The organism is Pseudomonas sp. IPO3774 (genome assembly GCF_013386835.1).
Classification (GTDB): Bacteria; Pseudomonadota; Gammaproteobacteria; order Pseudomonadales; family Pseudomonadaceae; genus Aquipseudomonas.
In genome coordinates, this window is the sequence record NZ_JACAQY010000060.1 from 1 (window position 1) to 44,084 (window position 44,084).

General features: G+C 62.7%; 41 protein-coding genes and 1 pseudogene. 28 read left to right on the top strand and 14 right to left on the bottom strand.

The features are described 5' to 3' along the window. Nucleotides 1-214: 214 nt before the first annotated feature. Nucleotides 215-1,009 carry a class II aldolase/adducin family protein gene (locus tag HYE77_RS27350; RefSeq protein WP_063031004.1) on the bottom strand — a complete coding sequence of 265 codons (795 nt, stop codon included), beginning with the start codon at nucleotides 1,007-1,009 and terminating at the stop codon, nucleotides 215-217. 107 nt (nucleotides 1,010-1,116) lie between these two features. Continuing rightward, nucleotides 1,117-2,022, bottom strand: coding sequence for a LysR family transcriptional regulator (locus tag HYE77_RS27355; RefSeq protein ID WP_008434597.1), 906 nt, complete (start codon nucleotides 2,020-2,022; stop codon nucleotides 1,117-1,119). Nucleotides 2,023-2,242: 220 nt separating this feature from the next. On the opposite strand from HYE77_RS27355, the gene HYE77_RS27360 reads away from it, so the two are divergent. From HYE77_RS27360 to HYE77_RS27410, 11 genes are all read left to right on the top strand, one after another. Continuing rightward, nucleotides 2,243-2,866, top strand: a complete 624-nt coding sequence (locus HYE77_RS27360) for a cysteine dioxygenase (RefSeq protein WP_177069958.1) — start codon at nucleotides 2,243-2,245, stop codon at nucleotides 2,864-2,866. Continuing rightward, nucleotides 2,863-4,443 (top strand): rhodanese-related sulfurtransferase, encoded by a 1,581-nt coding sequence (locus tag HYE77_RS27365; protein WP_177019919.1) that lies wholly within the window; start codon nucleotides 2,863-2,865, stop codon nucleotides 4,441-4,443. The genes HYE77_RS27360 and HYE77_RS27365 overlap by 4 nt, the downstream gene beginning before the upstream one ends. Nucleotides 4,444-4,545: 102 nt before the next feature. After that, nucleotides 4,546-5,502: an ABC transporter substrate-binding protein gene (locus HYE77_RS27370; protein WP_177069960.1), complete on the top strand. Its 957-nt coding sequence runs from the start codon at nucleotides 4,546-4,548 to the stop codon at nucleotides 5,500-5,502. 13 nt (nucleotides 5,503-5,515) lie between these two features. Beyond that, the gene (locus tag HYE77_RS27375; protein ID WP_008434605.1) at nucleotides 5,516-6,859 is read left to right on the top strand and encodes an LLM class flavin-dependent oxidoreductase; all 1,344 of its coding nucleotides are present in this window, start codon (nucleotides 5,516-5,518) and stop codon (nucleotides 6,857-6,859) included. A gap of 13 nt (nucleotides 6,860-6,872) precedes the next feature. Beyond that, the gene (locus HYE77_RS27380; RefSeq protein ID WP_003211303.1) at nucleotides 6,873-7,877 is read left to right on the top strand and encodes an ABC transporter substrate-binding protein; all 1,005 of its coding nucleotides are present in this window, start codon (nucleotides 6,873-6,875) and stop codon (nucleotides 7,875-7,877) included. A 139-nt stretch (nucleotides 7,878-8,016) separates the two neighbouring features. After that, nucleotides 8,017-9,195, top strand: a complete 1,179-nt coding sequence (locus HYE77_RS27385; RefSeq protein ID WP_177069963.1) for an acyl-CoA dehydrogenase family protein — start codon at nucleotides 8,017-8,019, stop codon at nucleotides 9,193-9,195. Further along, nucleotides 9,192-10,151, top strand: a complete 960-nt coding sequence (locus HYE77_RS27390) for a D-isomer specific 2-hydroxyacid dehydrogenase family protein (RefSeq protein WP_003211305.1) — start codon at nucleotides 9,192-9,194, stop codon at nucleotides 10,149-10,151. The genes HYE77_RS27385 and HYE77_RS27390 overlap by 4 nt, the downstream gene beginning before the upstream one ends. Before the next feature lie 310 nt (nucleotides 10,152-10,461). Continuing rightward, complete coding sequence (locus HYE77_RS27395) at nucleotides 10,462-12,582, top strand: TonB-dependent receptor (protein WP_177069965.1); 2,121 nt, start codon at nucleotides 10,462-10,464, stop codon at nucleotides 12,580-12,582. Between the two features lie 26 nt (nucleotides 12,583-12,608). Beyond that, nucleotides 12,609-14,183, top strand: a complete 1,575-nt coding sequence (locus HYE77_RS27400; protein WP_177069967.1) for an FAD-dependent oxidoreductase — start codon at nucleotides 12,609-12,611, stop codon at nucleotides 14,181-14,183. A 25-nt stretch (nucleotides 14,184-14,208) separates the two neighbouring features. Next, nucleotides 14,209-14,700, top strand: a complete 492-nt coding sequence (locus HYE77_RS27405) for a RidA family protein (RefSeq protein WP_003211308.1) — start codon at nucleotides 14,209-14,211, stop codon at nucleotides 14,698-14,700. Nucleotides 14,701-14,736: 36 nt separating this feature from the next. After that, nucleotides 14,737-17,442: a TonB-dependent siderophore receptor gene (locus HYE77_RS27410; RefSeq protein WP_256347499.1), complete on the top strand. Its 2,706-nt coding sequence runs from the start codon at nucleotides 14,737-14,739 to the stop codon at nucleotides 17,440-17,442. Between the two features lies 1 nt (nucleotide 17,443). Here HYE77_RS27410 and HYE77_RS27415 read toward each other — a convergent pair whose 3' ends face one another. The 4 genes from HYE77_RS27415 to HYE77_RS27430 all read right to left on the bottom strand — a co-directional run bounded on the left by HYE77_RS27415 (nucleotide 17,444) and on the right by HYE77_RS27430 (nucleotide 21,581). Further along, entirely contained in the window at nucleotides 17,444-18,331 is an 888-nt protein-coding gene (locus HYE77_RS27415) for a LysR family transcriptional regulator (RefSeq protein WP_177028408.1), read from the bottom strand. A gap of 182 nt (nucleotides 18,332-18,513) precedes the next feature. Continuing rightward, nucleotides 18,514-19,137, bottom strand: coding sequence for an isochorismate family cysteine hydrolase YcaC (gene ycaC, locus HYE77_RS27420; protein WP_177028445.1), 624 nt, complete (start codon nucleotides 19,135-19,137; stop codon nucleotides 18,514-18,516). An 18-nt stretch (nucleotides 19,138-19,155) separates the two neighbouring features. Beyond that, complete coding sequence (locus HYE77_RS27425; protein WP_003207313.1) at nucleotides 19,156-20,994, bottom strand: amidohydrolase; 1,839 nt, start codon at nucleotides 20,992-20,994, stop codon at nucleotides 19,156-19,158. Next, nucleotides 20,991-21,581 carry an antibiotic biosynthesis monooxygenase gene (locus HYE77_RS27430; RefSeq protein ID WP_003207311.1) on the bottom strand — a complete coding sequence of 197 codons (591 nt, stop codon included), beginning with the start codon at nucleotides 21,579-21,581 and terminating at the stop codon, nucleotides 20,991-20,993. The genes HYE77_RS27425 and HYE77_RS27430 overlap by 4 nt, the downstream gene beginning before the upstream one ends. A gap of 170 nt (nucleotides 21,582-21,751) precedes the next feature. Between HYE77_RS27430 and HYE77_RS27435 the strand changes: the two genes are divergently transcribed. The 3 genes from HYE77_RS27435 to HYE77_RS33055 all read left to right on the top strand — a co-directional run bounded on the left by HYE77_RS27435 (nucleotide 21,752) and on the right by HYE77_RS33055 (nucleotide 23,473). Further along, nucleotides 21,752-22,183: a helix-turn-helix domain-containing protein gene (locus tag HYE77_RS27435; RefSeq protein WP_177039851.1), complete on the top strand. Its 432-nt coding sequence runs from the start codon at nucleotides 21,752-21,754 to the stop codon at nucleotides 22,181-22,183. 83 nt (nucleotides 22,184-22,266) lie between these two features. Continuing rightward, nucleotides 22,267-22,989 (top strand): pirin family protein, encoded by a 723-nt coding sequence (locus HYE77_RS27440; RefSeq protein ID WP_177069969.1) that lies wholly within the window; start codon nucleotides 22,267-22,269, stop codon nucleotides 22,987-22,989. A 136-nt stretch (nucleotides 22,990-23,125) separates the two neighbouring features. Next, nucleotides 23,126-23,473, top strand: a complete 348-nt coding sequence (locus HYE77_RS33055; protein ID WP_177049916.1) for a hypothetical protein — start codon at nucleotides 23,126-23,128, stop codon at nucleotides 23,471-23,473. A 238-nt stretch (nucleotides 23,474-23,711) separates the two neighbouring features. Here the strand turns inward: HYE77_RS33055 and HYE77_RS27450 are convergent, their stop codons facing one another. Continuing rightward, a complete protein-coding gene (locus HYE77_RS27450; protein ID WP_177069973.1) occupies nucleotides 23,712-24,710 on the bottom strand; it encodes a quinone oxidoreductase in 999 nt (332 codons plus the stop codon). Between the two features lie 102 nt (nucleotides 24,711-24,812). On the opposite strand from HYE77_RS27450, the gene HYE77_RS27455 reads away from it, so the two are divergent. After that, nucleotides 24,813-25,676 (top strand): LysR family transcriptional regulator, encoded by an 864-nt coding sequence (locus HYE77_RS27455; RefSeq protein WP_177069975.1) that lies wholly within the window; start codon nucleotides 24,813-24,815, stop codon nucleotides 25,674-25,676. A 6-nt stretch (nucleotides 25,677-25,682) separates the two neighbouring features. Here HYE77_RS27455 and HYE77_RS27460 read toward each other — a convergent pair. Together HYE77_RS27460 and HYE77_RS27465 are read right to left on the bottom strand one after the other, a co-directional pair. Continuing rightward, a pseudogene (locus HYE77_RS27460) lies at nucleotides 25,683-25,862 on the bottom strand (cupin domain-containing protein); the annotation flags it as partial. A gap of 30 nt (nucleotides 25,863-25,892) precedes the next feature. Then, on the bottom strand, nucleotides 25,893-26,786 hold the full coding sequence (locus HYE77_RS27465) for a LysR family transcriptional regulator (RefSeq protein WP_087694863.1): 894 nt from the start codon (nucleotides 26,784-26,786) through the stop codon (nucleotides 25,893-25,895). Nucleotides 26,787-26,903: 117 nt separating this feature from the next. Between HYE77_RS27465 and HYE77_RS27470 the strand changes: the two genes are divergently transcribed. Then, nucleotides 26,904-27,344: a GFA family protein gene (locus HYE77_RS27470; protein ID WP_177069977.1), complete on the top strand. Its 441-nt coding sequence runs from the start codon at nucleotides 26,904-26,906 to the stop codon at nucleotides 27,342-27,344. A 101-nt stretch (nucleotides 27,345-27,445) separates the two neighbouring features. On the opposite strand, the gene HYE77_RS27475 is transcribed toward HYE77_RS27470, so the two are convergent. Beyond that, the gene (locus HYE77_RS27475; RefSeq protein WP_003215723.1) at nucleotides 27,446-28,051 is read right to left on the bottom strand and encodes a histidine phosphatase family protein; all 606 of its coding nucleotides are present in this window, start codon (nucleotides 28,049-28,051) and stop codon (nucleotides 27,446-27,448) included. Between the two features lie 138 nt (nucleotides 28,052-28,189). Here HYE77_RS27475 and HYE77_RS27480 point away from each other — a divergent pair, with 138 nt between their 5' ends. Beyond that, nucleotides 28,190-29,143, top strand: coding sequence for an aliphatic sulfonate ABC transporter substrate-binding protein (locus HYE77_RS27480; protein WP_177019906.1), 954 nt, complete (start codon nucleotides 28,190-28,192; stop codon nucleotides 29,141-29,143). 140 nt (nucleotides 29,144-29,283) lie between these two features. Here HYE77_RS27480 and HYE77_RS27485 read toward each other — a convergent pair whose 3' ends face one another. After that, a complete protein-coding gene (locus HYE77_RS27485) occupies nucleotides 29,284-30,264 on the bottom strand; it encodes a sugar-binding transcriptional regulator (protein WP_003215718.1) in 981 nt (326 codons plus the stop codon). A gap of 63 nt (nucleotides 30,265-30,327) precedes the next feature. Next, nucleotides 30,328-30,789, bottom strand: coding sequence for a ribose 5-phosphate isomerase B (gene rpiB, locus HYE77_RS27490; protein ID WP_102368794.1), 462 nt, complete (start codon nucleotides 30,787-30,789; stop codon nucleotides 30,328-30,330). 284 nt (nucleotides 30,790-31,073) lie between these two features. Here rpiB and HYE77_RS27495 point away from each other — a divergent pair, with 284 nt between their 5' ends. The 7 genes from HYE77_RS27495 (at nucleotide 31,074) to dhaL (ending at nucleotide 38,488) form a co-directional block, all read left to right on the top strand. Next, on the top strand, nucleotides 31,074-32,561 hold the full coding sequence (locus HYE77_RS27495) for a sugar ABC transporter ATP-binding protein (RefSeq protein ID WP_003215714.1): 1,488 nt from the start codon (nucleotides 31,074-31,076) through the stop codon (nucleotides 32,559-32,561). Continuing rightward, entirely contained in the window at nucleotides 32,558-33,547 is a 990-nt protein-coding gene (locus HYE77_RS27500) for an ABC transporter permease (RefSeq protein ID WP_003215711.1), read from the top strand. Before HYE77_RS27495 ends, HYE77_RS27500 begins: the two co-directional genes overlap by 4 nt. Nucleotides 33,548-33,586: 39 nt before the next feature. Next, the gene (locus tag HYE77_RS27505; protein ID WP_087694868.1) at nucleotides 33,587-34,594 is read left to right on the top strand and encodes a substrate-binding domain-containing protein; all 1,008 of its coding nucleotides are present in this window, start codon (nucleotides 33,587-33,589) and stop codon (nucleotides 34,592-34,594) included. Nucleotides 34,595-34,745: 151 nt separating this feature from the next. Beyond that, complete coding sequence (locus HYE77_RS27510; RefSeq protein ID WP_008434650.1) at nucleotides 34,746-35,501, top strand: SDR family oxidoreductase; 756 nt, start codon at nucleotides 34,746-34,748, stop codon at nucleotides 35,499-35,501. Nucleotides 35,502-35,529: 28 nt separating this feature from the next. Further along, nucleotides 35,530-36,645 carry an erythritol/L-threitol dehydrogenase gene (locus HYE77_RS27515; RefSeq protein ID WP_008434653.1) on the top strand — a complete coding sequence of 372 codons (1,116 nt, stop codon included), beginning with the start codon at nucleotides 35,530-35,532 and terminating at the stop codon, nucleotides 36,643-36,645. Between the two features lie 181 nt (nucleotides 36,646-36,826). Next, a complete protein-coding gene (locus HYE77_RS27520; RefSeq protein ID WP_177069979.1) occupies nucleotides 36,827-37,828 on the top strand; it encodes a dihydroxyacetone kinase subunit DhaK in 1,002 nt (333 codons plus the stop codon). A gap of 3 nt (nucleotides 37,829-37,831) precedes the next feature. After that, nucleotides 37,832-38,488, top strand: coding sequence for a dihydroxyacetone kinase subunit DhaL (gene dhaL, locus HYE77_RS27525; protein WP_177069981.1), 657 nt, complete (start codon nucleotides 37,832-37,834; stop codon nucleotides 38,486-38,488). A gap of 129 nt (nucleotides 38,489-38,617) precedes the next feature. Here the strand turns inward: dhaL and HYE77_RS27530 are convergent, their stop codons facing one another. Next, on the bottom strand, nucleotides 38,618-39,499 hold the full coding sequence (locus tag HYE77_RS27530; RefSeq protein WP_087694870.1) for a LysR family transcriptional regulator: 882 nt from the start codon (nucleotides 39,497-39,499) through the stop codon (nucleotides 38,618-38,620). A gap of 103 nt (nucleotides 39,500-39,602) precedes the next feature. Between HYE77_RS27530 and HYE77_RS27535 the strand changes: the two genes are divergently transcribed. Together HYE77_RS27535 and HYE77_RS27540 are read left to right on the top strand one after the other, a co-directional pair. Next, nucleotides 39,603-40,088: a heme-binding protein gene (locus HYE77_RS27535; protein WP_102605151.1), complete on the top strand. Its 486-nt coding sequence runs from the start codon at nucleotides 39,603-39,605 to the stop codon at nucleotides 40,086-40,088. Further along, nucleotides 40,085-41,614 carry an MFS transporter gene (locus HYE77_RS27540; protein ID WP_177069983.1) on the top strand — a complete coding sequence of 510 codons (1,530 nt, stop codon included), beginning with the start codon at nucleotides 40,085-40,087 and terminating at the stop codon, nucleotides 41,612-41,614. Before HYE77_RS27535 ends, HYE77_RS27540 begins: the two co-directional genes overlap by 4 nt. Before the next feature lie 150 nt (nucleotides 41,615-41,764). Here the strand turns inward: HYE77_RS27540 and sohB are convergent, their stop codons facing one another. After that, on the bottom strand, nucleotides 41,765-42,790 hold the full coding sequence (sohB, locus tag HYE77_RS27545) for a protease SohB (protein WP_003215674.1): 1,026 nt from the start codon (nucleotides 42,788-42,790) through the stop codon (nucleotides 41,765-41,767). Between the two features lie 193 nt (nucleotides 42,791-42,983). On the opposite strand from sohB, the gene HYE77_RS27550 reads away from it, so the two are divergent. After that, nucleotides 42,984-43,694 (top strand): histidine phosphatase family protein, encoded by a 711-nt coding sequence (locus tag HYE77_RS27550; RefSeq protein ID WP_102368789.1) that lies wholly within the window; start codon nucleotides 42,984-42,986, stop codon nucleotides 43,692-43,694. Between the two features lie 56 nt (nucleotides 43,695-43,750). Next, entirely contained in the window at nucleotides 43,751-44,065 is a 315-nt protein-coding gene (locus tag HYE77_RS27555; protein WP_003215671.1) for an SCP2 sterol-binding domain-containing protein, read from the top strand. The last annotated feature ends 19 nt before the right edge of the window (nucleotides 44,066-44,084 follow it).

Here is a 44,084-nt window from a genome sequence, read left to right on the forward strand (position 1 = left end):
CGGGGCAGGGACGCCCCGTCGCGGCGGCCCGCGGAGTAATGCCGGAGTGAGGGCACACCGAGCCTAGGCGAGGTGCCGAGTGGTGGGGAAAGAGCGTTTTGCTTACTTTTGCGCTGTTCAAAAGTGAGCCGCTGTAAGAGCGGAACCAATGGCGGCCATCACCCAAATAACGGATATACACCCACAACCAAGCGAAAATACCAAACCCACAACGTCAAAGTTTGTAATCAGTATCCGTACGCTCCAATTGCCGAATCAACGCATTCCAGTGCCGCGCCACCCCCGGCCCATCCCCGCTCTTGAACACTTCTGCCTGCTTCTCCACCTTGGCCACCACCTCCGCCGGCGGAAAGATCAACTCGGCATTTCCCCCCGCCTGCGCCGCAATCTGGATATTGCACGCCCGCTCCAGCCCCTGCAGCTGCTGGAACGCATGCTCCACACTCACCCCCGCCGTCAGCAATCCATGGTTGCGCAAGATCATCACACTCTTGTCCCCCAGGTCCGCCACCAACCGCTCACGCTCATCCAGGTCAAGGGCCACACCTTCATACCCGTGGTACGCAACGCGCCCGGAAAACCCGATGGAATGCTGGGAGATCGGCAACAACCCGTCCTTCTGCGCCGACACCGCAATACCGTCCCGCGTATGCGTATGCAGCACGGCCTGCAAATCGTGGCGAGCCCCATGGATAGCGCTGTGGATCACATAGCCCGCATAGTTGATCCCCAGGCCCGTAGGGTCATCGACAATCGTGCCGTCGATATCCACCTTGACCAGATTCGAAGCGCTGATCTCATCGAACAACAGCCCGTAGGCGTTGATCAGGAAATGCTCCTCAGGCCCCGGCACCCGGGCGGAGAAGTGCGTGTAGATGTGGTCGGTCCACTTGTACAAGGCCGCCAGCCGATAGGCCGCCGCAAGTTTAACGCGCACCTCCCACTCTTCCGGGGTAACCCGCTGGCGGACGTTGTTCGAGACACTGGAGATCGAGGTGACGCTGCTCATGGCAAAACTTCCTGGATGGCCTTAAGGACTTCCAGGCAAGCCTAGGGGATGACCAAAAATAATAAAAAGCACATTTTAATCTAAGCTAATTATTATTTTTTTTCATATCATGCCGCATTGCGCACCTTGTGCAACGACGCCGCCACCAGCTTGCCAAACGCGTCCACCGGCCCTTGCAGGTTGCCCAGGAAATGCGGGTAGATCAGCCACAGGTCCATCACCGGCTTGAAGTCCTTCAGTGGCATGGCCGCCAGTTGATCGCGATGGGCGCTGCGCTCCAGCAGCGGGCGTGGCACCAGGCCGAGGCCCAGGCCGTCAGCCACCAGGCCCAGTTGCAGCTCGGTGCCGAAGGTCTCCAGGTTGACCCGCAACGCCAGGCCCTGGTCCGACAGGGTGCGTTGCAACCCGGCACGGAAACCGCAGCCATCCGGGTTCAGGATCCAGCCATTCTGGTACACGTCCGCCAGCTTGCAGGGCTTCTTCGGCAGTTGGGCCTTGGCACACACCACCACCAGTTCCATCTTGCCGATGGACTCGCCGACGATGTTGTCCGGGAAGATCTTGCCCGCCGGAAACAGCGCCGCCGCCGCGTCCAGTTCGCCGCGCTCGATCTTGCCCACCAGTTGGCTGCCCCAGCCGGTAGCCACCTGGGCCCGCAGCTCGGGGAATTCACTGCGCAGGTGCTTGAGGGCGTCCAGCAACACCACGTCGCCAATGGTCTGCGGCACCCCCAGGCGCAGCAGGCCGGTGGGCGGCGCGTCGGTGGCCACCAGTTCACGCAGGGCGTCCATTTCCCGAAGGATCGAACGGCACTGTTCATACACCCGCGTACCGATCAAAGTAGGCTTGAGCGGCTTGGTGTTGCGGTCGAACAACTCCACCCCCAGCGCCTGCTCGAAGTTCTGCACGCGACGGGTAATGGCCGGCTGGGTCAGTTGCAGCGACTCGGCGGCATGGCTGATGGACTGGCAACGAATCACTTCGACAAAGGCATCGATATCGTCAATTTTCATTTGGGCCGCACATAGAGAACAGTCATTAAGATGTGTGAAAAGCATAGTTCCATAAACGGTGGCTGGATAGCCCAACCCCCGGATCGATAACGTCTAACGCTATTCAAACCGGTTCTAAATTACTTTCCGCTATAACCTAATCATTAAAAAATAGCATATTAACTATAAACATTATGCTTAGATAAACCCATCACCACGAACCACCCACGATGGAATTGTCATGACCCAGGCCCGACACCCGGAGAGACTCAGAGCATTCATTGGCGCCCTGGCGGAATTGATCGACGGCAACCCTCGCGAAGGCGACTTGCTGCACCGCGGCGGCAAGCTGCTGGCGCAACTGGTCAGCCACGATGACTGGCTGCCGGACGAGTTTGCCCAACCCGACCCCGAGCGTTATCAGCAATTCCTGCTGCACGCCGATTCGCGCCAGCGCTTCAGCATCGTCAGCTTTGTGTGGGGGCCGGGGCAGACCACGCCGATCCATGACCATCGCGTGTGGGGGCTGATCGGCATGCTGCGCGGTTCCGAGTATTCCCAGGGCTTTGAGCGTAACGCCGAGGGCGCACTGGTCGCCGACGGCAAGCGCATCCAGCTGGAACCCGGCCAGGTGGAAGCCGTGTCGCCGAAGATCGGTGACATCCATCAAGTCAGCAATGCCTTCCGTGACCAGGTGTCCATCAGCATTCATGTGTATGGCGCCAACATCGGTGCGGTGCGCCGCGCCGTGTACCAGCCGGACGGCAGCGAGAAACTGTTTATCTCCGGTTATTCCAACGCTTTTCTCCCGAACATCTGGGATTTGTCCAAAGACGCCCTGTCCAAAGAGAGCCCTGCCCCATGACTGTATCGAACCGCAGCTTCGCCCAGATTCGCCAGGCCCTGCTGGACCGTGAAGAAGTCGCCCTTGTGGATGTGCGCGAGGAAGCGCCTTTCGCCGAATCCCACCCGCTGTTCGCCGCGAATATCCCGCTGTCGAAACTGGAACTGGAAGTGTATTCACGCATCCCACGCCGGGATACCCAGGTGACGGTGTACGACAACGGTGAAGGCCTGGCACAGATCGCCGCCCAGCGCTTGCAGGCGCTCGGCTATACCGAGGTCAGCCTGCTGGAAGGCGGCCTGGACGGTTGGCGCAGCGCCGGTGGCGAGCTGTTTATCGACGTCAACGTGCCAAGCAAATCCTTTGGCGAGTTGGTGGAAAGCCAGCGCCACACACCGTCGCTGGCGGCTGAAGAAGTGCAGGCGTTGCTCGACAGCAACGCCGACGTGGTGGTGCTCGACGCCCGCCGCTTCGATGAATACCAGACCATGAGCATTCCCACCGGCATCAGCGTGCCCGGCGCCGAACTGGTGCTGCGCGCCCGTGAGCTGGCACCGGACCCGGCCACGCGCATTATCGTCAACTGCGCCGGGCGTACCCGCAGCATCATCGGCACCCAGTCGCTGATCAATGCCGGCATCGCCAACCCGGTGTCTGCCCTGCGCAACGGCACCATCGGCTGGACCCTGGCCGGGCAGAAGCTGCAACACGGCCAGGCTCGACGCTTCGCGCCGACCTCGGAAGAACACCGCCAGATCGCCGCCAGGGACGCCCGCCAAGTCGCCGACAAGGCCCGCGTAGGCCGCGCCACCCTCGCCGACCTGCAACGCTGGCAGCAGGAAGCGACGCGCACCACTTACCTGTTCGACGTACGCACCCCGGAAGAATTCGAAGCCGGCCACCTGCCCGGCTCGCGCTCCACACCGGGCGGCCAACTGGTGCAGGAAACCGATCACGTCGCCAGCGTACGCGGCGCCCGGCTGGTACTGGTGGATGACGACGGCGTGCGGGCCAATATGTCTGCGTCCTGGCTCGCACAACTGGGTTGGGAAGTGCATGTGCTGGATGACCTGCAACCTGCGCACTTCAGCGAACCGGGGGCCTGGGTTGCCCCCGTCCCGGCGCCGCAACAGGCCGAACTCATCAGCCCGCACACCCTCGCCGAATGGCAGGCTCATGGCGACACCGCAGTACTGGATTTCACCGCCAGCGCCAACTACGTCAAGCGCCACATTCCCGGTGCCTGGTGGGCGTTGCGCGGGCAGTTGCCCGAAGCCTTGCGCAAGGTGCCTGCTGCCGAACGCTACGTGTTGACCTGTGGCAGCAGCCAGCTGGCGCGCCTCGCGGTGGCGCAAGTCGAAGCGCTGACCGGCAAGCCCGTGTTCCTGCTGCAGGACGGCACTGCCAGCTGGATCGCCGCGCAACTGCCGCTGGAGGAAGGCGAGACCCGCCTCGCTTCACCGCGCATCGACCGCTACCGCCGCCCGTACGAAGGCACCGACAATCCGAAGGAAGCCATGCAGGCCTACCTCGACTGGGAGTTCGGCCTGGTGGACCAGCTGGCCCGCGACGGCACCCACGGGTTTTATGTGATCTGAACACCCCCAGGAGCGAGCCCGCTCGCTCCTCTTCCCACTACCAGCCGACCCCTTCTCCAGGCGGAGGCGACTGAACGCAAGACCTAGCCTGGAGCCCGCCTGATGCGCTTTACCCTTGCCCTTTTACTGGCCGCCCTCACCCTGGGTGCGACTTGCCAGGCCGCCGACCTGCAGCCCCTGCGAGTGGCCAACCAGAAATCCACCATCAAGGCGCTGCTGGAAGTCGCCGGCGAAACCCGGGATGTGCCCTACGAAATCCAGTGGTCCGAGTTCCCCGCCGCCGCACCGCTGGGCGAAGCCCTCAACGCCGGAGCCGTGGACATCGGCGCGCTGGGGGACGCGCCCTACGTGTTCGCCCTCGGTGCCGGAGCACCGCTGAAGGTGGTGAGCATCATCCACGCCGAAGGCCGCAACACCACCGCGCTGATTGTTCCGAAAGACTCCCCGATCCACGATCTTGCCGACCTCAAGGGCAAGCGCATCGTCACCACCCGCGGCTCCATCGGGCACTTCCTGGCGATCAAGGCGCTGCGCAGCGCCGGCCTTTCCACCCACGACGTGCAGTTCATCTTCCTGCTGCCCAGCGAGTCACGGCTGGTGCTGGATAACGGCACCGCCGATGCCTGGTCGACCTGGGACCCCTATACCACCGTGGTCACCAGCCAGAGCCAGGCAAGGGTCCTTGCCAGCGGCAACAACCTGCTGAGCAATCACCTGTACCTCGCCGCCACCAGCAAGGCAATTGCCGACAAGCGCGTGCAGCTGGACGACTTCGTGGCCCGGGTCGACCGCGCCTACCGCTGGAGCAACGATCACCCGCAGGCGTTCGCCGCCGCCATGGCCAAAATCACCGGCTTGCCGCTGGAGGTGCACGTAGCCGTGGCCAACGCCACCCATATGCAACCGGTGACGATTGACGACTCGGTGATCAGCGGCCTGCAAACCACCGCCGACATCTATCAGGACGAAGGCCTGCTGACCAAACACATCGACGTCTCCCAAGGCTTCGACAAAAGCTTCAACGCCAAACGTGCCCCGCTTACCCAGGCTTCCCGCTAAAAGGAGAGAGAACATGAGCAAACGCCAACTGAAACTCGGTGCCATGGTGCACGGCGTCGGTCACGGCTGGGGCGAATGGCGCCACCCGCAGGCGCAACCCAATGCCAGCGTCAACTTCGGGTTCTACAAGCATCAGACGCAACTGGCCGAAGGCGCGAAGTTCGACTTCGTGTTCATCGCCGACAGCCTGCATATCCATGAAAAATCCAGCCCGCACTACCTCAACCGTTTTGAGCCGCTGACCATTCTTTCGGCCCTGGCGGCCCTGACCTCGAACATCGGCCTGGTGGCGACCGTCACCGTGAGCTACACCGAACCGTTCCAGGTGGCGCGCCAGTTCGCCTCCCTGGACCACATCAGCGGCGGCCGCGCCGGCTGGAACGTGGTGACTTCGTGGCTCAGCGGCACCGCCGACAACTTCGGCAAGGCCGAGCACCCGCCCCACGCCGTGCGCTACCGCATCGCCAGGGAGCACGTAAATGTGGTCAAGGGCCTGTGGGATTCCTGGGAAGACGATGCCTTTGCGTACAACAAGCAAAGCGGCGAATTTTTCACCCCTGGCAAGCTGCATGCACTGGAACACAAAGGCGAGTTTTTCTCGGTCAAGGGCCCGCTGAATATCGCCCGCTCGCGCCAGGGCCAGCCGGTGATTTTCCAGGCGGGCACTTCCGAGGACGGGCGCAATTTTGCCGCCGAAAACAGCGACGCGATTTTTGTCCATGCCGAGACCTTCGACGAAGCCAAAGCCTACGCCCAGGACTTGAAGAAACGCGCCCGCAGTTTTGGCCGTGATGCTGATCAGTTGTCGATCCTGCCGGGCATCCGGCCGATTGTTGGCCGCGACGAAGCCGAGGTGGAAAGCCGCTATCAGCAAGCTGTTGAGCTGGTGACCGTCGAGGACGCAATCGTCGCCCTGGGCCGCCCGTTCAACGACCACGATTTCAGCAAGTACCCGCTGGACGAACCCTTCCCGGAACTCGGCGACCTGGGCTCCAACAGCCAGAAAGGCGGCTCCGACCGCATCAAGCAACTGGCCCGCGATGAACGCCTGACCCTGCGGGAAGTGGCCCTGCGGTTCTCCCGGCCCAAGCGCGATTTTGTCGGTACCCCGGAGCAGGTCGCCGACGCGATCCAGACCTGGTTCGAAGCCGGCGCGGCCGACGGCTTCATCATCAATTCACTGCTGCCGGACGGCTTGCAGTACTTCACCGAGCTGGTAGTGCCGGTGCTGCAACAACGCGGGCTGTTGCGCAGCGAATACAGCGGCGCCACCCTGCGGGAAAACCTTGGCCTGGACGTGCCGGCGAACCGCTACAGCACCCCGTTCGAAACTCAACCAACGCAGATCGCCATCTGACCAGGGCACGACCATGACGAACACGATCAAACACGGACAGTTCAATCGTCGCGGCTTCCTGGGTGCCAGTTCGATTGCCCTTGGCGCGCTGGGCCTCGCCTCGCTGGTGCCCCGGGCTTTCGCTGCACCTGCGAAGCTCTCGGACCTGACCCTGGCCGTCGCCACCTACCGTGGCCAGGACTCGTACTTCACCGACGACGCCGGCACTTCCAACACGCCCTATAAAGTCGACTACGCCGAGTTCGCCGGCGGCAACCTGATCGTCGAAGCGCTGGCCTCCGGCAGCCTGGACATTGGCGGCATGAGCGAGATCCCGCCGATCTTCTCGATCCAGAGCCACCGCGAGCCGAAGCTGATTGCGGTGCTGCAAGGTGACGTGAATAACCAGGTGATCCTGATTCCCAAGGAGTCGAAAATTGAATCCATCGCCCAGTTGAAAGGCAAGCGTGTGGGCTATGTGCGCTCCACCACCTCGCACTACTTCTTGATCAAGGCCTTGAAGGAGCAAGGGCTGACCTTCAACGACATCACCCCCGTGGCACTCACGCCACAGGACGGTTTCAGCGCGTTCCAGAGTGGCCAGCTGGACGCCTGGGTGATCTACGGGGTGTTTATCCAGCTGGCGAAATTCCGCAGCGGCGCCCGGGTATTGAAAACCGCCCTCGGCTACCTCTCCGGCAACTACCTGATCGGCGCCCGCCCCGCTGCCCTGGAAGACCCGCTGCGCAAACAGGCGATCCAGGATTACTTGCAGCGCCAGGCGCGCACGCTGGAATGGATGAACAACAACCCTGAGCCGTGGGCTGAAAAATCGGCGAAGTTGCTCGGTGTGGACAAGGCCGTGTTCCTCGACGTGTACAACAACCGCAGCCAGCCCTACAGCGTGATCGAGGTGAACGACCAGGCCATCGCTTCGCAGCAGGAAGTGGCGGACCTGTTCTTCAATGCCGGGGTATTGAACGAGCGGCTGGATGTCAGCCCGTTGTGGGACCGGCAGTTCAAGTTGCTGCCGATATAACCCGCCTTCGAAAACGCCGAATAACCCATGTGGGAGCGGGCTTGCTCGCGAAAGCGGTGGATCAGCCAACGGATGTGCAACCTGACACACCGCTTTCGCGAGCAAGCCCGCTCCCACATTTTGAACGAGTACACCCATCATGAGCCTTTCTTCTCAACCGTCACTGCGCTCCGTGGAAGTGGCCAATTTCGAAGTCTTGCTGGAACGCCTCAGCGCCCAGCTCGCCGCCACTGCACACATCGTTGATGAAAGCGGCACCTTCCCCCACGACAACTTCAAGCTGCTGCACGAACACGGCCTTGTCGCCCTGACCGTGCCCAAGACCCTCGGCGGTGGCGGTGCCAACCTGAGCCAGGCGCGCAAGGCCATCAGCGCGATTGCCAAGGGCGAGCCGTCCACCGCGTTGATCCTGGTGATGCAGTACCTGCAACACACGCGCCTGCAAGACAGCAAAACCTGGCCGCCCGCCCTGCGCACCCAGGTCGCCGAAGACGCTGTGCGCAATGGGGCGCTGATCAATGCCCTGCGCGTCGAACCCGATCTCGGCACCCCGGCCCGTGGCGGCCTGCCCGCGACCATCGCCCGGCGTACCGCCGCCGGCTGGCGCATCAGCGGGCGCAAGATCTACTCCACCGGCAGCCATGGCCTGAGCTGGTTCAGCGTGTGGGCCCGCAGCAGCGATGAAGACCCGTTGGTAGGCGCCTGGCTGGTGCCCAGGGACAGCCCCGGCATCAGCATCATCGACACCTGGGACCACCTCGGCATGCGCGCCACCTGCAGCCATGAAGTGGTGTTCGACAACGTGCTGGTGCCGCTGGACCACGCGGTCAGCGTCAGCCCCTGGAGCGCACCGCAGGCGGAACTGGACGGTGACGGGTTCCTGTGGATGTCGGTACTGCTCTCATCGGTGTACGACGCCGTGGCCCAGGCCGCGCGCGACTGGCTGGTGGACTGGCTGGAACAACGCAAGCCGTCCAACCTCGGCGCCGCGCTGTCGACCTTGCCGCGCTTTCAGGAGACCGTCGGGCATATCGACACTCTGCTGTTTGCCAACCGCAGCCTGCTGGACGCCGCCGCCGACGGGCACACCCCGGCAGCCCACGCCGCACAGATCAAATACCTGGTGACCGGCAACGCGATCCGTGCCGTCGAGTTGGCCATCGAGGCGTCCGGCAATCCCGGCCTGTCCCGACACAGCCCACTGCAGCGGCATTACCGCGACGTGCTGTGCAGCCGCGTGCATACCCCGCAGAACGACGCGGTGCTGCAAGGCGTCGGCAAGGCCGTCTTCGCTCAACGACACAAGGAACGCCCATGAGCCAGGTGATTATCGCCAGCCAGTTGGACGAAGATTTCAATCAAGTCATCCGCCAGCGCCTGGCCCTCACCCACCCCGGTGCCGAGGTGATCAGTGTCCCGGCCGGTGTGCCCAGCGACTTGCCGGCCCAGGCCAATATCCTGCTGGCCCGGCCGATCAATGTGCGCGGCTACACCGCGCCGGACACACCGCCACCGGGTTGGCCGTACGGCGTGCAGTGGATCCAGGTGGTGTCGTCGGGCATCGACTTCTATCCCAGGTGGCTGTTCAACGGGCCGCCGGTGAGCACCTCACGGGGCAGCGCCGCCGAAAACCTCGCCGAGTTCGCCCTGGCGGCAATCTTCGCGGCGGCCAAGCATTTGCCGGATATCTGGGTAAAGGATGCCCAGTGGCAGTTCACCCCGTTGCGCCCGCTCAAGGGCACCACCCTGGGGATTCTCGGGTTTGGCGCGATTGGCCGCAGCCTGGCGCAGAAGGCTCATGGGTTGGGGATCAAGGTGGTGGCATTACGCCAAACTGACACGCCGTTTGACGTGGAGGGTGTGGAAGCGGCGCGGGATATCCATGACCTGTTTGCGCGTTCCGATCACCTGGTGCTGGCAGCGCCACTGACCGAGGCCACACGGCATATCGTCGATCGGGAGGCGCTGGCGAATGCCAAGCCAGGGTTGCACCTGATCAATATTGCCCGGGGAGGATTGGTGGATCATGAGGCACTGCTGGAGGCGCTGGACAGCGGCCATATCGGGCTGGCTTCGCTGGATGTGACCGAGCCCGAGCCATTGCCGGACGGGCATGCGTTGTATGGGCATCCGAGGGTCAGGGTGTCGCCGCATACGTCGGCGATTTCGACCAATAGCCGGCATGACATTGCGGACAGTTTCCTGGGCAATCTGGAAAGGTATCTGAGTGATCGGCCGCTGGAAAACCTCGCTGATACCCAACGCGGTTACTAAACCCAACAGAGATCAAAATGTGGGAGCGGGCTTGCTCGCGAATGCGGTGTTTCAGTCACTATCAATGTTGACTGAGCGACCGCATTCGCGGGCAAGCCCGCTCCCACATTTGTTTTTTGTTCGGCTGAAAAATATCATCAGCCTTACGCATCACATTCAAACCAATACATACCTATTTTTTATAATTAACTTATAACTAATCGGACTTTTACGCCCGGCATTTATACAAATACTGTTACATCCAGTACCGACCCCTGACCAGGTGGAGGCCCAATTTTGCCTAAACCGTCAACCACCTCAGGGGTCCATCATGAGTCCTACCGCCGTACCCAATCACCTGGCACTGGCCATCTCCCTCGCCCTGTTCGGCCTTTCCGTTCACGCCGACGACGCCGCCCTGCCGGTGGTCAACGTCACTGCCGAGCACCGCAGCGAAGACCTGCAAAAAACCCCGCTGGCGATTTCCGCGTTTGATGAAAAGGCCCTGGAAGACAAGCAGATCAACAGCGTGCGCGACCTCTCGGGCCAGGTGCCGAACCTGACACTCAGCCGCCAGTCGATCTCCTACAGCGCGCAGACCTACGGCATTCGCGGTATCGGTGAAACCGACCCGATCCAGGAAGCCGCCGTCGCCGTGTATGCCGATGACCTGTACATCCCGCGTGCGATTTCGTCGATGCTCGACTTCAACGATGTGGAGCGTGTCGAAGTGCTGCGCGGGCCCCAGGGCACCCTGTACGGACGCAACAGCAGCGCCGGCGCGATCCGCGTGATCACCCGCGATCCGACCCAGGAAACCCGCGGTTTTGTAGAGCTGGGCGCCGGCAACTACGACGCGCAGAACGCACGCCTGCTGATCAGCGGCCCGCTGGTGGACAACGCGCTGTTCGGCAGTTTCTCGGCGATCCGCCTGAGCCGCGACGGCACCGTCTCCGACCCCACCCGGGGCAAGGATGTAAACAACGTCGACATCCAGTCCTACCGCGGCAAGCTGCGCTACAAGCCGGTGGATTCGCCGTGGGATGTGCAACTGACCCTGGCCGGTACCTTCGACCGGGGCGACACCACCAGCTACACGCCTTTCGACGCCAACGGGCATTTCGACAAGTTCAAGAGCTACAGCAGCCTCGACCCGAAAAACCGCCTGGACCAGGGCAGCTCGGTACTGCGGGCGATTTACGCGATCAGTGACAACCTGAACTTCAAATCAGTGACGGCCTACTCGGCGTTCCACCAACCGGTGGACTACGACAACTCAGGGCAAGCCGCGCTGATCCAGAACAACCTGATCCTGTACAAGCAGAACTATGCGACCCAGGAGTTCCAGCTCAACGGCGACTACGACGATTTCAGCTTCAGCACCGGGGTGTACCTGTACCGCGAGAAGTTCGACGCCGACCGCGACAACCTTACCTATTCCATCGCCCGCAATCGGGTGATCGGCCAGGGCCAATACAGCACCACCAACACCGAAAGCTATGCGCTGTATGGCCAGGGCACCTACAAGCTGACGCAACAACTGTCGCTGATCGCCGGCCTGCGCTTTACTCGCGAGCACAAGAATTTCGACTTCACCAACTACGCGATCAACACCGACCGGCAAATCACCGGCACCAACTTCACCGCCGAGTCGAGCAAATCCTGGCAGTCCACCAGCCCGAAGATCGGCTTCGAATACGCCTGGACCCCGCACCTGAACCAATACGCCTACGTCGCCAAGGGTTTCAAGGCCGGTGGCTACGACAACCGCGCCCCCACCCAGGCCGCCGCCGAACAGGCGTTCTCCCCGGAAGACGTGACCACCTGGGAAACCGGGGTCAAGGGCGACTTCTTCGACCAGCGCCTGCGGGCCAACGTCGCGCTGTTCTACAACGACTACAAAGACCTGCAAACCAACGCCTATGACCCGGCGCTGGGGGTGAGCCTGCGCACCAACGTCGGCCGTGCCCACACCTACGGCGTGGAGCTGGAAACCCTCACCGCCCTGAGCCGCGACCTGCAACTGACCGCCAACGTCGGCTACCTGCAAAGCAAGTACGACGATTTCCAGAACGCCAGCGGTGCCGGGGTGGATGCCAACGGCAAGCAATTGGTGTTCTCGCCACGCTGGAATGCAAGCGTTGGCCTGAACTACACCATCCCGGCCGGGCTGCCGGGCACCTGGCTGGCAGGCACCGATGCGCAGTTCCAGACCAAGTCCTACGCCAACGCATTGAACGACGACATCCAGGAAATCCCGCAACAGACCTTCTGGAACGCCAACACCCGCTACATCAGCGGCGACGGCCACTGGACCACCACCCTGGCAGTGAAAAACCTGCTGGACCGCGCCTACCCGCAGTCGGTGGGCTACGTGCCCTCCAGCGGCGCCCGCTACTACTCGGTCAACGACCCGCGAACCCTGTTGCTGACCGTGCGCTACGACCTCTGACAAACCGCTATCTCAAGGAGCGAATCATGGCTTTTACCCGCAGGGAACTGATTTCCCGTATTGCCGCCGTGGGCGGTTATTCCGCCGCTGTCAGCGCATTGGGTGCGCTGGGGCTGACGCCTCAGGCGGTGGCATCGAGCTTTACCCCGCTGCAATTGGGCAGCACCGGCAAAGGCAAGCAGGTGGTGGTAGTCGGCGCCGGGATCTCCGGGCTGGTCAGCGCCTATGAGCTGCGCAAGGCCGGGTTCAACGTGACGATCCTGGAAGCCCGCGACCGGGTGGGTGGACGCAACTGGACCCTGCGCCGAGGCACCAAGGTCGATTTCGACGACGGCGTCAGCCAGACCGTCGACTTTGATGACGGGCAGTTTTTCAACGCCGGCCCCGCGCGTATTCCCAGCCACCACCAGACGATCCTCGGCTACTGCCGCGAGCTGGGCGTGGAGTTGCAAGTACTGGTCAACAGCAGCCGCAACGCCCTGGCCCGGCCGGATACGCAGCGACCGGCATTCCAGCTGCGCCAGGCGGTCAACGACACCCGCGGCCAACTCTCGGAACTGCTGGCCCGCACAGTCAGCCGCAAGGCGTTGGACCAGGACCTGAGCGTGGATGACCGCAAGGCGCTGCTGAGTTTCCTCAAGGTGTACGGCGACCTCAACGGCGACCTGCAATACAAGGGTTCGGTGCGCTCCGGCTACACCCGCGTGCCCGGCGCCGGCGACCAGACCGGCGTGACCCGCGCGCCGCTGGAGCTGCAGACCTTGCTCAATCCCAAGCTGTGGGGCGCGCTTGTGTTCGATGAAATCCCGGAGTTTTCCTCCACCATGTTCCAGCCGGTGGGCGGCATGGACCGTATTCCGTATGCCTTCTACGAGCATCTGAAAGATGCGGTGCGCTTCAACGCCGAAGTCAGCGATATCCAGACCTCGGAGCAAGGCAGCCGGATCACCTACCGCGACCGTATCAGCGGCAAGACCCAGGTGCTGAGTGCCGACTACGCGATTGTCACCGTGCCCTTGCCGCTGCTGGCCAAGCTGCCAACCAACTTCACGGCACCCTTCAAGCAGGCGATCCAGACCGCGCAAAGCGACCAGGCCAACAAGGTGGCCTGGCAGGCGCCGCGCTTCTGGGAAACCGACTTCAACATCTACGGCGGCCTGTCGTACCTCGACCATGAAGTCAAAGGCCTGTGGTACCCCAGCGACCGCCTCAACAGCGCCCAGGGGATTCTGGTGGCGGCCTACAACACCAGTGAATCGGCTCAGGCCTTCAGCCAGAAATCCCTGGCCGAACAGTTCGCCTCCTCACGCCAGGCGGTGGAGCTGTTGCACCCCGGCCACAGCGCCAAGCTGCAAAAACCGGTGGCGATCAACTGGTCGAAAGTCAGCTACAGCAAGGGCCCGTGGATCGTCAACGACGAGGTCGGCGAAAGCGCCTACCGCGTGCTCAACGAGCCCCAGGGCCGCACGTACCTGGCCAGCGACGCCCTCGCCCACGGCGGCGTCGGCATCTGGCAGAACAGCGCCGCCGATTCGGCGCGGCGCATCGTCTCGCTGATCGGCCGGCATGCCGAACGCCAGCAACCGGGCGTCGCCGCCTGACTTTTCTCTCTCAAGGAATGAACCGATGAAGACGCTTTTTGCAGGACTGCTGATGACCGCCACCACCCTTGCCGCCCACGCCGATGAGATCAAGCGCGTGCCGCTGCCGAACTCGAACTTCCCGATCTCATTGGCGGTGTCGGTGCCGCCGCAGACCGAGCTGCTGTTTGTGAGTGGGTTGCTGGCCGACCTGCATGACCCCAAGGCGCCGAAAGACTCGTTTGCCGCCTATGGCGACACGGCCATCCAGACCACGTCGATCCTCAACAAGCTCAAGGGTGTGCTGCAAGGCCAGGGCCTGGATTTGGGAGATGTGGTGCAGCTGCGGATATTCCTGGTGGGCGATCCAGCCAAGGGCGGCAAGCTTGATTTTGCCGGGTTGCAGGAAGGCTACACACCGTTCTTCGGCAGTGCCGAGCAGCCGAAAAAACCGGCGCGCACCGCGGTGCAAGTCGTCGCGTTGCCATTGCCCGGCGGGCTGGTAGAAATCGAAGCGGTTGCCGCGCGCAAACGCTGACAGGGACATCACTCGAGACCAAGGAGCTCCACTCTCATGCGAAAATTCAACTGGCTGACGGCACCTTTGTTGCGAGGGAGCTTGCTCCCGCTGGGGCGCGCAGCGGCCCTGAAGCCTGACTCCGCAATTTCCCCGGAAGACTGTGGCGACGGTATTGGGGCTGCTACGCAGCCCAGCGGGAGCAAGCTCCCTCACCACAGCAAGCTCCCTCGTCACAGCAAGCTTCCTCACCACAGCAAGCTCCCTGGCCACAGCAAGCTCGCTCATCGTAAAAGGCTACACCGGTACAATCATCTGAAACTCCTGCCGCTCTCGCTGGCGTGTGGCCTGGCGTCCTTCGGCGTCGAATCTGCCGAAGACCGCTCCCCCACCCTCGACACCGTCGTCGTCACCGGCAACCGTGGCGCCGAACAACGCACCGTCACCACCAGCCCCACGCCGATTGATGTGATCAGCGGCGAACAGCTGCGGGCCGTGGGCAAGCCGAGTTTGCTGGAGGCATTGGGCAAGCTCATCCCCTCCTTCAACCTGCCCGACCGCGCCGGCTGGGATGCCAGCGGCGTGGTGCGTTCGGCCACCTTGCGCGGCCTCACCGCCTCTCACGTACTGGTGCTGGTCAACGGCAAACGCCGCCATACCAGCGCCACCCTGAACATCAACGGCATCAACAGCGGCGCGGCCCCCAGCGACCTCGACCTGATCCCGGTGGCTGCCATCGACCATGTAGAGGTGCTGCGAGACGGTGCAGCGGCGCAATACGGCTCGGATGCGATTTCCGGGGTGATCAATATCATCCTCAAGCAGACCACCGGCGGCAGTTCCGACACCACCCTGGGGCAGAACTACGACGGCAAGCGCGGCACCGGCCAGGAGGCGCTGAACTATGGCTTCCAGGTGGGTGAAGCCGGGGTGCTCAACGTGTCCCTCGACACCCGCTACCAGGAGCGCGACAACAAGGCCGGCAGCAACGGCTACAGCAGCCATTACTACCCGCTGGCGGACGGTTCCCCCGACCCGCGCGAAGCCACCTCCAGCCACCACACCTACAAAGGCTACGGCTCGCCCCGCAGCCAGTTGGGCGATGTGGCGTACAACCTCGACCTGCCGCTGAACGACAACCTGACGCTGTACTCGTTTTCCACCCTGGCCACCCGGGAGAACAACGACGGCCAGAACTTCCGCCTGCCCAACGGCCGCAACACCATCACCACCGGGCCCAATGGATACCCCGATGGCTACAGCCCGTACTGGCTGGTCAACGAGACCGACTTCCAATCGGCTTTCGGCGCCAAGGGCAACGACCTTGGCGGCGGCTGGGGTTGGGACCTGAGCAGCACCTACGGGCGCAACTACGCCAAGCAGCGCACCTACGACAACCAGAACCCGTCCCTGGGCGAAAGCACACCGAACAAGTTCACCTCCGGGATCTACATCGCCGACCAGCTCACCACCAACCTCGACCTGAAAAACACCTACGAGATCGGCCTGGCCAAGCCGCTGGACGTGGCGTTCGGCCTGGAGCACCGGCGCGAAAGCTACGAGACCCGCGCCGGCTCCGAGGCTTCCTATATCGATGGCGGCTACGTGTTCCCGGCAGGCCATCCGCGTGCCGGGCAGCGTCCCGATCCGGGGGCTCAGGTCACCAACGGCATCCGTCCGGAAGACGCGCAGAAGGTCAGCCGCAACAGCGTCGCCAGCTATGTCGACCTCGGCTTCTACCCCACCGAGCAGTGGTACGTCGGCGTGGCCGGACGCTACGAACATTACAACGAAGGCGTCGGCGGTACCCGCAGCGGCAAGCTCAGCACGCGGTATGCGTTCAACCCGGTGTTCGCCCTGCGCGGCACCGTGAGCAACGGCTTTCGCGCACCGTCCCTGGCCAACGAGATCTTCACCGCACGCTCCACCGGGTTCGACACCATCAATGGCGTGTACCAGTCGTATAACTACGTGATCCTGCCGGTGGATTCCGCCGGCGCCCAGGCATTGGGTGCCAAGTCACTGAAGCCGGAGCGCTCGACCAACTTCAGCCTCGGTTTCGCCGTGACCCCAAGCGATGACTTGAGCCTCACGGTGGACGGCTACGTGATCAACCTGCGGGACCGCCTGGTGCTCAGCGAACGCTTCCAGGGCCCGGGCATTGCCTCCCTGCTGGACAGCATCGGCGTACCGGCCACGGCGGGCGCACAGTACTTCACCAACGGCGCCAACACCCGCACCTCCGGGGTGGACGTGGTGGGCAACTACCGGCAGAACCTCGACCGCTACGGCTCGGTGAAATGGACGGCGGCGCTGAACTACAACCACACGCAGATCCTCAGCGTCAACGACACCCCGGCGCAGCTAGCCGCCCTGGGCAACTTCCAGTTGATGGGTCGCCAGTCACGGGCACTGATCACCAAGACTTCACCCAGCAGCAAGATGATCTTCTCCGCCGACTGGGCGATCCACGACTTCGACGTCAACCTGCGCCTGACTCGCTACGGCACCTACACCGAGGTCAACAGCTCCAGCGACGCGAGCCTGGACCGCACGTATTCGGCCAAGTGGATCACTGACCTCGACGTGGCCTACGCGATCAGCAAACAGCTGACGGTGGCCGTAGGTGCGCAGAACCTGTTCGACAAATACCCGGATCACATCGGCGTGAAGAACTCGTCGTTCGGCGATAACTGGGGCAGCTATTCGCCGTTCGGGTTTACCGGCGGGTATTACTACAGCCGGGTGCAGTACGCGTTCTGATTCAACAACCGCCGGCCAGGCGTTCACGCAGGAACTCGATCAACGCCTGCACCGGGCGCGAGCTCTGGCGGTGCTGGGGGTAAACGGCGGAAAGGGTCAGGGGTTCGGGCGCGCAGTCTTCCAGCAGCGTCACCAGGCGGCCGTCCTGCAAGGCTTGGGCAACGATAAAATTGGGTAGGTAGGTGATGCCCAACCCGGCCACGGCGGCATCCCGCAGCAACTCACCGTTGTTGACCCGCATGCGCCCGCTGACGTTGCGGGTGTGGGGTTTGCCATCGACCTTGAAGTGCCATTGCACCTGGCGACCATGGCCGTAAGGCAGGCATGCGTGATCGGCCAGGTCATCGGGACTCTGCGGCGTGCCGTGGCGGGCCAGGTAGTCGGGACTGGCGCAGTAGACGCGCTGCACACTGGCGATACGTCGGGCGATCAGGGTCGAATCCTCCAGGGTGCCGATGCGCAGCACCAGGTCGTAGCCCTCGCTGATAAGGTCTACCGGGCGGTCGCTGAGGTCCACTTCCACGGTGACATGAGGGTGGCGTTGCAGGAACAGCGGCAACAGGCAACCCAGGTGCGCCATGGCAAACGACAACGGCGCGCTCAGGCGAATGGTGCCTCGGGGCTCGGTGTTTTGCCCGGCGATGCCCTGCTCCACTTGCTCGACTTCACTGAGCAGGCGCAGGGCGGATTCGTAGTAACTCTGGCCCAGCGGCGTGACGTCCAGGCGGCGGGTGGAGCGGTTGAGCAGGCGTACGCCGAGGCGCTCTTCCAGCTGGATCAGGCGGCGGCTGACAAATTGCTTGGACAGGCCAAGATGCTCGGCGGCAGCGGTGAAACTGCCGGATTCCATGACCTGGCAAAACAGGCGCATGTCTTCGAAGGGGTTCATTGTCGCTTCTCGGTGGACGCTGGGCTGTTTTATAGCCGGTCAGTCGCCACACCACAAATCAAAATGTGGGAGCGGGCTTGCTCGCGAAGGCGGTGGGTCAGTCGGTACATGTATTGACTGGCACACCGCCTTCGCGAGCAAGCCCGCTCCCACATTGGATTACCTGCATATCAGAGAGCGGTTTATTTGGCCGTCAGCGCCGAGTAGCTGTTCATCAAATTGCGATAATTGGGAATGCGCGGCGACAGCAGATTCGCCAGGCCTTCCATGTCGTTGCGCCAATCCCCTTGCAGCTCGCAGGCCACCGAGAACCAGTTCACCAGCTGTGCACCGGCCGCCGTCATGCGTGCCCACGCCGCCTGTTGCACGGTCTCATTGAAGGTGCCCGAAGCATCGGTCACCACAAACACTTCAAACCCTTCAGCCAGGGCCGACAGCGTCGGGAAGGTCACGCACACGTCGGTCACCACACCGGCAATGATCAGTTGCTTGCGCCCGGTGGCTTTCACTGCCTTGACGAAATCTTCGTTGTCCCATGCGTTGATCTGGCCAGGGCGCGGGATGTACGGCGCGTCCGGGAACAGTTCTTTCAGCTCCGGCACCATCGGGCCATTGGGGCCGCTTTCGAAACTGGTGGTGAGGATAGTCGGCAGCTTGAAGAACTTGGCCAGGTCCGCCAGGGCCAGCACGTTGTTCTTGAACTCGTTGGGCGAGAAGTCCTGCACCAGGGAAATCAGGCCGGTCTGGTGATCCACCAGCAGGACCACGGCGTCATCTTTGTTCAGGCGTTTGTAAGTCATGGGAATACTCTTTTGGGGTTAGATTCAGAAGGCAAAACACGAGCAGCCAAACGCGCCCCAGAAACCCTGGAAGTCGCTGACCGGCACGTTCGAGAGACGCGCCCGTTCATGGCTATGGGCATGCACGCCACAGGGGCCGCTGCACTGGTGCACCTGGGCTTGCAGCGCTGAGGCCGGGCGCCAGTGGCCCGGTACCTTGACCACCGGCGACCAGTCCGGCAGTACCGGCACGCTGGGTGGTGCGAAATCTTCAAAGTCGCCGGCGCCGTAGACCACCTTGCCGCCGACCACGGTGAGTACCGATTCGATCCACTTGATGGCCTCCTCATCGACACTGAAGAAGTCCGCCGACAGTGCCGCCACGTCCGCCAGTTGGCCGACCTTGATCTGGCCCTTCTTGCCCTGCTCGGAGGAGAACCAGGCGCTGCCGTGGGTGAACAGTTCCAGGGCCGTCAGCCGGGGCAGCCCCTCGGCGTGCAGTTCCAGCCCGCCGACGGTGCGGCCGCTGACCATCCAGTACAGCGAGGTCCAGGGGTTGTAGCTCGACACCCGGGTGGCGTCGGTGCCTGCGCCCACCGGCACGCCTTCGGCGAGCATGCGTTTGATCGGCGGCGTGGCCTCGGCGGCCTTGGCGCCGTAGCGCTCCACAAAGTACTCACCCTGGAACGCCATGCGGTCCTGGATCGCGATGCCGCCGCCCAGCGCCCGCACGCGCTCGATGTTCTGCGGGGTGATGGTTTCGGCGTGGTCGAAGAACCATGGCAAGCCGTTGAACGGGATGTCGCGGTTGACCTTCTCGAACACGTCGAGCATCCGCGAGATCGACTCGTTGTAGGTGGCGTGCAGGCGGAACGGCCAGCGCTGTTCCACCAGGTGGCGCACCACCGGTTCCAGTTCCTGCTCCATGGTCAGCGGCAGGTCCGGGCGTGGCTCGAGGAAGTCTTCGAAGTCGGCCGCCGAGAACACCAGCATTTCGCCGGCGCCGTTGTGGCGCAGGTAGTCGTCGCCCTGATGCAGGGTCACGCTGCCGGTCCAGTTCTTGAAGTCGCTGAGTTCTTCCTTGGGCTTCTGGGTGAACAGGTTGTACGCGATGCGCACGGTCAGTTGCTGGTCCTTGGCCAACTGTTCGATCACCGCGTAATCGTCGGGATAGTTCTGGAAACCACCGCCGGCGTCGATGGCACTGGTCAGGCCCAGGCGGTTGAGTTCGCGCATGAACTGGCGGGTGGAATTCACCTGGTATTCCAGGGGCAGTTTCGGGCCCTTGGCCAGGGTCGCGTAGAGAATCATCGCGTTGGGCCGCGCCACCAGCATGCCGGTGGGGTTGCCGTTATGGTCGCGCACGATCTCGCCGCCGGGCGGGTTCGGTGTGTCCTTGGTGTAGCCAGCCACGCGCAGGGCGGCGCGGTTGAGCAAGGCCCGGTCATACAGGTGCAACACGAACACCGGCGTATCGGGGGCGGCCTGGTTGAGCTCGTCGAGGGTGGGCATGCGTTTTTCGGCGAACTGGAATTCGTTCCAGCCGCCCACCACCCTCACCCACTGCGGCGTGGGCGTGCGGTCGGCCTGGTCCTTGAGCATGCGCAGGGCATCGGCCAGGGACGGCACGCCTTCCCAGCGCAGTTCGAGGTTGTAGTTCAGGCCGCCACGGATCAGGTGCAGGTGCGAGTCGTTGAGGCCAGGGATGACGGTGCGACCCTTGAGGTCGATGACCTGGGTACCACTGCCGCGCAGGGCCATGGCTTCACCGTCGGTGCCCACCGCGACGAAGCGTCCCTGGTGGATCGCAACTGCCGTGGCGCGGGGATTTTCACGGTCCACGGTGTGGAACTGGCCATTGAACAGAATCAGGTCGGCGTTCATAGGGTTTCCTTTACAGAGGCTTCAAGCCAGGGCGCGAACAGGCGGGTGGCCGCCGGCATCAGCAGGTAAACCACCAGTACAACGATGGTCAGGGTGACCAGGAAGGTGGCGACGATGTAGTTGGACAGGAACGGGTGCAGCCGCAGTACCGGGCCCCAGATGATCGGCACCAGCAACGTCAGCGGCAGGATCACCAGCAGCGTGACCACTGCCTGTTTCCAGCGCGGCGGCTTGGCGGCAGCATCGGCCAGGGGCGAGAACCAGAACTCGTTGACCGCGCCGACTTCGGTCTGGTCGCCGTCGGCCAGCATCGGTGCGGCTTGGTTGATCAGCTCCAGGCGCTGCGGCGAATCGAGCCAGCGCTCCAGGTCTTCGGTGGAGCGATAACGCAGCACGCAGGTGAACAGCGCAAGGCCGCCCTGCTTGCTGCGCACCACGTCAACGCCGAGGTGGCCGGGACGCTCACCGGCAATACGCACAATGCGTCGCAGCCAGGCTTCGTAGTCGGCTTCAAGCCCGGGTTTTATGCGGTGCTTGACCACCAGGGTCACGACCTCGTCCGGCCCGCCTTGTGCTGTTGAGTCCATCGTGCCCTTCCCCTGGATGCTTGAACGTTCGCGCTAGTGTGCGACGGTCCGATCCAGAAAAATTGCATGCATGTGCTCAGTTCAACAGATGCTTGCAGCGGTCTACACTGGGGATTCATTCACCGGTAAGGTGTGTGAAAACAAGCGCCCATCGACCACGGATAGCGATCATGGCTCAACCAGCAGCTGCAACCGGGACCCTGTGTTCAGAGCGGGAACAGAGGGTCAAGCAATTGATCCTCGCCAATCTTGCTGGCCCCCTGCAGGTGACGGAACTGGCTCGCGCCTGTGAGCTGTCCCGCAGCCATTTCTCCAGGGCCTTCAAGCGCACCACCGGTGTATCGCCCCAGGAATGGATTCGCCAGCAACGCATCAAGCAGGCCAAGGTGCTGATCACCGGCTCCGCCCTGAGCCTGACGCAGATCAGCCAGGAATGCGGGTTCTGCGACCAGGCGCACTTCTGTCACCTGTTCAGCCGCAGCGAAGGCGTGAACCCAATGGCCTGGCGCAAACTTCAGCTGCGCTACCGCCATCATCTGCGGACGGCACAGTTGGCGATCGTCAATCTAAAAGAGACAGTCATTCCGATTTCAGCTTCTTAATCAACCTATCGTTAACCAGTAATCTTCTCCTCACACCGAAGCCCTGCATCTCGCAGCCAGGCTTCCCTTGAGGAGAACACCCCATGCTGACCCTTCGCAAAGCCTCGGAACGCGGCGCCGCCAATCACGGTTGGTTGAAGTCGTTCCACACCTTCTCGTTCGCCAACTACTGGAATCCCAAAGAACAGGGTTTTTCCGACCTGCTGGTGATCAACGATGACCGGGTTGCCGCCGGCAAGGGCTTCGGCCAACACCCGCACCGCGACATGGAGATTTTCTCCTATGTGCTCGAAGGCGCCCTGGAACACAAGGACACCCTGGGCACCGGTTCGGTGATTCGCCCCGGCGACGTGCAACTGATGAGCGCCGGCAGCGGCGTGGCCCACAGCGAGTTCAACCACAGCCACACCCAGGGCGTGCACTTCCTGCAAATCTGGATCGTGCCGGATGTGGCGGGCGCCGAACCGCGCTATCAGCAGGAGCACTTCACCGAGGCGCAAAAACGCGGCCGGTTGCAGTTGATCATCTCGCCGGAAGGCACCGACGGCTCCCTCGGCGTGCGCCAGGACGCGCGGGTGTATGCCGGGCTGTTCAACGGCTTTGAAACCGCCAGCCTGCCGCTGGCCCCGGAACGCTACGCCTACATCCATGTGGCGCGGGGCAGCGTTGAAGTCAATGGCCAGCGCTTGCACGAAGGCGACGGCGCCCGAGTGCGCGATGAGCGGGAGATTCACCTGAGCCGTGGGGAGGACGCCGAGGTGCTGGTGTTCGACCTGCGCCCTCGGGAACTGCCAGAAATGCCGTGATGAGCGACGCGATGGCCCGGGAAAACGGGTCATCGCTGGCGTCGATAGTCACCATCAGCCCAATGAAGTTCTCTTAAAAAATCTGCCGCGTAACATCGCATCCATACCAACCAATGACATCCCGGAGCACACCCTCATGAAACGCCAACTCTTGCTTAGCCTCGCTTTCTCGGTACTTGCTGTAAGCGCCTTTACCCAACCTGCCCTCGCTGAAGGCGGTGCGGATCGCCTGATGGACAGCCGCGTGGCTGAGGGTGGGTCTGACCGTATGCTGGAACGCCGCGTTGCTGAAGGCGGGTCTGATCGCCTGCTGGAACGTCGTGTTGCTGAAGGGGGCGCTGAACGTCTCCAGGGCAACCGTGTAGCTGAAGGTGGCGCTGACCGTCTTCAAGAAAACCGCGTAGCCGAAGGTGGTGCTGACCGTCTTCAAGAAAACCGTGTAGCTGAAGGTGGCGCTGACCGCCTGATGGAAAACCGCGCGTAACCCCTGTCGTTCGCGGTTCACCCCCAGCCGGCCTGATCAGCCGGCTTTTTTTCGCCTGCTGTTAACTGATCCTCACAAGCGCCACGACCCCTGTGGCGAGGGAGCTTGCTCCCGCTGGGCTGCGCAGCAGCCCCAATGAACTCACTGCGTTTCTCCAGGAAGACACCATTGGCAGGTTTTGGGGCCGCTTCGCAGCCCAGCGGGAGCAAGCTCCCTCGCCACACAAGCTCTCTGGCCATTAGTGAAGTTCACGGTCCAGCCACATCACCGCCTTGCCAATCTGCTGCCGTGCCTCAATCCTCGCGTGCACCTGCTGCACCTCTTCCAGCGCGTAATGCCCTTCGATATCCACCGTCAGCGAACCTTCGAGCATCGCCGCGAACACCGCATTGGCACGCCGTTGCACCGTAGGCCCGTCGGCCATGTGGTCGTTGAGCCGTGGGCGAGTCAGGAACAGTGAACCGGCCTCCCCCAACTCCATCGGATCGAGGTCAGTGATCGAACCGGAGACGTTGCCGTAATTGACGATCAGCCCCCGCGTACGACAGGCCTTGAAGCTTTCACGCAAGGTGGCCTTACCCACCGAATCGAACACCACGTCCACACCCCGCCCCTGCGTTACCTGCAAGACTCGATCGGCAAACCCGTCGTATGGCCAGGCGTGATCAGCACCGCGCTGAAGGGCAATCGCACATTTTTCAGTGCTGCTGCCGGTGGTGAATACCGTGGCACCGAGTCGCCGGGCCATTTGCACCAGCAACTGGCCGATGCTGCCGGACGCGGCATGGATCAGGCAGCTGTTGCCCGCCTGCAACCGCGCAACATCTTCAATCAGGTAGTGAGCCGTGCAGCCCTGGAACATCGCCGCAGCCGCCTGATCGAAGCCGATCGCATTGGGAATCTGCGCCACTCGCGCGGCGGGTATGCTGGCGTATTCGGCGAACGCGCCCCATGAAATGCACCAGGCCACTCGATCACCCGGCGCCAGATGGCTCACGCCCTCGCCCACCGCCACCACCACACCGGCCCCTTCCATGCCCAAGGTGCAGGGCAGCCTAACCGGGTAGGTCACCGAGCTGGCGTATTTGCCCTGGCGGGTGTGCACATCCATGAAATTGATCCCGGCGCAGGCCACCTTGACCAGCACATGGCCGGGTGTCACCTGAGGTGTAGGGACATCGTGGCGCAGTTGAACAACTTCCGGGCCGCCGTAGGTTTCAAGGGTGAGGGCTTTCATCGCGGGACAACTCCGTTTGCAGTGGGAATGCGCCATGGTAAAAGGCGCTACTCTGTACGAGAATTCCCCAATACCTCCCACCCTCCGTGCGGAAATAACCCGATGTTCGACTGGCAGGATCTGTATTTCTTCACCGTGCTGGCGCGCACCAAATCACTATCGGCTGCCGCACGGGAGCTGCAGGTGGAACACGCCACTGTTGGCCGGCGCGTCGATGCCCTGGAAAAAGCCCTCGGCGTCAAACTGGTGGATCGCCTGCCCCGCAGCCGGCCGCTCACCGAGGAAGGCCTGGCATTGGCTAAGCTGGCGGCCGGCATGGGCGAGATGGCCACCGAAGTGATGCGCCTGTCCCGCGTGGCCTCGATCGAAGTGGCCGGCACCGTGCGGGTCAGTTGCCCGCCGTCGATTGCCATCCACTGCATCGCGCCCCATGTCGCACGCTTCAGGGCGCAGTATCCCAAGCTGAATATCGTGTTGATGTCCTCGACGACGCTGGCCGCCCTCGACAAAGGCGAAGCCGACATTGCCCTGCGCACGGTGCGTCCCGATGAAGAAGCGCTGGTACGCAGAAAGGTCGGCGCCGTGCGTTTCGGGCTCTATGCCACGCCCGAGCTCAAGCAGTTACCCGCTGAACAGTGGACGTTCATTGCCTATGACGCCACCCGCGACCATCTGCCCCAACAGGCGTGGATGCACCAGGTGCGCGGCAACCGCACGATTGCCTTCGCCGCCAGCGACCTGATCACCCAGCAAATGGCCGCCCGGGCCCAGGTGGGTGCAGTGGTGTTGCCCACGCTGGTGGGCGATCACGACGCGGCATTGGTGCGGTTGGCAACGAACACCGAAGGCCCGGTTCGCGATATCTGGCTGACGGTGTATCCGGATATGCGCCGCTCGCCTTCGGTGAAGGTGGTGATGGAGTTTCTAGTGAGCTGCATTGAAGGCGAGCCGCAGTTGCGGCGGTGAGACCGATTACTGCGCGGCGTACTGTTCGTCGCTGACCTGCTCCATCCAGTCCACCACCTTGCCGTCGAGCATTTCGTTGATCGCGATATGGGTCATGGCGGTGTTCGCCGTGGCGCCATGCCAATGCTTGACACCGGGTGCAATCCATACCGTGTCGCCGGGGCGAATGGCCCGCACGGCCTCCCCCGCATTTGCATTGTTGGTTGACGCGTTGCGTTATCGCGGCTGAAAGAAGTCCGTCAGGGCCGCGCCCAACCCATCGAACACCACGGCGATGCGCGGGACCTTGCGCATGTCCTGATGCATGGCGATCCACACGTCAACCTTGAAATCCACCTGCGCGGGCAACACCCGCACCAGCCCGTGACGTTGTGCCACCTGGGCTGAACACACGCCGATCCCAAGCCCCGCACGCAGAGCGGCCAACTGCGCGAGGTGATCGTCGGTGCGAATCACCGTACTGGGCGCCGAACAGTCGAAACCGCGCTCACCCAGGAATTCGATCTCCAGCAAGTTGCGGTCCGGCCCGATCAGCGGGTAGCCGTGCAATTGCGCAACGGTGTCCGGCGTGCCCTGCTCTGCCAACAGTTCGGGTGCGGCGTACAACCCTACGTGAAGGTCGCCGACCTTGCGCGCGACCACCGTGGATTCGACCGGGCGACGGATGCGTACGGCGACGTCGGCCTCTTGCCGGGCAAGTGCCTGCAGCCGATTGGATACGCTCAGTTCGATGGCCAATTGCGGATGATCACGGCGCAGGCTGCGCAACATGGGCGGCAGCACTTCAACGCCCAGCAGCTTGCCGCTGGTGAGCCGCACCGTGCCGCCGGCGAGGGCCGTGTCGGCCGAGGCTGCGCGGCTGAAGGCGTTGGCGGCAACGGCCATCGCTTCAACGTGGCTGATCAGGTCCTTGGCCGTGTCGGTGGGCAACAGCCCGGCGGGTGAGCGGATAAACAGGCTGACCCCGACGCTCTGCTCCAGGGCCTCGATCCGTCGCCGCGCGGTGGCCTGGGCAATCCCCAGCAAACGGGCCGCGCCCGACAGGCTGCCGGTGCGCAACACGGCGAGGAAGGCGCGCTGGGTTTCCCATTGGAGTTGCGGGGCGTTCATACATTTCCTGTGAGCCGCTGGGCAGTTTTGGCGGATGTTCTTTGTTCGGAGGCTGCGGCATGCTGGCGAGCATAACCGATGGGGCTTTCGCCCTCACTTTGCACAGGATCGTTTTTGATGACACTCACCGGCCAATGTCGCTGCGCCCGCGTGACCTACACCCTCGATACCGACGCGCCGCTGGCGGTGTATGCCTGCCATTGCCGCCACTGCCAGACCTGGAGCGGCAGCGCGTTTGCCCTGCATGCGCTGTTGCCGGCGGATGCGCTGCGGGTTGAAGGTTCGCTGACGGAATATGCCTATGACGTTGATGGGCAGCGTTCGGAGCATCGGTTGTGCGGGGTATGCCATACGCGGATCTGCAACACCACGACGGCCGCGCCGGGGTTGGTTGTGCTGCGGGTCGGGACACTGGATGAGAGCCCGTCCGTGCAGCCGGTGGCGCATATCTGGGTGCGGCACAAGCAGCCGTGGGTGACGCTGGCGGAGGGTGTTCCGACCTGGCCGGAAAGCCCTACGCCCCAGGCGTTTGCGCAGGCGTTGAGCGTTCCCCTGTAGACATGACTCACACCCACACTGTGGCGAGGGAGCTTGCTCCCGCTGGGTTGCGCAGCAACCCCAAAAGCATTGACCGGCCCATCCTGAAAGACCGCAGCGGCCTACCAGGGGGCGCTTCGCACCCCAACGGGAGCAAGCTCCCTCGCCACATTGGGCTCTGCGTCGATGTTGAGGCTCAGCACTTCGCCATTGCGCAACTGCCAGGCGAAGAAGTCTGAGAAATCATCGCGAACCAATGCGCGAATCGCCTTGGCGACAACCCCATGGGCAACCAGCACCACCACCTGTTGCCCATGGTTCACCAGCAACTGATTCAATCCGCCCCGGATGCGCTCGACGAACTGCGAGATTGACTCACCGTCCGTGGGTGCCCGCTCCCATTGCCGGGTAATATTCTGCGCCCAAAGGTCGGGATAACGCTGCGCCGCCTCCGCCTGGGTCAGTCCCTCAAACACCCCCACGCCGCGCTCACGAAACGCATCCAGCGTAGGCAGTTGCAGCCCATCATCCGCAAACACAATGGCCGCCGTTTGCTGAGCCCTGCGCAGCGGCGAGACGATGACGGCGTCGATCTGCGCCGGCAATTTTTCCCGCAACTCCCGCGCCTGCAGCACGCCCCGTTCGTTGAGATCAATGTCCAGCGAGCCCTGGTAACGCCCCTCGGCATTGGCTTGAGTTTCGCCGTGACGAACAACATACAACTGCATACCGCCCTCCTTCATCCTGACGCTGAAAGGCCGCGAACGGCGCACCCGATAAAGGCCTAAGCTAAGATCGAAAAATTATTTATCGAATGTTTTTTAGAACAATAAGCTCACCTTAATCCATTAAGAGTCGAGCACGCCATGCCCCTGTTTTCGCTCCATCGTCTTTTCATCACTGGCCTGGCCACGCTGGGCCTCTGCACCGCCCTGAACGCTCAGGCCGAGGAAACCGTACGCATCGGCTACCAGAAATCCTCGACCCTGATCACCTTGCTGAAAACCCAGGGCACCCTGGAAAAAGCCCTCAAGGCCGACGGCATCGACGTCACCTGGCACGAGTTCCCCAGTGGCCTGCCGCTGCTGGAAGCACTGAACGTCGGTAACGTGGATATCAGCGCTGACGTGGCCGACACCGTACCGATCTTCGCCCAGGCCGCCCAGGCCAAGCTCACCTACTTCGCCCAGGAAGCGCCCTCGCCTCAAGCCCAGGCGATTGTGGTGCGCAAGGACTCGCCGATTCAGCAACTGGCGGACTTGAAAGGCAAGAAAATCGCCGTGACCAAGGCCGCCGGCACTCACTATTTATTGATCGCAGCCTTGAACAAGGCGGGGCTGGCCTTCTCCGATATCGAGCCGGCGTACCTGACGCCCGCCGATGGCCGCGCTGCATTTGAAAACAACAAGGTTGATGCCTGGGTCACCTGGGAACCGTTCCTCACCAGCGTGCAGCGCCAACTGCCCACCCGCACCCTTGCGGACGGTACCGGGCTGGCCAGTTACAAGCGCTATTACCTGACGGGTACGCCCTATGCCCAGGCGCATCCCGAAGTGCTGAAGCTGGTGTACGAGCAGTTGCATCAGGCTGGCGAGTGGGTGAAGAGCCACCCGCGTGATGCCGCGAAAGTGCTGGGGCCATTGTGGGGCAACCTGGATGTGGAGACTGTCGAGGCCGCCAATGCTCATCGCAGCTATGAGGTGCAACCGGTGACGCTGGATCAGTTGGGGGAACAGCAGAAAATTGCGGATGCGTTCTTCAAGGCGGGGTTGTTGCCCAAGGCGGTGGATGCGCAGGATGTGCAGGTGTGGAAACCCTGAGGCAGTCAACTGTGGGAGCCGGGCTTGTCCGCGATGCAGACAACTCGGTACTCCAGTCATACCGCGGTGATGCCATCGCAGCCTCGCCAAGGCTCGACAGCTCCCACAGGTGATGTTCAGGGCCTGGACTATCGGCGGTGTCAGCTTTTACGCGTCGCGTCATCCAGCGCAAGGATGGTATGAGCATTGGTCACCGTGGTCGCCAGGGTATTGATCACTCCCGAGCGCAACGCCCCCAGCGTCGCCGCCGCCTTGGTGTTTTCACTGGCAATCGCCACCACATCCGGAATCCGAAACAGCTCCTGCACCGTCAACCCGATCACCCGCCCCTGAATCGCGTTGACCGCCGGCTGGCCATGAATGTCGATGAAGTCATAACCCATCATGTCCCCCACGGTGCCGGACAACCGCGCCTGTGCAATCTCCTGGGGCGAAAACCACCCCATGCGCACCATGTTGCTGTTTTCACTCATGTCACCGATGCCGATCAACGCCATGTCCGCACGGCGGGCACGGTCAAGCGTGGAACGCACCGTATCGTTGCTGATCAACACCCCGCGCAGTTCCGGATTGGCCACCAGCGCCGGGGCGTACAGGCTTTCACTCTCGCCACCAAACCGCAGGGCCAGGCGCCGGCAAATATGGTCGGGGTTCATGTATTCACCCGCCTTGAGCGAACCGCCAATGGCGCACACAAACGTACAGTTGCGGGTCACCGGCAAAAACACATTATCGGCCACCGCACCGACGTTACGCCCCATGCCAACCGCGACGATCATGCCGTCGCTGAGGGTTTTGTTCAGGTAGTTGGCCACCAGGCTCGCCACCGCCGAGCGCTGGGTGTCCGGGTCGCTGTGGTCCACCGCAATCAAGGCGCGGTCCAGCTGGAAGCGCTCCACCAGCGCCTGTTCCAGCTCGTTGTTCATCGCCGGGTGCTGCAACACCCGCACCTCGACAATCCCTTCATCCCGTGCGCGTTTGAGCAGGCGGCTGACTTTTGCCCGGGACAGGTCGAAGCGCTTGGCGATGGCTTCCTGAGTGACGTTCTCAAGGTAATAGAGCATCGCCACTTCGGTCATCAGGTCGATGTCGCTGGCGATGCGCTGGGTACTGTCACTCATGGGCACGGGCTTCCGTTTCGGTGTCAAAGGCGCATTCTCCCGACTCTTGCCCCGTTCCGTCCACTACTGATGCCCGTCACGCTCGATCGCGTTGATGCGGTCGACCTTGGCCCCGGAACGCGCGGCTTCGAACTCCGACTCCAGGAACGACTTGACGACGCTCTTGGCCAGTTCCGCGCCGATCACCCGTGCACCGATGGACAGGATCTGCGCATCGTTGCTCTTGCGTGCCCGCTCCGCCGAATAGGTGTCATGGGCCTGGGCCGCACGAATCCCCAGGACTTTGTTGGCCGAGATGGCCATGCCGATGCCAGTGCCGCACACCAGCACGCCCAAGCGTTGCTCGCCGGCATTGATCGCCGTGGCCACCGCCAGGGCAATGTCCGGGTACAGCACCGGCGCCGTGGAGTGGGTGCCGAAGTCCGTCACCGGGTAACCCAGCGCCTCGATATGGCGCTTCAACAGTTCTTTGAGCTCATAACCCGCTTCATCGCATCCGATAGCCACCGGGAAAGGTGTGTTCATGGCGTTTGGCTCCGCTGCCGTTTTGGGTGCTGGAGAGTGATCATATGATCACTCAGTGAAATTTAGCTCAGTCATTTCTCGGATATTCCAGTCGCCCTGTCAAGCAGGATTTAGCTGACCTCCCAGTCAAAGCCCTCTAAACCGGCGCACTTTGCGCAAATCCATCCATTTACAACTTTTCAGTGAAAGAGATTGACTGATCAGAATTTCATTTGATACACATATGCTCACAGCGAAACATGACTGTGCGACCTAATAAGAATTCACAGCACGAGGACACGCCGATGGCCACGCCATTACTGCTCCAGGCTGAACACGTCGCCAAGGCTTACGCCGGGATTCCTGCCCTGCGTGAGGGGCGCCTCTCTCTGCGGGCCGGCAGCGTCCACGCCCTGTGCGGCGGCAATGGCGCAGGCAAATCGACTTTCCTGAGCATCCTGATGGGCATCACCCAGCGTGACGCCGGGACCATCCTGCTCAACGGCTCCCCCGTCCAGTTCAACCGCCCCAGCGAAGCACTCGCGGCGGGGATCGCGATGATCACCCAGGAGCTGGAACCCATCCCCTACATGACCGTCGCCGAAAACATCTGGCTGGGCCGCGAACCGCGCCGCGCCGGCTGCATCGTCGACAGCAAGGAGCTCAACCGGCGCACTCGCGAACTGCTGGAAGGCCTGGAGTTCGACGTCGACGCCACCAGCCCCATGCATCGCCTGAGCGTGGCGCAGATCCAGCTGGTGGAGATCGCCAAGGCATTCAGCCACGACTGCCAGGTGATGATCATGGACGAGCCCACCTCGGCCATCGGCGAGCGCGAGGCCGAAACCCTGTTCAAGGCCATCCGCCGCCTCACCGCCCGTGGTGCCGGCATCATCTATGTGTCGCACCGCCTCAGTGAACTGGCGCAGATTGCCGACGACTACAGCATCTTTCGTGACGGCGCCTTCGTTGAGACCGGGCGCATGGCCGATATCGACCGCGCCCACCTGGTGCGCGGCATCGTCGGCCAGGAACTGACCCGCATCGACCACAAGGTCGGCCGCGAATGCGCCGCCGAATGCTGCCTGGACGTCGACAGCCTGAGCCGCGCCGGCGAGTTCCAGGACATCAGCCTGCAACTGCGCCAGGGCGAGATTCTCGGCATCTACGGGCTGATGGGCTCGGGCCGCAGCGAATTCCTCAACTGCATCTACGGCCTCACCACGCCGGACTCCGGCAGCGTGACCCTGCAAGGCAAACCGATGCCCATCGGCCTGCCCAAGGCAACGATCCAGGCCGGCATGTCGCTGGTCACCGAAGACCGCAAGGACAGCGGCCTGGTGCTCAGCGGCAGCATCCTCTCGAACATCGCATTGTCGGCGTACAAGCAGCTGTCGAGCTGGTCGCTGATCAATGCCCGCAAGGAAAACCAACTGGCCCAGGACATGGTCAAGCGCCTGCAGATCAAGACCACTTCCCTGGACCTGCCGGTGGAATCCATGAGCGGCGGTAACCAGCAAAAAGTGGTGCTCGCCAAATGCCTGTCGACCCAGCCGATCTGCCTGCTGTGCGATGAGCCGACCCGGGGCATCGACGAAGGCGCCAAGCAGGAGATCTATCACCTGCTGGACCAGTTCGTGCGCGCCGGCGGCGCGGCGATTGTGGTGTCGTCCGAAGCCCCGGAATTGCTGCACCTGAGTGACCGTATTGCCGTGTTCAAAGGCGGAAGGCTGGTGACCATCAGCAGCGATACCGCCCTTTCCCAGGAAGCCTTGTTGAGTCTTGCCTCATGAATGCCAAATCACTTTCTACACCTGCAGCCGCCCCCGTCACGACCGCACCCCGAAGCCGCCTGCGCCTGTCCCTCGACCGCTTCGGCCTGCCGCTGGTGTTCATCCTCCTGTGCCTGGTGATGGCCTTCGCCAGCGAATACTTCATGACCTGGCGCAACTGGATGGACATCCTGCGCCAGACCTCGATCAACGGGATCCTCGCCGTGGGCATGACTTACGTGATCCTGACCAAGGGCATCGACCTGTCGGTGGGCTCGATCCTGGCCTTTGCCGGGCTGTGCAGCGCCATGGTCGCGACCCAGGGGTATGGCGTGCTCGCGGCAGTCAGCGCCGGGATGTTCGCCGGGGCGATGCTCGGGGTGGTGAACGGCTTTATGGTCGCCAACCTGTCGATCCCGCCCTTTGTCGCGACCTTGGGCATGCTGAGTATTGCCCGGGGCATGACCTTCATCTTGAACGACGGCAGCCCGATCACTGACCTGCCCGACGCCTACCTGGCGCTGGGTATCGGCAAGATCGGCCCGATCGGTGTGCCCATCGTGATCTTCGCCGTGGTCGCGCTGATCTTCTGGATGGTACTGCGCTACACCACCTACGGCCGCTATGTGTACGCGGTGGGTGGCAACGAGAAGAGCGCGCGCACCTCCGGGATCGGCGTGCGCAAGGTGATGTTTTCGGTGTACGTGGTCTCGGGCCTGCTCGCCGGGCTGGCCGGTGTGGTGCTGTCGGCGCGCACCACCTCTGCCCTGCCCCAGGCCGGCACCTCGTATGAGCTGGATGCGATTGCCGCCGTGGTAATCGGCGGCACCAGCCTGTCGGGCGGTACCGGCACGATTGTCGGCACGCTGTTTGGCGCATTGCTGATCGGCGTGATCAACAACGGCCTGAACCTGCTCGGCGTGTCCTCCTATTACCAGCAGGTCGCCAAGGGCCTGATCATCGTGTTCGCAGTGCTGATTGACGTGTGGCGCAAGAAGAAACGCTAGTTCTGAAAACTACCACTACAACAATAACGGAGTTCTCTCATGAAACCTGGTACGACTTTGGCCGCCGTCGCGGCACTCTCCCTGCTCGCCAGCAGTGTCACCCTGGCCGCCGATGGCAAGACCTACAAGATCGGCGCCGCCGTGTACGGGCTCAAGGGCCAGTTCATGCAGAACTGGGTGCGCGAGCTGAAGGAACACCCCGCAGTCAAGGACGGCACCGTGCAGTTGACCGTGTTCGACGGCAACTATGACGCACTGACCCAGAACAACCAGATTGAAAACATGGTGACCCAGCACTACGACGCGATCCTGTTTGTGCCGATCGACACCAAGGCCGGCGTCGGCACCGTGAAGGCCGCCATGAGCAATGACGTGGTGGTGATCGCCTCCAACACCAAGGTGGCGGACGCCAACGTGCCTTATGTTGGCAACGATGACGTGGAAGGCGGTCGCCTGCAGGCCCAGGCCATGGTCGACAAACTCAAGGGCCGCGGCAACGTGGTGATCATCCAGGGCCCGATTGGCCAGTCGGCGCAGATCGACCGCGAAAAGGGCGAGATGGAAGTACTGGGCAAGCACCCGGACATCAAGATCATCGAGAAGAAAACCGCCAACTGGGACCGCGCCCAGGCCCTGGCCCTGACCGAAGACTGGCTGAACGCACACCCCAAGGGCATCAACGGGGTGATCGCGCAAAACGATGACATGGCCCTCGGTGCGGTGCAGGCGTTGAAGTCCCATGGGCTGACGTCCAAGGATGTGCCGGTGACGTCCATCGACGGCATGCCGGATGCGATCCAGGCGGCGAAGAAGGATGAAGTGACCACCTTCCTGCAGGACGCCCAGGCCCAGTCCCAAGGCGCGCTGGATGTGGCGCTGCGGGCGCTGGCCGGCAAGGATTACAAGCCGCAGTCGGTGATCTGGGAACGTTATGGCAAGGACGTGAAATGGGGTGACGGCACCGCCAGGAACTACATCCTGCCGTGGGTGCCGGTGACCAATGCGAATGCGGATGCGCTGTATCAGCAGGTGAGCGGTACGAAGTAAGTTTTGACTTGAAACCCGGTCAAGTGTGGGAGCGGGCTTGCTCGCGAAAGCGGTGGATCATTCAACAGATGTGCCACCTGATACACCGCTTTCGCGAGCAAGCCCGCTCCCACATTGGATCTCCACCGATCTGAAAAATGGAGTCATGTTCATGTCTGGATTCTGGAATCAAGCCTTCGACCTCACCGGCCGCTGCGCCGTGATCACCGGCGGGGCCGCCGGGATCGGTCTGGCTTGTGCCAGCCTGCTGGTGGAACGCGGCGCGCGGGTGGCCCTGCTGGACCGCGACCCGGCCGTGGTCGAAGTCGCCGCCAGCCTCGGCGCCGGGAACATCGGCATCGCCGTGGACCTGCGCCAACTCGACCAGGTGCACAGCACCGTCGATTACGTATTCGATCACTTCAAACGCCTGGATTACCTGGTCAACAGCGCCGGCGTGGCCCTGCTGGACAAGGCCCTGGACGTCAGTGAAAACGCCTGGGACACCACTCTCGACATCAACCTCAAGGCCAGTTTCTTCGTGGCCCAGGCCTGCGCCAGGCACATGCTGGCCCAGGGCAGCGGGCGCATCGTCAACCTCGCCTCCCAAGCGGCGGTGATCGGCCTGGACCGTCACGTCGCCTACTGCGCCAGCAAGGCCGCCGTGGTCGGCATGACCAAGGTGCTCGCCATGGAATGGGCGCCCCACATCAACGTCAACGCCATCTCCCCGACCATCGTCGAAACCGCCCTGGGTAAAAAGGCCTGGGCGGGCGAGCTGGGGGAACGGGCCAAATTGCAGATCCCGGCGGGCCGCTTTGCCCAGCCGGAAGAAATCGCCGGGCTGGCGTTGTACCTGCTCAGCGACGCCGCACAGATGATCACCGGGGAAAACGTGGTGATCGACGGTGGCTACAGCATCCAGTAATTGATCTTTTGTCGTGAGGTTTATCGTCATGTCTACCGTTACCGAACGCACTGCCGAACAACTGTCCCCCGTCATTCCGAAAACCATGCAGGCCGTGGTCTGCCACGGCCCCGAAGACTATCGCCTGGAGACCGTCGATGTGCCGACGCCCGGCCCCGACGAGATCCTCACCAAGGTCGAGCTGTGCGGCATCTGCATGGGCGACATCAAGACCTACCGCGGCGCGCCCTCGTTCTGGGGCGACGCCGAGCAGCCGCGCTACGTGAAGCCACCAATGATTCCCGGCCACGAGTTTGTCTGCCGCGTGGTCGCCCTCGGCCCCGGCGCGGAAAAGCGCGGGGTGAAGGTCGGCGACCGGGTGATTTCCGAACAGATCGTGCCGTGCTGGGGCTGCCGCTTCTGCAACCACGGCCAGTACTGGATGTGCCAGAAACACGACTTGTACGGTTTCCAGAACAACGTCCAGGGCGCCATGGCCCAGTACATGATCTTCACCAAGGAAGGCATCATCCACAAAGTACCGGACTCGATTGCCCCGGACGAAGCCATCCTGATCGAACCCCTGGCCTGTTCGCTGCACGCGGCGGAACGGGCGAATGTGGATTTCGACGACATCGTGGTGGTGGCCGGCGCCGGCACCCTGGGCCTGGGGATCATCGGTGCGGTGCGCATGCGCAACCCGAAAAAGCTCATCGTGCTCGACATGAAACCCGAACGCGCTGCCCTCGCCCTGCGCATGGGTGCGGATGAAGTGTGGAACCCGGCTGAAGTCGACGTGATGGCGAAGATTCGCGAGATCACCGACGGCTACGGTTGCGACATTTACATCGAAGCCACCGGGCACCACAAGGCGGTGAACCAGGGCCTGGCGATGTTGCGCAAGCTGGGGCGCTTCGTGGAATTCAGCGTGTTCAACGACGAGGCCACGGTGGACTGGTCAATCATCGGTGACCGCAAGGAACTGGACGTGCTGGGCTCGCACCTCGGCCCCTACATGTACCCGCGCGCCATCGACTTTATCGGCAACCGCAAGATCGACATGCGCGACGTGGTGACCCACAAGTTTGCCCTGGCGGACTTCAAGGAAGCGTTTGCGGTGATGGAGCGCGGGGACAAGTCGCTTAAAGTCGTCCTGGAACCCTGATTGGCCCAATAACACAAAACCCTGCGGGCGCCGGGCTTAGGCTTTTTGTGGGAGCTGGCTTGCCTGCGATGCAGACGCCTCGGTCTATCTGTGACACCGAGCCGATGCAATCGCAGGCAAGCCAGCTCCCACAAAAGCCCCCGGCTCCCACACCAAGAACAAGAACACAGGAAACCGCGTTATGAATCGAGTGATAAACGATCCGGACCAGGTGGTCGAGGACATGCTGCGGGGTATTCTGGTCGCGCACCCCGAGCTGCGCCAACACGAAACCAATCCCCGGGTGATCGGCAAGGCCAAGCCGTCACCACAGGGCCGGGTGGGCATCGTGACCGGCGGCGGCTCCGGCCATGAACCGGCGTTCCTTGGCTATGTCGGCCCGGGCCTGGTGGACGCCGTGGCCGTCGGCGAAATCTTCTCCTCGCCCACCGCCAAAAGCTTCTTCGACGCCTTCCGTGCCGCCGACCACGGCGCCGGCGTGGCGTGCCTGTACGGCAACTATGCCGGCGACAACATGAACGTGAAGCTGGCGATGAAGATGGCCGCCAGCAAGGACATGCGCATCCGCACCGTGGTCGCCAACGACGACGTGGCCTCGGCGCCCAAGGCCGACATCGCCAAGCGTCGCGGCGTGGCAGGCGAGATCTTCATGTGGAAGGTCGGCGGTGCGGCCGCGGCCCAGCATTACGACCTGGACGGGGTGATTCGTGTTGCCCAGAAGGCAGTCGACAACTGCCGCTCCATCGGCATCGGCCTCACGCCCTGCACCATCGCAGCGGTGGGCAAGCCGAACTTCCAGATTCCCGACGGGCAGATGGAATTGGGCATCGGCCATCACGGCGAGCCGGGCATTGAAGTCATCCCGATCGAATCCGCCGAGGCCATGGCGGCCCGCATGCTCGCACCGATCCTCGCCGACCGCGACTTCAGCCAGGACGACAGCGTGGTGGTGCTGGTCTCGGGCCTGGGTGCGACGCCAGTGATGGAACTTTACATTTTCTACGCCGAGGTTGAACGTCAGCTGCAAGCCAGGGGCTTGAAGATTCACCGCTGCTACGTGGGCAACTACTTCACCTCCCTGGAAATGATGGGCGTGACCCTGACCTTGCTGGGCCTGGACGCCGAGCTGAAATCCCTGATCGACCAACCCTGCCGCTCCATCGGCATGACCCAGGCGGACTAAACCATGAGCCAGCATTTCTCCACCCACGACGGCAGCGCCATCGTCGCCGACCTGGTGAGCGTGATCGTTGCCAACCGCGAATACCTGAGCGAAGTCGACGGCGCCATTGGCGATGGCGACCACGGCATCAACATGGCCAAGGGGTTCGCCCATTGCGGGCGCACGATTGAAGGCCGCCAGCTGACCCTGGCCGAAGCCCTGGATGAGTTGACACTGAGCCTGATGGAAGGCATCGGCGGCTCCATGGGGCCGTTGTATGGCAGCCTGTTTATCGGCATGGCGGATGAGGTGCGCGGCAGCGAACAGATTGACGCGGCGACCTTTGCACATTTGCTGCGGGGCGGGCTGACCTCGTTGCAGGACATCACCGAAGCCGGCGTGGGTGACAAGTGTTTGATGGACACCTTGATTCCGGCGGTGGAGGCGTTTGAACAGGCCCATGGGTCGGGGGCGTCATTCAGTGAGGCGTTGGAGGCGATGAAAAGTGCCGCGTCGCGGGGGCGGGATTCCACCAAGGACCTGGTGGCAAAAATCGGCCGCGCCAGCCGCCTGGGCGAGCGCTCACTGGGTGTACTGGATGCCGGAGCGGTATCGTGCTGCTTGATACTGACGCGATTGGCGGATTCGGTTCAACCGCGGTTGGTGCAGTGCTTGAAATGACCCCTTCGCGAGCAAGCCCGCTCCCACCTTCGACCGAGTTCCATCTTTGGAATGCCGTCGAAGGTGGGAGCGGGCTTGCTCGCGAAGGCAGCAACACACTTAACCCGTGAAGCACCTAACCCGCCGCGATCAAACCTTCAAACTGGCTACCTGCTTCACCTGCTCTATATACCGCGCCACCGCCGGCGCCTTTTCAAAGCGCCGGTAAATCAGCGACAACCAGGACGACGCCTCGCTGCCTTCAATGCTGCGGTACACGACATTCGGCAAGCTCACATGCCCCACCACCGACTCCGGCACCACCGCCACGCCCTGCCCCAGTGACACCAACGCAATCACCGCCACCAAACCACCCGGCTGCGGCCCCAGTCGCGGCGCATAACCACCCTGCGCTGCCACGTGCAGCGTGCCACTGATCTGCTCGGGCAAGATGAAGGTCTCGTTCTGCAGGTGCTCGCAACTGATTGCCTTCAACCCCAGCAGCCACGAATCCTGGGGCAACGCCAGCACAAACCCCTCACTGCTCAACCGCACCCCGTCGACTCCGTCAGGCAAGGTCATCGGCGAACGAATGTAGCCAATGTCGAAACGCCCCTCCGCCACCAGCCCCGGCAACGCCGCCATGGGGCTCTCACGCACGCTGAGGCTCACGTCCGGGCAGTCCGCGCAGAACGACTGCACCTGGCGCTGCAACAACCCCGAATACACCGCCGACGCCACATAACCCAGCTCGATATGACCGATCTCGCCACGCCCGGCGCGCTGGGCATTGCGTTGGGCAAACTCGAACTGGCGCACGGTGGCCTCTGCCTCGATCAGCAAGGCCGCGCCCGCCTCGGTCAGGCTGACCTCGCGCTGGCGGCGGATAAACAAGCGCGTACCGAGGGTGGTTTCCATGTCCTGGATCTGCCGGCTCAGGGTCGGCGGCGCGATACCCAGCTGTTCGGCAGCACGGGTGAAATTGCGTTGCCGGGCAACCGCCAGGAAGTAGCGGAAATGACGTATTTCCATCACAGGATTAGCTCAAAGGTAATGAAGTTCTGTATGGCGCCTAACAAGGACGCCACCTGCCGGGGATAAGCTCGCGGTACGTTCACAGTAGAGAGGCTTTCCCATGTTCGTCAAATCATTGGTCCTGGTGCTTGTCGGTCTTTGCACCGTGCCCGCAGCGCTGGCCGCAGAAGCCCCCGCAAGCATTGCCCACAAGGCAATCCTGAGCCTGGCAACGGCCCAGCAGATCGCCGCACACGCGCGCAAGGTCGCCGCCGACAAGGGCTGGCCCTGCGCCGTGGCCATCGTCGATGACGGTGGCTGGCCGATCCTGACGCTGCGCATGGATGGCGCTCCCGTGGTGGCCGGTATCGAGCTGGCCCAAGGCAAGGCGCGCACTTCAGCGCTCTTCAAGCGGCCGTCCGGGGACCTGGAAAACGCCATCAACAATGGCCGCCCGGCAGCCATCACCGCCGGCCTGTTGATGATGAAGGGCGCCCAGCCAATCATCCTTGAAGGCCAGGTAGTGGGCGCCATCGGCATCAGCGCAGATACTCCGGCCCACGATGACGAGATCGCCCTCGCGGCGGTGGCTTCGGTGCAGCCATGAGCAAGGTCAGCCCGCGCCTGACACTGCTGACCGCCTCCGGGGTCTGTTCGCTGATCGTGCTCGACACCAACATCGTCGCCGTGACCCTGCCGAGCATCGCCCGGGACCTGGGGGCGAATTTTGCCGATATCGAATGGGTGGTCAGCGCTTATATGCTGGCCTTCGCCGCCCTGTTATTGCCGGCCGGAAGCATTGCCGACCGCTTTGGCCGCAAGAAGACCCTGGTCTGGGGCCTGGGTATTTTCATCCTCGCCTCCCTCGGCTGCGGTGCGGCGCCGAATGCGTTGTTCCTGGATATCGCTCGCGCCGTCAAAGGTGTCGGCGCAGCGCTGCTGCTGACCTCGGCCCTGGCCTCCATCGGCCATACCTTCCATGACGAAGTGGAACGCGCCAAGGCCTGGGCCTTCTGGGGCGCGTGCATGGGCGTGGCGATGACCGCCGCACCGACCCTCGGCGGGTTGATTACCCAATACCTGGGCTGGCGCTGGATTTTCTATCTGAATTTGCCGGTCGGCCTGGTGCTGATGGGACTGGTGCTGCGCGCGATTCCGGAATCCCGCGATGCCCAGGCTGCAAGGCTCGACCCTTGGGGCAGCCTGAGTTTCAGTGCCAGCCTGCTGTGCCTGATCTGGGGCTTGATCGAAGCCAACCGTATCGGCTGGGACAACCCGCTGACTTACGCGCGGCTGCTGGGAGGCGCTGCGTTGCTGGGTGTTTTTGTACTCGCCGAACGCCTGCAACAACGGCCCATGGTCGACCTGCAACTGTTCAGGCACCCGCGCTTTATCGGCGCACTGCTGGGGATGTTCGCCTACGCCGGCTGTGCCCAGGTGATGATGACGCTGCTGCCGTTCTACTTGCAAAACGGCCTGGGCTTATCCGCGATTTCCTCCGGGCTGGGCATGTTGCCGTTTGCCTTGACCATGTTGATTTGTCCGCGGATAGGCGCCCGACTGGCTAGCCGTTTTGCCCCGGCAACGATGATGGCGACGGGGCTGGCGTTGGTGGGGTGCGGCAACCTGCTGAGTGCCTGGGCGGTCAATATCGGCGGCTATCTGCCGTTCGCCCTGGCGATTGCCGTCACGGGGGCCGGCGCGGGATTGCTCAATGGCGATACGCAGAAAAACATCATGGCTTGCGTGCCACGGGACCGCGCGGGGATGGCGTCGGGCATGAGCACCACCATGCGCTTCAGCGCGATCATGTTGGCGATCGGGGTGTATGGGGCGTTGTTGAGCAGCCATAGCGAACAGTTGCTGCACACGAGCATCGGCTCCCAGTGGCAGGAACAGGCGGCAGGGATTGCTTCACGGGTAGTGGCTGGCGATATGCCAGCGGCCATGGCGTTGCTGCCCGAGTCCGCGCGGGACACGGTGCAGCCACTGGCGCGGCAGGCGTTCGTCGGCGGGTTCAGCGTGGTGCTATGGGTGGCGGGGTTGTTGGGTTTGCTGGGGGCGTTGGTGGTGGGCTCGTTGATGCGGCATCCCATACCGGCGGTGCCGCAGGCCTCTTTACTGACTCGATAATGCGACCACCACGACCCAATGTGGGAGCGGGCTTGCTCGCGAATGCGGTGGGTCAGTCAATACATCTGTGACTGATCCACCGCCTTCGCGAGCAAGTCGAATCGTCGCACCGCCGCTCCCACATTTTGATCTTCGACAGTCAGTGAATGGTTACCAGAAACGCTGCTGGGTCAGGCGACTCCACCAAGTCAGCAGCACCCGGTCGACCGAACCGCTGGCTGCCAGGCCCACCCGCTCTTGCAGGCTTTTACGCTCGGCATAGTGCAGGTGGAACACCTCGGCGGTCTTGGCCTTGGTCGCCAGGTATTCGTCGCTGGTTTGCAGCTGGTCCACCAGTTGCTTGTCCAGCGCCGCGACACCCAGCCAGACTTCGCCGGTGGCCACATCATCAATCGCCAGCTGCGGGCGGTAGCGCGACACGAAGTTCTTGAACAGTTGATGGGTGATGTCCAGGTCTTCCTGGAACTTCTCGCGGCCCTTCTCGGTGTTTTCGCCAAACACGGTCAGGGTGCGTTTGTATTCACCGGCGGTCAGCACTTCGAAGTCGATGTCGTGCTTCTTCAGCAGGCGGTTGACGTTGGGCAACTGCGCCACCACGCCAATCGAACCGAGGATGGCAAACGGTGCGCTGATGATCTTCTCGCCGATGCACGCCATCATGTAGCCGCCGCTGGCCGCGACCTTGTCGATGCACACGGTCAACGGCACGCCCGCCTCGCGGATACGCGCCAGTTGCGACGACGCCAGGCCGTAGCTGTGAACCATGCCGCCGCCGCTTTCAAGGCGCAGCACCACTTCGTCCTTGGGCGTGGCCAGGCTCAGCAGTGCCGTGATTTCATGGCGCAGGCTTTCAGTGGCCGAGGCCTTGATGTCGCCGTCGAAATCCAGCACGAACACCCGTGGCTTGGCTTCTGGCTTCTTCTTGCCCTTCTTCTTTTCGGCCTTGCCTTCAGACTTGCGCAGGACCTTGAGCTGGTCCTTGTCGAGCAGGGTCTGCTCCAGGCGCTCACGCAAACCCTTGTAGAAGTCATTGAGCTTGCTGACCTGCAACTGGCCGGCAGCTTTGCGGCGGCCTTTGCTGCGCAATGCGGCGAAACTGATCAGCACCACCAGGATGGCGACGACCAGGGTGACGGTTTTAGCCAGGAAAGTAGCGTACTCGGCCAGAAAATCCATGTGACTCCTTACAAGTGCAGTGCGCCAGGCGCGGATTGCCCAAGCATACCGACGCCACCGCCATGGGGCCAGTGATCAAACCGCCAGCAGCGGGCCTCTAACGACCTTTTAAAACAAGCGTATGTTTTTTCATTGACAGCTTCCCGGCATCCTCATAACCTCGCCAGACTTTCAACGTACCGGGAAAACGGACGTGGGCAGCATCTACCTGATTCGACATGGCCAGGCCTCCTTCGGTGCAGACGACTACGACGTGCTGTCGCCCATCGGTGTGCAACAGGCGCAAGTGCTTGGCCGCCACCTGGCGGAACTGGGCCTGAGCTTCGACCGCTGCGTGTCGGGCGACCTGCGCCGCCAGCAGCACACTGCTACCGCCGCCTTCGAACAATACAGCGCCCTCGGCCTGCCGGTACCCACGCTGGAAATCGACAGCGCGTTCAACGAGTTCGACGCCGAGGCGATCATCCGCGCCCTGCTCCCGGACCTGCTGCACAGCGAACCCGAAGCCCTGCATATCCTGCGCAACGCCGCGCAAAACCGTGGCGAATTCCAGCGCATCTTTTCCCTGATCATCGAACGCTGGCTGGCCGGCACCTACGACCCGCCGGGCCTGGAAAGCTGGCTGGGATTTGTCGAACGTGTTCAGGGTGGCCTGCAACGCCTCCTCGAAGCCGCCGACAACCGTGACAAGATCGCCGTGTTCACCTCCGGCGGCACCATCACGGCCCTGCTCCACCTGATTACCCGAATGCCTGCCGCACAGGCCTTCGAACTGAACTGGCAAATTGTTAACACCTCGCTCAACCAGCTGAAATTCCGTGGTCGCGAGGTGGCACTGGCTTCCTTCAACAGCCATACCCACTTGCAACTGTTGAAGGCGCCGCAGCTCATCACTTTCCGATGAATTGCGGCCAACCGTGACCCCAAGGTCACTGGACTCACCATAAAAGGATCGAAACCATGACTGACGTAGCTAAAGCCGTAGAAGCAATGAAAGCCAAATTCAACCCAGCCGCTGCCGACGGCCTGGACCTGGTGTTCGGTTTCCGTATCGACGACACCCAGAACTTCTCGCTGGTTGTGAAAAACAACACCTGCGAACTGCTGGAAGGTGAAAACCCGGACGCCCAAGTCACCCTGGTGATGGACGGCGAAACCATGAAAGGCATCGTTGACGGCTCCACCGACGGCATGCAGGCATTCATGGGCGGCAAACTGCGCACTGAAGGCGACATGATGCTGGCCATGAAATTGAGCGAGCTGTTCCCGGCCTGATCAGGGCAACCCTGGCAAG

What these genes read in the sequence shown, in the direction of transcription:
- HYE77_RS27350 (WP_063031004.1), bottom strand. Translation starts at nt 1,009, where the DNA reads ATGAGCAGCGTCACCTCGATCTCCAGTGTCTCGAACAACGTCCGCCAG.
- HYE77_RS27355 (WP_008434597.1), bottom strand. Translation starts at nt 2,022, where the DNA reads ATGAAAATTGACGATATCGATGCCTTTGTCGAAGTGATTCGTTGCCAG.
- HYE77_RS27360 (WP_177069958.1), top strand. Translation starts at nt 2,243, where the DNA reads ATGACCCAGGCCCGACACCCGGAGAGACTCAGAGCATTCATTGGCGCC.
- HYE77_RS27365 (WP_177019919.1), top strand. Translation starts at nt 2,863, where the DNA reads ATGACTGTATCGAACCGCAGCTTCGCCCAGATTCGCCAGGCCCTGCTG.
- HYE77_RS27370 (WP_177069960.1), top strand. Translation starts at nt 4,546, where the DNA reads ATGCGCTTTACCCTTGCCCTTTTACTGGCCGCCCTCACCCTGGGTGCG.
- HYE77_RS27375 (WP_008434605.1), top strand. Translation starts at nt 5,516, where the DNA reads ATGAGCAAACGCCAACTGAAACTCGGTGCCATGGTGCACGGCGTCGGT.
- HYE77_RS27380 (WP_003211303.1), top strand. Translation starts at nt 6,873, where the DNA reads ATGACGAACACGATCAAACACGGACAGTTCAATCGTCGCGGCTTCCTG.
- HYE77_RS27385 (WP_177069963.1), top strand. Translation starts at nt 8,017, where the DNA reads ATGAGCCTTTCTTCTCAACCGTCACTGCGCTCCGTGGAAGTGGCCAAT.
- HYE77_RS27390 (WP_003211305.1), top strand. Translation starts at nt 9,192, where the DNA reads ATGAGCCAGGTGATTATCGCCAGCCAGTTGGACGAAGATTTCAATCAA.
- HYE77_RS27395 (WP_177069965.1), top strand. Translation starts at nt 10,462, where the DNA reads ATGAGTCCTACCGCCGTACCCAATCACCTGGCACTGGCCATCTCCCTC.
- HYE77_RS27400 (WP_177069967.1), top strand. Translation starts at nt 12,609, where the DNA reads ATGGCTTTTACCCGCAGGGAACTGATTTCCCGTATTGCCGCCGTGGGC.
- HYE77_RS27405 (WP_003211308.1), top strand. Translation starts at nt 14,209, where the DNA reads ATGAAGACGCTTTTTGCAGGACTGCTGATGACCGCCACCACCCTTGCC.
- HYE77_RS27410 (WP_256347499.1), top strand. Translation starts at nt 14,737, where the DNA reads ATGCGAAAATTCAACTGGCTGACGGCACCTTTGTTGCGAGGGAGCTTG.
- HYE77_RS27415 (WP_177028408.1), bottom strand. Translation starts at nt 18,331, where the DNA reads ATGAACCCCTTCGAAGACATGCGCCTGTTTTGCCAGGTCATGGAATCC.
- HYE77_RS27425 (WP_003207313.1), bottom strand. Translation starts at nt 20,994, where the DNA reads ATGAACGCCGACCTGATTCTGTTCAATGGCCAGTTCCACACCGTGGAC.
- HYE77_RS27430 (WP_003207311.1), bottom strand. Translation starts at nt 21,581, where the DNA reads ATGGACTCAACAGCACAAGGCGGGCCGGACGAGGTCGTGACCCTGGTG.
- HYE77_RS27435 (WP_177039851.1), top strand. Translation starts at nt 21,752, where the DNA reads ATGGCTCAACCAGCAGCTGCAACCGGGACCCTGTGTTCAGAGCGGGAA.
- HYE77_RS27440 (WP_177069969.1), top strand. Translation starts at nt 22,267, where the DNA reads ATGCTGACCCTTCGCAAAGCCTCGGAACGCGGCGCCGCCAATCACGGT.
- HYE77_RS33055 (WP_177049916.1), top strand. Translation starts at nt 23,126, where the DNA reads ATGAAACGCCAACTCTTGCTTAGCCTCGCTTTCTCGGTACTTGCTGTA.
- HYE77_RS27450 (WP_177069973.1), bottom strand. Translation starts at nt 24,710, where the DNA reads ATGAAAGCCCTCACCCTTGAAACCTACGGCGGCCCGGAAGTTGTTCAA.
- HYE77_RS27455 (WP_177069975.1), top strand. Translation starts at nt 24,813, where the DNA reads ATGTTCGACTGGCAGGATCTGTATTTCTTCACCGTGCTGGCGCGCACC.
- HYE77_RS27465 (WP_087694863.1), bottom strand. Translation starts at nt 26,786, where the DNA reads ATGAACGCCCCGCAACTCCAATGGGAAACCCAGCGCGCCTTCCTCGCC.
- HYE77_RS27470 (WP_177069977.1), top strand. Translation starts at nt 26,904, where the DNA reads ATGACACTCACCGGCCAATGTCGCTGCGCCCGCGTGACCTACACCCTC.
- HYE77_RS27475 (WP_003215723.1), bottom strand. Translation starts at nt 28,051, where the DNA reads ATGCAGTTGTATGTTGTTCGTCACGGCGAAACTCAAGCCAATGCCGAG.
- HYE77_RS27480 (WP_177019906.1), top strand. Translation starts at nt 28,190, where the DNA reads ATGCCCCTGTTTTCGCTCCATCGTCTTTTCATCACTGGCCTGGCCACG.
- HYE77_RS27485 (WP_003215718.1), bottom strand. Translation starts at nt 30,264, where the DNA reads ATGAGTGACAGTACCCAGCGCATCGCCAGCGACATCGACCTGATGACC.
- rpiB (WP_102368794.1), bottom strand. Translation starts at nt 30,789, where the DNA reads ATGAACACACCTTTCCCGGTGGCTATCGGATGCGATGAAGCGGGTTAT.
- HYE77_RS27495 (WP_003215714.1), top strand. Translation starts at nt 31,074, where the DNA reads ATGGCCACGCCATTACTGCTCCAGGCTGAACACGTCGCCAAGGCTTAC.
- HYE77_RS27500 (WP_003215711.1), top strand. Translation starts at nt 32,558, where the DNA reads ATGAATGCCAAATCACTTTCTACACCTGCAGCCGCCCCCGTCACGACC.
- HYE77_RS27505 (WP_087694868.1), top strand. Translation starts at nt 33,587, where the DNA reads ATGAAACCTGGTACGACTTTGGCCGCCGTCGCGGCACTCTCCCTGCTC.
- HYE77_RS27510 (WP_008434650.1), top strand. Translation starts at nt 34,746, where the DNA reads ATGTCTGGATTCTGGAATCAAGCCTTCGACCTCACCGGCCGCTGCGCC.
- HYE77_RS27515 (WP_008434653.1), top strand. Translation starts at nt 35,530, where the DNA reads ATGTCTACCGTTACCGAACGCACTGCCGAACAACTGTCCCCCGTCATT.
- HYE77_RS27520 (WP_177069979.1), top strand. Translation starts at nt 36,827, where the DNA reads ATGAATCGAGTGATAAACGATCCGGACCAGGTGGTCGAGGACATGCTG.
- dhaL (WP_177069981.1), top strand. Translation starts at nt 37,832, where the DNA reads ATGAGCCAGCATTTCTCCACCCACGACGGCAGCGCCATCGTCGCCGAC.
- HYE77_RS27530 (WP_087694870.1), bottom strand. Translation starts at nt 39,499, where the DNA reads ATGGAAATACGTCATTTCCGCTACTTCCTGGCGGTTGCCCGGCAACGC.
- HYE77_RS27535 (WP_102605151.1), top strand. Translation starts at nt 39,603, where the DNA reads ATGTTCGTCAAATCATTGGTCCTGGTGCTTGTCGGTCTTTGCACCGTG.
- HYE77_RS27540 (WP_177069983.1), top strand. Translation starts at nt 40,085, where the DNA reads ATGAGCAAGGTCAGCCCGCGCCTGACACTGCTGACCGCCTCCGGGGTC.
- sohB (WP_003215674.1), bottom strand. Translation starts at nt 42,790, where the DNA reads ATGGATTTTCTGGCCGAGTACGCTACTTTCCTGGCTAAAACCGTCACC.
- HYE77_RS27555 (WP_003215671.1), top strand. Translation starts at nt 43,751, where the DNA reads ATGACTGACGTAGCTAAAGCCGTAGAAGCAATGAAAGCCAAATTCAAC.